61 protein-coding genes, 2 tRNA genes, 1 pseudogene and 1 riboswitch (2 of these 65 running past the window's edge) are annotated in these 55,014 nt (G+C 59.6%); of the genes and pseudogenes, 22 read left to right on the top strand and 42 right to left on the bottom strand.

The genetic code is table 11. The annotated features are described in order from the left end of the window. From V7Z56_RS10310 to V7Z56_RS10245, 14 genes are all read right to left on the bottom strand, one after another. Positions 1-3,009 carry the 5' portion of an efflux RND transporter permease subunit gene (locus tag V7Z56_RS10310; protein ID WP_334129342.1) on the bottom strand. Its footprint begins 165 nt before the window's first position, so 3,009 of the gene's 3,174 nt are visible here — the first part of the coding sequence; the start codon lies at positions 3,007-3,009; the stop codon falls past the left edge of the window. Next, positions 3,006-4,106 (bottom strand): efflux RND transporter periplasmic adaptor subunit, encoded by a 1,101-nt coding sequence (locus tag V7Z56_RS10305; RefSeq protein WP_334129341.1) that lies wholly within the window; start codon positions 4,104-4,106, stop codon positions 3,006-3,008. Before V7Z56_RS10305 ends, V7Z56_RS10310 begins: the two co-directional genes overlap by 4 nt. A gap of 361 nt (positions 4,107-4,467) precedes the next feature. Beyond that, positions 4,468-4,962 (bottom strand): cell wall hydrolase, encoded by a 495-nt coding sequence (locus V7Z56_RS10300; RefSeq protein ID WP_334129340.1) that lies wholly within the window; start codon positions 4,960-4,962, stop codon positions 4,468-4,470. Between the two features lie 69 nt (positions 4,963-5,031). Beyond that, entirely contained in the window at positions 5,032-5,253 is a 222-nt protein-coding gene (locus V7Z56_RS10295; RefSeq protein ID WP_334129339.1) for a DUF1289 domain-containing protein, read from the bottom strand. Positions 5,254-5,264: 11 nt separating this feature from the next. Continuing rightward, positions 5,265-5,684, bottom strand: coding sequence for an iron-sulfur cluster assembly scaffold protein (locus tag V7Z56_RS10290; protein ID WP_334129338.1), 420 nt, complete (start codon positions 5,682-5,684; stop codon positions 5,265-5,267). Positions 5,685-5,694: 10 nt separating this feature from the next. Continuing rightward, a complete protein-coding gene (locus tag V7Z56_RS10285; protein ID WP_334129337.1) occupies positions 5,695-7,323 on the bottom strand; it encodes a molybdopterin-binding/glycosyltransferase family 2 protein in 1,629 nt (542 codons plus the stop codon). Then, complete coding sequence (locus V7Z56_RS10280; protein ID WP_334129335.1) at positions 7,320-8,009, bottom strand: XdhC family protein; 690 nt, start codon at positions 8,007-8,009, stop codon at positions 7,320-7,322. The genes V7Z56_RS10285 and V7Z56_RS10280 overlap by 4 nt, the downstream gene beginning before the upstream one ends. Before the next feature lie 6 nt (positions 8,010-8,015). Continuing rightward, positions 8,016-8,351, bottom strand: coding sequence for an XdhC family protein (locus V7Z56_RS10275; RefSeq protein ID WP_334129334.1), 336 nt, complete (start codon positions 8,349-8,351; stop codon positions 8,016-8,018). Further along, entirely contained in the window at positions 8,348-9,565 is a 1,218-nt protein-coding gene (locus V7Z56_RS10270) for a vWA domain-containing protein (RefSeq protein ID WP_334129333.1), read from the bottom strand. Before V7Z56_RS10270 ends, V7Z56_RS10275 begins: the two co-directional genes overlap by 4 nt. Then, entirely contained in the window at positions 9,562-10,488 is a 927-nt protein-coding gene (locus V7Z56_RS10265) for an AAA family ATPase (RefSeq protein ID WP_443023779.1), read from the bottom strand. The genes V7Z56_RS10270 and V7Z56_RS10265 overlap by 4 nt, the downstream gene beginning before the upstream one ends. A gap of 117 nt (positions 10,489-10,605) precedes the next feature. Beyond that, a complete protein-coding gene (locus V7Z56_RS10260) occupies positions 10,606-11,394 on the bottom strand; it encodes an FAD binding domain-containing protein (RefSeq protein ID WP_334129331.1) in 789 nt (262 codons plus the stop codon). A 14-nt stretch (positions 11,395-11,408) separates the two neighbouring features. Continuing rightward, a complete protein-coding gene (locus V7Z56_RS10255) occupies positions 11,409-13,760 on the bottom strand; it encodes a xanthine dehydrogenase family protein molybdopterin-binding subunit (protein ID WP_334129330.1) in 2,352 nt (783 codons plus the stop codon). Between the two features lie 3 nt (positions 13,761-13,763). Then, a complete protein-coding gene (locus tag V7Z56_RS10250) occupies positions 13,764-14,231 on the bottom strand; it encodes a (2Fe-2S)-binding protein (protein ID WP_334129329.1) in 468 nt (155 codons plus the stop codon). A gap of 139 nt (positions 14,232-14,370) precedes the next feature. After that, a complete protein-coding gene (locus V7Z56_RS10245) occupies positions 14,371-15,024 on the bottom strand; it encodes a CoxG family protein (RefSeq protein WP_334129328.1) in 654 nt (217 codons plus the stop codon). A 213-nt stretch (positions 15,025-15,237) separates the two neighbouring features. Between V7Z56_RS10245 and V7Z56_RS10240 the strand changes: the two genes are divergently transcribed. Continuing rightward, positions 15,238-15,840: a hypothetical protein gene (locus V7Z56_RS10240; RefSeq protein ID WP_334129327.1), complete on the top strand. Its 603-nt coding sequence runs from the start codon at positions 15,238-15,240 to the stop codon at positions 15,838-15,840. A 9-nt stretch (positions 15,841-15,849) separates the two neighbouring features. Here the strand turns inward: V7Z56_RS10240 and V7Z56_RS10235 are convergent, their stop codons facing one another. Genes V7Z56_RS10235 through V7Z56_RS10195 form a run of 9 tightly spaced genes read right to left on the bottom strand, consistent with a single transcriptional unit; the run spans position 15,850 to position 23,429 of the window. Continuing rightward, positions 15,850-17,550, bottom strand: coding sequence for a Na(+)/H(+) antiporter subunit D (locus tag V7Z56_RS10235; protein WP_334129326.1), 1,701 nt, complete (start codon positions 17,548-17,550; stop codon positions 15,850-15,852). After that, entirely contained in the window at positions 17,543-17,815 is a 273-nt protein-coding gene (locus V7Z56_RS10230) for a hypothetical protein (RefSeq protein ID WP_334129325.1), read from the bottom strand. The genes V7Z56_RS10235 and V7Z56_RS10230 overlap by 8 nt, the downstream gene beginning before the upstream one ends. 11 nt (positions 17,816-17,826) lie before the next feature. Then, positions 17,827-19,332: a proton-conducting transporter transmembrane domain-containing protein gene (locus tag V7Z56_RS10225; protein ID WP_334129324.1), complete on the bottom strand. Its 1,506-nt coding sequence runs from the start codon at positions 19,330-19,332 to the stop codon at positions 17,827-17,829. Between the two features lie 3 nt (positions 19,333-19,335). Further along, positions 19,336-20,832 carry a monovalent cation/H+ antiporter subunit D family protein gene (locus V7Z56_RS10220; protein WP_334129323.1) on the bottom strand — a complete coding sequence of 499 codons (1,497 nt, stop codon included), beginning with the start codon at positions 20,830-20,832 and terminating at the stop codon, positions 19,336-19,338. Between the two features lies 1 nt (position 20,833). Next, entirely contained in the window at positions 20,834-21,199 is a 366-nt protein-coding gene (locus tag V7Z56_RS10215; protein ID WP_334129322.1) for a cation:proton antiporter subunit C, read from the bottom strand. Then, the gene (locus V7Z56_RS10210; RefSeq protein WP_443023791.1) at positions 21,196-22,278 is read right to left on the bottom strand and encodes a Na(+)/H(+) antiporter subunit B; all 1,083 of its coding nucleotides are present in this window, start codon (positions 22,276-22,278) and stop codon (positions 21,196-21,198) included. The genes V7Z56_RS10215 and V7Z56_RS10210 overlap by 4 nt, the downstream gene beginning before the upstream one ends. A gap of 38 nt (positions 22,279-22,316) precedes the next feature. Then, a complete protein-coding gene (gene mnhG / locus V7Z56_RS10205) occupies positions 22,317-22,664 on the bottom strand; it encodes a monovalent cation/H(+) antiporter subunit G (protein WP_334129321.1) in 348 nt (115 codons plus the stop codon). Then, on the bottom strand, positions 22,657-22,947 hold the full coding sequence (locus V7Z56_RS10200; RefSeq protein WP_334129320.1) for a monovalent cation/H+ antiporter complex subunit F: 291 nt from the start codon (positions 22,945-22,947) through the stop codon (positions 22,657-22,659). The genes mnhG and V7Z56_RS10200 overlap by 8 nt, the downstream gene beginning before the upstream one ends. After that, positions 22,944-23,429 (bottom strand): Na+/H+ antiporter subunit E, encoded by a 486-nt coding sequence (locus V7Z56_RS10195; protein WP_334129319.1) that lies wholly within the window; start codon positions 23,427-23,429, stop codon positions 22,944-22,946. The genes V7Z56_RS10200 and V7Z56_RS10195 overlap by 4 nt, the downstream gene beginning before the upstream one ends. Before the next feature lie 299 nt (positions 23,430-23,728). Between V7Z56_RS10195 and V7Z56_RS10190 the strand changes: the two genes are divergently transcribed. Next, complete coding sequence (locus V7Z56_RS10190) at positions 23,729-24,298, top strand: cold-shock protein (RefSeq protein WP_334129318.1); 570 nt, start codon at positions 23,729-23,731, stop codon at positions 24,296-24,298. Between the two features lie 39 nt (positions 24,299-24,337). Here the strand turns inward: V7Z56_RS10190 and V7Z56_RS10185 are convergent, their stop codons facing one another. The 3 genes from V7Z56_RS10185 to V7Z56_RS10175 all read right to left on the bottom strand — a co-directional run bounded on the left by V7Z56_RS10185 (position 24,338) and on the right by V7Z56_RS10175 (position 26,901). Continuing rightward, on the bottom strand, positions 24,338-25,282 hold the full coding sequence (locus V7Z56_RS10185; protein WP_334129317.1) for an ABC transporter substrate-binding protein: 945 nt from the start codon (positions 25,280-25,282) through the stop codon (positions 24,338-24,340). Further along, complete coding sequence (locus tag V7Z56_RS10180) at positions 25,283-26,095, bottom strand: ABC transporter permease (protein ID WP_334129316.1); 813 nt, start codon at positions 26,093-26,095, stop codon at positions 25,283-25,285. Between the two features lie 2 nt (positions 26,096-26,097). Further along, on the bottom strand, positions 26,098-26,901 hold the full coding sequence (locus tag V7Z56_RS10175) for an ABC transporter ATP-binding protein (protein ID WP_334129315.1): 804 nt from the start codon (positions 26,899-26,901) through the stop codon (positions 26,098-26,100). After that, positions 26,895-26,998: riboswitch (TPP riboswitch) on the bottom strand. It overlaps the preceding gene by 7 nt. A 51-nt stretch (positions 26,999-27,049) precedes the next feature. On the opposite strand from V7Z56_RS10175, the gene V7Z56_RS10170 reads away from it, so the two are divergent. The 17 genes from V7Z56_RS10170 to V7Z56_RS10095 all read left to right on the top strand — a co-directional run bounded on the left by V7Z56_RS10170 (position 27,050) and on the right by V7Z56_RS10095 (position 37,468). After that, positions 27,050-27,526, top strand: coding sequence for a DUF192 domain-containing protein (locus V7Z56_RS10170; RefSeq protein ID WP_334129314.1), 477 nt, complete (start codon positions 27,050-27,052; stop codon positions 27,524-27,526). Positions 27,527-27,539: 13 nt separating this feature from the next. Beyond that, the gene (locus V7Z56_RS10165; protein ID WP_334129312.1) at positions 27,540-27,971 is read left to right on the top strand and encodes a PaaI family thioesterase; all 432 of its coding nucleotides are present in this window, start codon (positions 27,540-27,542) and stop codon (positions 27,969-27,971) included. A 72-nt stretch (positions 27,972-28,043) separates the two neighbouring features. After that, a tRNA-Pro gene (locus tag V7Z56_RS10160) sits at positions 28,044-28,120 on the top strand. A 143-nt stretch (positions 28,121-28,263) separates the two neighbouring features. After that, entirely contained in the window at positions 28,264-28,836 is a 573-nt protein-coding gene (locus tag V7Z56_RS10155) for a PA14 domain-containing protein (protein ID WP_334129311.1), read from the top strand. Between the two features lie 7 nt (positions 28,837-28,843). After that, complete coding sequence (locus tag V7Z56_RS10150) at positions 28,844-29,146, top strand: ETC complex I subunit (protein ID WP_334129310.1); 303 nt, start codon at positions 28,844-28,846, stop codon at positions 29,144-29,146. Between the two features lie 24 nt (positions 29,147-29,170). Continuing rightward, a tRNA-Arg gene (locus V7Z56_RS10145) sits at positions 29,171-29,247 on the top strand. A gap of 152 nt (positions 29,248-29,399) precedes the next feature. Further along, entirely contained in the window at positions 29,400-29,828 is a 429-nt protein-coding gene (locus tag V7Z56_RS10140; RefSeq protein WP_334129309.1) for a DUF6306 domain-containing protein, read from the top strand. A 244-nt stretch (positions 29,829-30,072) separates the two neighbouring features. Further along, positions 30,073-30,744 carry an iron-sulfur cluster repair di-iron protein gene (gene ric / locus V7Z56_RS10135; protein WP_334129308.1) on the top strand — a complete coding sequence of 224 codons (672 nt, stop codon included), beginning with the start codon at positions 30,073-30,075 and terminating at the stop codon, positions 30,742-30,744. A gap of 69 nt (positions 30,745-30,813) precedes the next feature. Beyond that, complete coding sequence (locus V7Z56_RS10130; RefSeq protein WP_334129307.1) at positions 30,814-31,236, top strand: RrF2 family transcriptional regulator; 423 nt, start codon at positions 30,814-30,816, stop codon at positions 31,234-31,236. Between the two features lie 41 nt (positions 31,237-31,277). Beyond that, positions 31,278-31,577, top strand: coding sequence for a DUF6522 family protein (locus V7Z56_RS15675; RefSeq protein WP_443023778.1), 300 nt, complete (start codon positions 31,278-31,280; stop codon positions 31,575-31,577). 136 nt (positions 31,578-31,713) lie between these two features. After that, positions 31,714-33,372 carry a cytochrome-c oxidase, cbb3-type subunit I gene (gene ccoN / locus V7Z56_RS10125; protein WP_443023777.1) on the top strand — a complete coding sequence of 553 codons (1,659 nt, stop codon included), beginning with the start codon at positions 31,714-31,716 and terminating at the stop codon, positions 33,370-33,372. Positions 33,373-33,377: 5 nt separating this feature from the next. Then, complete coding sequence (ccoO, locus tag V7Z56_RS10120) at positions 33,378-34,118, top strand: cytochrome-c oxidase, cbb3-type subunit II (protein ID WP_334129305.1); 741 nt, start codon at positions 33,378-33,380, stop codon at positions 34,116-34,118. Then, positions 34,115-34,285, top strand: a complete 171-nt coding sequence (locus V7Z56_RS10115) for a cbb3-type cytochrome c oxidase subunit 3 (protein WP_334129304.1) — start codon at positions 34,115-34,117, stop codon at positions 34,283-34,285. Before ccoO ends, V7Z56_RS10115 begins: the two co-directional genes overlap by 4 nt. Then, complete coding sequence (gene ccoP, locus V7Z56_RS10110; RefSeq protein ID WP_334129303.1) at positions 34,276-35,160, top strand: cytochrome-c oxidase, cbb3-type subunit III; 885 nt, start codon at positions 34,276-34,278, stop codon at positions 35,158-35,160. Before V7Z56_RS10115 ends, ccoP begins: the two co-directional genes overlap by 10 nt. A 10-nt stretch (positions 35,161-35,170) precedes the next feature. After that, positions 35,171-35,371 (top strand): hypothetical protein, encoded by a 201-nt coding sequence (locus V7Z56_RS10105; RefSeq protein WP_334129302.1) that lies wholly within the window; start codon positions 35,171-35,173, stop codon positions 35,369-35,371. A 45-nt stretch (positions 35,372-35,416) separates the two neighbouring features. Then, the gene (locus tag V7Z56_RS10100; RefSeq protein WP_334129301.1) at positions 35,417-36,196 is read left to right on the top strand and encodes a DUF2189 domain-containing protein; all 780 of its coding nucleotides are present in this window, start codon (positions 35,417-35,419) and stop codon (positions 36,194-36,196) included. 69 nt (positions 36,197-36,265) lie between these two features. Then, the gene (locus tag V7Z56_RS10095; protein WP_334129300.1) at positions 36,266-37,468 is read left to right on the top strand and encodes an NnrS family protein; all 1,203 of its coding nucleotides are present in this window, start codon (positions 36,266-36,268) and stop codon (positions 37,466-37,468) included. Here V7Z56_RS10095 and ald read toward each other — a convergent pair. The 3 genes from ald to V7Z56_RS10080 all read right to left on the bottom strand — a co-directional run bounded on the left by ald (position 37,465) and on the right by V7Z56_RS10080 (position 40,473). Then, positions 37,465-38,583, bottom strand: a complete 1,119-nt coding sequence (gene ald / locus V7Z56_RS10090) for an alanine dehydrogenase (protein WP_334129299.1) — start codon at positions 38,581-38,583, stop codon at positions 37,465-37,467. The genes V7Z56_RS10095 and ald overlap by 4 nt on opposite strands. A 93-nt stretch (positions 38,584-38,676) precedes the next feature. Next, on the bottom strand, positions 38,677-39,444 hold the full coding sequence (locus tag V7Z56_RS10085) for a crotonase/enoyl-CoA hydratase family protein (RefSeq protein WP_334129298.1): 768 nt from the start codon (positions 39,442-39,444) through the stop codon (positions 38,677-38,679). 114 nt (positions 39,445-39,558) lie between these two features. Beyond that, positions 39,559-40,473 carry a LysR family transcriptional regulator gene (locus tag V7Z56_RS10080; RefSeq protein ID WP_334129297.1) on the bottom strand — a complete coding sequence of 305 codons (915 nt, stop codon included), beginning with the start codon at positions 40,471-40,473 and terminating at the stop codon, positions 39,559-39,561. 196 nt (positions 40,474-40,669) lie between these two features. Here V7Z56_RS10080 and V7Z56_RS10075 point away from each other — a divergent pair, with 196 nt between their 5' ends. Next, positions 40,670-42,175 carry an aldehyde dehydrogenase gene (locus V7Z56_RS10075; protein ID WP_334129295.1) on the top strand — a complete coding sequence of 502 codons (1,506 nt, stop codon included), beginning with the start codon at positions 40,670-40,672 and terminating at the stop codon, positions 42,173-42,175. A gap of 29 nt (positions 42,176-42,204) precedes the next feature. Next, complete coding sequence (locus tag V7Z56_RS10070) at positions 42,205-43,254, top strand: alcohol dehydrogenase (protein ID WP_334129293.1); 1,050 nt, start codon at positions 42,205-42,207, stop codon at positions 43,252-43,254. A gap of 86 nt (positions 43,255-43,340) precedes the next feature. Here the strand turns inward: V7Z56_RS10070 and V7Z56_RS10065 are convergent, their stop codons facing one another. The 12 genes and pseudogenes from V7Z56_RS10065 to V7Z56_RS10010 form a co-directional block, all read right to left on the bottom strand. Continuing rightward, positions 43,341-43,565: a hypothetical protein gene (locus V7Z56_RS10065; RefSeq protein ID WP_334129292.1), complete on the bottom strand. Its 225-nt coding sequence runs from the start codon at positions 43,563-43,565 to the stop codon at positions 43,341-43,343. Positions 43,566-43,657: 92 nt separating this feature from the next. Beyond that, complete coding sequence (locus V7Z56_RS10060; protein WP_334129291.1) at positions 43,658-44,356, bottom strand: DUF2461 domain-containing protein; 699 nt, start codon at positions 44,354-44,356, stop codon at positions 43,658-43,660. A 41-nt stretch (positions 44,357-44,397) separates the two neighbouring features. Beyond that, complete coding sequence (paaI, locus tag V7Z56_RS10055; RefSeq protein WP_334129290.1) at positions 44,398-44,865, bottom strand: hydroxyphenylacetyl-CoA thioesterase PaaI; 468 nt, start codon at positions 44,863-44,865, stop codon at positions 44,398-44,400. Between the two features lie 4 nt (positions 44,866-44,869). Further along, a complete protein-coding gene (gene paaG, locus V7Z56_RS10050; protein ID WP_334129289.1) occupies positions 44,870-45,655 on the bottom strand; it encodes a 2-(1,2-epoxy-1,2-dihydrophenyl)acetyl-CoA isomerase PaaG in 786 nt (261 codons plus the stop codon). A 128-nt stretch (positions 45,656-45,783) separates the two neighbouring features. Continuing rightward, positions 45,784-46,815: a GGDEF domain-containing protein gene (locus tag V7Z56_RS10045; protein ID WP_334129288.1), complete on the bottom strand. Its 1,032-nt coding sequence runs from the start codon at positions 46,813-46,815 to the stop codon at positions 45,784-45,786. A gap of 176 nt (positions 46,816-46,991) precedes the next feature. Beyond that, on the bottom strand, positions 46,992-47,693 hold the full coding sequence (locus V7Z56_RS10040) for an ABC transporter ATP-binding protein (protein WP_334129287.1): 702 nt from the start codon (positions 47,691-47,693) through the stop codon (positions 46,992-46,994). 4 nt (positions 47,694-47,697) lie between these two features. Further along, positions 47,698-48,457: pseudogene (locus V7Z56_RS10035) on the bottom strand (ABC transporter ATP-binding protein). After that, entirely contained in the window at positions 48,454-49,446 is a 993-nt protein-coding gene (locus V7Z56_RS10030) for a branched-chain amino acid ABC transporter permease (RefSeq protein WP_334129285.1), read from the bottom strand. Before V7Z56_RS10030 ends, V7Z56_RS10035 begins: the two are co-directional and overlap by 4 nt. Then, entirely contained in the window at positions 49,443-50,372 is a 930-nt protein-coding gene (locus tag V7Z56_RS10025) for a branched-chain amino acid ABC transporter permease (RefSeq protein ID WP_334129284.1), read from the bottom strand. Before V7Z56_RS10025 ends, V7Z56_RS10030 begins: the two co-directional genes overlap by 4 nt. A 98-nt stretch (positions 50,373-50,470) precedes the next feature. Continuing rightward, positions 50,471-51,631 (bottom strand): ABC transporter substrate-binding protein, encoded by a 1,161-nt coding sequence (locus tag V7Z56_RS10020; RefSeq protein ID WP_443023790.1) that lies wholly within the window; start codon positions 51,629-51,631, stop codon positions 50,471-50,473. A 152-nt stretch (positions 51,632-51,783) separates the two neighbouring features. Continuing rightward, positions 51,784-52,026: an Lrp/AsnC ligand binding domain-containing protein gene (locus tag V7Z56_RS10015; RefSeq protein ID WP_334129282.1), complete on the bottom strand. Its 243-nt coding sequence runs from the start codon at positions 52,024-52,026 to the stop codon at positions 51,784-51,786. A 122-nt stretch (positions 52,027-52,148) separates the two neighbouring features. After that, a complete protein-coding gene (locus tag V7Z56_RS10010; RefSeq protein WP_334129281.1) occupies positions 52,149-53,588 on the bottom strand; it encodes a DEAD/DEAH box helicase in 1,440 nt (479 codons plus the stop codon). A gap of 238 nt (positions 53,589-53,826) precedes the next feature. Here V7Z56_RS10010 and V7Z56_RS10005 point away from each other — a divergent pair, with 238 nt between their 5' ends. Continuing rightward, the gene (locus V7Z56_RS10005) at positions 53,827-54,540 is read left to right on the top strand and encodes an alpha/beta fold hydrolase (RefSeq protein WP_334129280.1); all 714 of its coding nucleotides are present in this window, start codon (positions 53,827-53,829) and stop codon (positions 54,538-54,540) included. A 31-nt stretch (positions 54,541-54,571) separates the two neighbouring features. On the opposite strand, the gene parE is transcribed toward V7Z56_RS10005, so the two are convergent. Continuing rightward, positions 54,572-55,014: the 3' end of a DNA topoisomerase IV subunit B gene (gene parE / locus V7Z56_RS10000; protein ID WP_334129279.1), read on the bottom strand. Its footprint extends 1,519 nt past the window's final position; the window shows 443 of its 1,962 coding nt (coding positions 1,520-1,962); its start codon lies beyond the right edge, outside the window — the gene reads right to left on this strand; it ends in the stop codon at positions 54,572-54,574.

Genomic DNA, 55,014 nt, shown 5'->3' with positions numbered 1-55,014 from the left:
CTGCACCCACCATTGCGAAGAGGGGGCGCCGACTGACACTTCGCGGCTGATGAAGTTGATATTGAGCTGCAGCGCCATCGGCAGCAGCCCGCAGATCGTCGTGATCGTCGTCAGCATGACCGGGCGAAGGCGCTGCGCGCCGGTGCGCAGCACCGCTTCAAGCGGCGGCATGCCCTGACGGCGCAGCACCGCATATGTGTCGATCAGGATGATGTTGTTGTTGACGACAATTCCGGCGAGCGAAATCACCCCGACGCCCGTCATGACGATGCCGAACGGCTGGCCGGTGACGATCAGCCCGACGAACACGCCGATCGTCGACATGATTACGGCCGTCAGGATGAGGAAGGCGTGATAGAAGCTGTTAAACTGCGTCACAAGAATGATCGCCATCAGGAAAATCGCGACAAAAAAGGCCTTGCCGAGAAAATCCTGCGCTTTTTTCTGCTCCTCGTCCTGACCCTTGAAAACGTAGCTCACGTCGCGCCCGAGATCGGCATCCTCAGCGAGCCAGCTTTGGATTTCTCGAACCTTGTCATCGACCAGAATGCCCGGCACGACATTCGCCTTTATCGTCATGACACGCTGCGCGTTGGAGCGATTGATGCTTCCGACCTTCTGCTGTGCGGTGCGGGTTACGAAGTTTGACAGCGGGATCATCCCCATATCCGTCATGACGCGAAGATTGTCGAGTTCGTCGAGGCTCCGCTTGCCGTCGGGAAAGCGGAGGCGGATATCCACCTCGTCATCTGCGTCATTGGGACGGTATTCGTCGACCTTGATACCATTGGTGACGAGCTGGATCGTTTTGCCCACCGTCATGATATCGGCGCCGAACCGCCCGGCCATTTCGCGGTTGACGGTGACCTGCCATTCGATGCCCGGCATTGGGCGGCTGTCCTCGATATCTATAAGATCGCTGACATTGGTTTCCAGATGATCGCGGATTTTCGCAATCGCCGGCGGCAGCAGGTCGGGATCGCGGGACGAGAGCTGGATCTGGATATCCTTGCCCGTTGGCGGCCCGGCATCGGGCTCGCGGGTTTCAACGATAATGCCGCTCAAATGCGCTGTTCGCTTGCGGATATCCTCAAAGACATCGTGCGCCGGGCGGCGTTCCTGCCACTCCTTGAACTCCATCTGGATTGTGCCGATGACGTCTTCCGAGACATCCTGCCCGCCGCGGCCACTGGAGCTCACACGCGTATAGATCGACTTGAAATCATCGAGTTTGAGGATCTCATTCTCCACCTCGCGGACGAGCTGATCCTGCTCATGGATCGACATATTGCCGCGCGCGTGAACGTAGACGAGTGCAACCTCCGGCTCCACATCGGGGAAAAATTCAACGCCATTTCCATGGGTCGCGTAATATACCTGCACCCCAACCAGCGTCGCGATGCCAAGCATCACGATTTTGCCAGGGTTGTGGACGCAGGCTTCCAGCACGCGCACGTAGATCCCCGTAGCGCCACCGATTTTGCGAATGTCGCCGCCTTCCGCCGCCGACAGGGCCGCCAGCGTTTTTGGGTTCATCGAGCCCGGTTTGCCGAAAATTGTTCCGAGCGTGGGGACAAAGATCAGCGCCATCAGCAGCGAGCCGGTCAGCGTCGTGATCAGGGTGAGCGGCAGGAAGCGCATAAATTCTCCGACCATGCCGGGCCAGAACATCAACGGGAGAAAGACGGCGAGCGTTGTCACCGTCGATGCTGTGATCGGCCATGCCATCCGTTTTGCGGCAAGGGCATAGGCCTCTTTCTTCGCAATGCCTTCCGCCATCTTGCGATCGGCAAACTCGGTGACGACAATAGCGCCGTCAACCAGCATACCGACGGCCAGGATCAGCCCGAACAGCACGACGATATTGATGGTCATCCCGAAGAGATACATATAGAGAATGCCGATCAGGAATGACCCCGGGATGGAGAGGCCCACGAGGCCGGCCGTGCGGACGCCCATCGCGCTGATGACGATGATCATCACGAGGATTATGGCGCTGATGATATTGTTCTGCAGGTCGCTGAGCATCGTGCGGATATCGCCCGAGCGATCCTGCGTATAGGTGACGATGACGCTGTCGGGCCAGTATTTCTGCTCCTCGGCGACGGCGGTTTTCACGGCCTCGATCGTCTCGATGATGTTCATTCCGACACGCTTCTTGACTTCGAGCGCGATGGCCGGGCGCCCGTCGAGGCGCGCAAAGCTTTCCGCATCCTTGAAGGTGCGGCGGATATCGGTGATATCGCGCAGCGTGACGACGCCGTCCTCGCTGACCTTGATCGGCAGATCGAGCACATCCGCCGCCGTTTTGTAAAGACCGGGCACCTTGATCGAGAAGCGTCCCTGTCCCGTATCCATAGAGCCTGCGGCAACAAGTTTGTTATTGGAGACGACGATATTGATCAGCTCGGCGTTGGAGATCCGATAGCTTTCGAGCTTTACCGGGTCGATAATAACCTCGAGGACTTCCTCGCGGTCGCCGCCGATATCGACCTCAAGCACGCCCGGCACCGCTTCAATGCGATCTTCCATGTCCCGCGCGAGACGGATCAGCGTGCGGAGCGGTACGTCGCCGGAAAGCGTCACCACGATGACGGGGAAGAGGGCGAAATTCACCTCATTGACCGTCGGCTCCTCGGTCTCGGCCGGAAGCTCGACCTTCGCGAGATCGACTTTTTCGCGGACGTCCTGCAGCGCCTTGTCGACGTCGAAGCCGGCATCGAACTCAAGCGTGACCGAGGCATGGCCTTCCGCCGCTGCCGCCGTCATCTCCTTGACCCCTTCGATGGAGCGAAGCTCAAGCTCCATCGGGCGGATCAGCAGCCGTTCGGCATCTTCGGGGGAGATGCCTTCATGCGTCATGGAGACATAGATGATCGGAATATTGATATCGGGATCGGATTCCTTCGGAATATCGATATACGCATAAGTCCCCGCGGTCAGGATCAGCAGCAGGACAGCGACAACGGTGCGGGCACGTTCTATCGCGGCATCAATAATCGCGTTCATTGTTCCGCCTCGACGGTGTAGACGGTCGGGCGCACCTTGTCGCCGTCGCGAACGAAATCCTGGCCGACAACAATGATACTGACCGTCTCGGGCAGACCGCTCACCCAGGTGCCGGCATCCGTCCCGGTGAGCAGCGTGACGGGATAAAAGACAACCGTCTCATCCTCACCGACCGCGCGCAGGCCCAGCACGCCCTTGTCGTCGAGCGTTAGGAAAGCGGGTGAGATTAAATGCGCCATGACGGAGGCGGTATTGAAGGTAATCGCCGCGGTCACGCCACTTCGGAGCTTATAGCCCTCATTCGGGATTTCGAGCTCAATGCGAAAAGTGCGTGTCTCCGGATTGGCGACGGTGCCGACAAACTTGACCCGGCCGGTCACCGTTTCCCCCGTTGCAAGCCGGGCGACGCCTTCGCCGCCGACCTTGAGGTAACCGACCTGAAGCTCGGATACCTCGCCGGTGACGAGCAGCGGATCGCTCTCGACGATGGTGGCAATGGGATTGCCCTCGAGGACGTAATCGCCAATCTCGGCAGAGCGCTTTTCGATCACGCCGTCGAACGGCGCCTTGACCTTTAACTCATTGAGGCGGATGGTCATCGCCTTCATCTGCGCCCGGGCGCTGTCAAGCTGTGCCTTGGCGCTTGCAAGTGTGGTATCGGCGCTGAAGCCCCGCTGGTTGAGCTGCTTTGCCGCATTGAACTCGATCTCCCGCTGGCGGACAAGGGCCTCCGCCTCCTGCAGCCGTGCTTCGTTATCCTTCAGATCAAAGCTGACAATCACATCGCCTTTTTTGACGCGATCACCGGCATCGACATGAACCTTGTCAACCCGGCCCGCGACTTCGGCCTTGATTTCGACAAGGCGATTGGCTTCGGTTTTGCCGTGAACGGTGATTTTCTGCTGATGCGCGCTTGCCGTGAAGGTGCGATAGCGAACGGCCATGACGGGCTTGTCCGCCGCCGGGCTATTGGCCGCGGGCGCGTCGGTTGCCTCTATGCTTGCGTCGGCGCCCTCATTGCCGCCGATCTGCCCGGAGACGATCCAGGCAACAGCCGAAAGCGCGATGACAATCGCAATGATGATCGAACGGTTCACGTTACTACCTCTCCTGCCTGCGACCAGCGGCGTTGCGGCAACGCGAGACTACCGTGACGCCATTCTCATTTATTATATTGTTATTTTGATACGGAATGCCGTAATCCGTTGCATCTTCCAGGGCATATAAAGCGCGACCGGGGGTGCAAATATCCATGGAGCCACTCGTTATCTGAATTGCGGGGTCCGGATTACTGAAAATCAATGCTCATCTGCGGGAAGACAATATATCAACCCGGCATATTTGCAATTTTTTATCGAGCCATTCCAGATGCTTGCGTGTGATCTTTATCACGAAGTTGCGATAACGGGCGGACGCGAACGCCGAAGGCGGGGAGCGGGCAGGCGCGCGCGATGCGCGCTAGATCTTGCGATAGAAGATATGATTGCCGATGTTGACCGTCTTTTCGAGCTGCTCAGCCCAGCTCGGGGAGACGTAATGGGCATGGTAGAAGGTGGCGTTTCCGGAGAGGTCGCGCATATATCCGCTTTTGACGAGCGTTGCAATCCGAAGGGCGCGATCCCAGGAGACCATATCTGTCGGCTCATCCGACTTGCCGTCACAGGCGAAGGAAAACTGGCAGGCGTTGCGGCGATGGCTGCCTTCAAAGACAATCTCGCAATAGCTCTTGGATCGGTCCAGCACGCGGTTGTGGACAACCTGTGCAACCGCGATCTGGCCGCTGTAGGGCTCGCCGCGAGCCTCGAAATAAACGGCCTGGGCGAGACAGACAAGATCCGGATCATCGGCCGCAGCGACATCTGACTCGGCATCCGCCGGCGTGAAACAGGCCATTGCGAAAAGCGAGGTTGCAGTAACCATGGCCGCGAGAAGGCCCAATCTTTTTATATACATTGCGCCTCCTTCCAAATTCACGGGAGCCTAGAGTTGCTTTCGTGAGTAAACCCGGGGAAAGGGGCAGAATTATGACTTTGCGTTAGCCCGCCGCGCCGCCTTGCGCCGGGTGCGGGAGATTTCGAGAAGGGCGAGCTTTTCATCCCGGCTCATCAGGACCCAGCCGCCGATTTCATCGCGGGTGCGATAACAGCCGCGGCAATAGACAGTCTCCTCATCCATGCTGCAAATGCCGATGCAGGGAGAGGGGACGTCGGGAGCTTTCTTGTTTTTCTTGTTCAGCTGTAACATATCTTTCTTTCTTAATGTAATTTCTCAAATGCGCCAAGGAGCGTATCGAAAGGCAGAAGGACGCAGTTGTGCCGGCTCGGATGCGCGCTCACGGCGCGAAAATGCCCGAACTCGGGCCACGCGATCACGCTCGTCTCCGTCTCCTCTCGCAGCATATTCGCCATTTCGGCGCGCGCATCAAGAATATCTGCAAAAGTCTTCCCAACGGCATTTTCCCCGATGAGAGAGGCGGACGCCTGGCAGAGCATGCAGGAGCGGTTCTGATGCTTGAGATCGGTAATCACGCCGTCCCGGACTGTGATCTGGACAGTAATCCGGTCGCCGCAGGTGGGATTGTCGCGCGTCTCCTCCGCGTCGGGCTTGGCGATTTCGCCCGCCCCGCTCGCGTTGGCGGCAAGCCGCAGCAAACTCTTCTGATAAAGCTCGTCCATTCGAAGGCCCTTATGATTGGCGAAATTTTTCCAGTATATCGGGCGTGTCGATATCCGTGAAAATACTTTCCTTGTCGGCCTCGACATTGAAGACCAGATCCTCGTTTTCGGCAATCAGTGATTTGGCGCCGATATCGCCGGTCAGCGTCTGGATCGATTCTTTGAGGTCAGTTGCAATCAGGACCGGATTGCCGCGTTTGCCGCGATAGGTCGGGACGACAATGCTGCGCCCGTCCGCAACATCAAACGCGTCGATCAGCTTGTCGAGCAGGGCGGCCGTGATAAAGGGCATATCTCCAAGGCAGACAAGGATGCCGTCATAGCGATCGGCAAGGGCGCGAAAGCCCGTTTTGAGGCTGCTGCTGAGGCCGCTCGCAAAATCCGGATTGTGGACGGTTTCTATCTTCAGATCGGCAAGAAGGCCCTGGACGCGCTCGCGCTCATGTCCCGTGACCGCATAGACGGCGCGGGCGTTGGACTTGATGGCTTCTTCAGCGATATGACGGAGCAGGGGCTTGCCACTGATCTTCGCGAGGAGCTTGTTCTCCCGTCCCATGCGGCGCGACTGGCCGGCCGCAAGTATGAGAACGGCAACGGATTTGCGATTATCAGGGCTGATCGGCCGCATTTCCTGCTGGCGCGGCTGCGGGCGGCCCGGAATTTCCTTGAGCAGTCCCCCTTCGCCGAGATCCATTAGATCCGTACTCGTGATCGGAATATCGGCGAGAAGGCGCTCCAGCACCCAGTCAAAGCCGTTCATTTTCGGCGAGCGGGTGCAACTCGGCAGCCCGACCACCGGCTTGCCGCGCAAGTTCCCAAGAAGGAGGAGGTTGCCGGGATCGACCGGGATGCCGAGATGATCGATCACCCCGCCGGCGTTCACGATCCCCATCGGGATGATGTCGCCGCGATCCGTGATGGCGGAGGCGCCGAAGATGAAGATCATGTCGCAGCCTTCGGCATCCAACTCCCGGATGCTCGCGGCGATATCATTTTCGTTGTGAGCGCATCTCCGTAAATGATTGCTTTCATTACCATATCTTGAAAGGCGATTTTCCATCACCTGCTCGGATCGGGTGATAACGCTCTCCTTCGTGCTTGGCAGCAATGTCGAAATGACGCCGATCGACTTGCGCGCGAAGGGCTGCACGGAAAGGAGCGGCGTCTTTGCCTCCGCGACCAGCTTTTTGATTGCCGCGATCTTTTCTTCCGGTACAGAAAAGGTAATGATCTTGACGGTCGCAATGATCTGGCCGCTCTCGACAAGATCATAGGGCGACATGGTGGCGACGGTGATCGCCTCGTCGAGATGATTGATCGCCCGCAGAAGTTCCCGGTTCAAAAGGACGATGCCGCGCCGGTCGGCGGTGAGATTGCAGCGCCCGGTAAAAGGCGGCTTCACGGTGACATTGGGTCCGTTGAGAAGCGAGGAGATGATCTCGGCCGCGTTATTTTCTTCGACATCCCCATCCTCAAGACGAGCCGCAAGAACCGCATCCATCCCATTGAATTTTAAGCGCTCAATATCTTCTTTTGTGAGGATATGTCCCTTGCGGAGGAGCTTTCCGGGCGCCGTCTCCACGGCATGGGCAAGCAGCGTGCCTTCGGCTTCATCGAGGGGGAAACGTTTGAAAATCATGACGCCGCCTTTCCGCGCAGCACGGCCGTGATTTCCGCCATGATGGAGATGGCGATCTCCGCCGGCGACTTGGCGCCGATATCAAGCCCGATGGGGCCGTGAATGCGCGCGAAATCCGCCTCCGTAAAGCCGGCTTTCAGAAGGCGCTGCTGGCGCTTGGCGTGGGTGCGGCCGCTTCCCAATGCGCCGATATAGAACGCATCCGAGCGCAGCGCATGTTGCAGCGCCGGATCATCGAGCTTGGCGTCGTGGGTGAGGGTGACAATGGCGCTTCGCCGGTCCGGCTTGAGATCCGCGAGCGCCTCATCGGGCCAGCGGTTATCGAGATGGACGTTCGGAAAGCGGAAGGTGGAGCCGAAGCTGCGGCGCGGATCGATGACCGTCACCTCATATTCGGCGCTTGCCGCCATGGGCGCCAGACTTTGCGCGATATGTACGGCGCCGATAATAAAAAGCCGAAGCGGCGGGTTGAAAATATTGAGAAAAACCGAGCCTTCGGGCAGATCGACGACGGCCGGCTTATCATGCCGGAGGGCTGCTCGAGCGGCGTCATAAAGATCTGATTTCTTATCCATTTCAAATGGATAGATGAGTTCCTGATCTCCGTTTCCGAGGTTCGTGACCAGCACGACCTGTCGCTTTTCCGCCCGCGCCTTCTGTAATTCTTCAAGAACGGCTTTTCGCATGGCGGCTTAGTCCAGCTTTTCCACGAAAACGCTGATCTTGCCGCCGCAGGCAAGGCCGACTTCCCACGCCTCGTCATTGGTGACGCCAAATTCGAGCAGCTTCGGCGCGCCCTTGTCCATGACCGCCAAGGCCTCCTGAATGACCGCGCCTTCAACGCAGCCGCCGCTGACCGAGCCGATCATTTCACCGTCTTCGTCCACGGCGAGCTGGCTGCCGGCGGGGCGGGGCGCTGACCCCCAGGTATTGATAACGGTCGCGAGCGCAACTTTTTTGCCCTGTTCCCGCCAGTCAAGCGCCTGGGCGAGAACGTCGTCAACGGGCAGGGAGGATGGATGTGTCATGCGGCAAAGCTCCTATTTTCCGGGAACGCCTCCTGCGGCTTCGAGAGCGCATCGGCAAGGTCGCGGAGGCTGTTGAGATTATGCACGGTACGGAATTGGTCCACATGGGGCAGGATCGCCTTCACTCCCTTGGAGCGGGGCTCGAACCCCTCAAAGCGCAGCAGCGGGTTCAGCCAGATGAGCTGGCGGCAGGATTTGTGCAGCCGCTCCATCTCGGCGCCGAGGCCTTCGCCGGCCGAACGATCGAGCCCGTCCGAGATCAGCAGCACAATCGCCCCCTGACCGAGAACGCGGCGGGACCAGAATTTGTTGAACTCGCGAATGGTCGCCCCAATGCGCGTCCCGCCCGACCAGTCCTCGACCCGCTCACCCACCGCTTCAAGCGCGGCATCGACATCGCGGTAGCGCATAAAGCGGGTGATATTGGTGAGGCGAGTGCCGAAAACAAAAGTATGTACCCGGTCCCGATCATTGGTGAGGGCGTGAATGAAATGCAGCAGCATCCGGCTGTACTGCGCCATCGAACCCGAAATATCACAGAGAATGACAAGCGGCGGCGGGCGGCTCGCGCGGGATTTGAAACGGAGCGGAATGGTCGCGCCGCCGCTTTTGAGGCTGGCCCGCATGCTCCGCCTCATATCGATCATTTTCCCATGATTGTCAGAAACTTGCCGGCGTATCTTGACGTTTCGAATTGGCAGCTTTAGCGTTGCCATGACGCGTTTTGCTTCCTCCATCTCGGCGCCGCTCATGGTCTCGAAATCTTTCGACTGCAAGAGCTCGCTGTCGGAGGCGGTGAGCGTCGCGTTGATCTCGATCTCTTCCTGCTCCTCCGTGCTTTCCGCATCGACCGGGGCGGGCGCGAGAGCTTCTGACAGGCGGCGGCTGATTTCTTTCTGATCATCGCGTTTGACGCTGTCGAGAAATGTTCCCGGCAGCATCATGTCCATCATCCGCTTCAAAAGCTCCGGATTGCGCCAGAACACGTGAAAGGCCTGATCGAAAATTTCGCGCTGATCGCGGCGGTTGACGAAGACCGAATGCAGCGTCCAGTAAAAATCCTCCCGGCGGCGGATGCCCGCCGCCTCGACGGCGGCGAGGGCCTCGATCACCCGGCCGGGACCCACAGGCAGGCCGGCGCGGCGCAACGTGCGGGCGAAATGCAGGATATTCTCCGCAAATCTGCCGCCATCGATATCGCCGGCGTCTGTCATGCTGTTTCCATCTCGCTATTGATCCGCTGGATAATCATCGCCGCTTCGCTGCCCTGCACTTTGGCGATGTCATCCTGATATTTCAGCAATACACCCAGGGTATCATTAATAATATCGGGGTCGAGGCTGATGATATCAAGCTCGGTCAGCGCATTGGCCCAGTCCAGCGTCTCGGCGACGCCCGGCAGCTTGAAGAGGCCCGGATCCTCGCGCAGTTGCTGCACGAAACGGACGATCTGTTCCGAAAGGCGGGCGTTCACGCGCGGCAACTTGCGATTGATGATCTCTTTTTCGCGCGCCGCATCGGGGTAATCGACCCAGTGATAGAGACAGCGGCGCTTTAATGCATCATGAATCTCCCGCGTGCGGTTCGAGGTGATGATGACACAGGGCGGCTCGCTCGCGCGGATGGTGCCAAACTCGGGGATGGTGATCTGGAAGTCCGAGAGCATTTCAAGGAGGAACGCCTCAAACGGCTCATCGGTGCGGTCAAGCTCGTCGATCAGCAACACGGGCGCAGTGCCGCCCGTGGTCTCGAGCGCCTGCAGGAGCGGTCGCTTGATAAGGAAGCGTTCAGAAAAAATATCGCTTGCCAGCCGGTCGCGGTCCGCATTCTCGGTCGCCTCGGCGAGGCGGATTTCGATCATCTGGCGCGGATAATCCCACTCATAGACCGCCGAGCCGATATCCAGCCCTTCATAGCATTGCAGGCGGATCAGCGGCCGCCCCATCTGCTCGGCGAGAACCTTGGCAATCTCGGTTTTCCCGACGCCCGCTTCGCCTTCGAGAAAGAGGGGACGGCGCATCCGGAGCGCAAGGAAAAGCACGGTGGCGAGGCTGCGATCGGCGATATAATTGGCCTGCTGCAGTATTTCCTGAACGCTGTCGATCGATTGTGCCGGGTTCTCTGTCATGGGTGGCATCCCCTGGGGTTCACTGGTCGCGCGCGACCGCTTCCAACGATTGGAAGTTTTTTTAAAACGAGGAAGAAGAAAAGGGGAAGTCAAAATCTCCCCTTTTCTCCCTCAAGGGTAAAGCTGTTACTTCGCTGCTTTTACCGCCCGCGCCGCCATAACCGAAATCAGATGGGCGCGATATTCGGCCGAGGCATGAATATCCGCATTGAGATCGGATGGATCGGTGCGGATACTGGCGACGGCATCGGGCGAGAAATTGCCGTAAAGCGCGGCTTCCATCTCCCGTTGCCGGAAGACGCAGGGGCCGGCGCCGGTCACCGCAACGCGGACGCCGCCTGACGTTTTGGCGACGAACACACCGGTTAGTGCGAAGCGCGAGGCGGGATTCGGGAATTTGGCGTAGCCCGCCTTTTCGGGGACGGGGAAGCTGACTTTTGTGACGAGTTCCCCGTCTTCAAGCGCGGTCTCGAAGAGATCGACGAAGAAATCCTCCGCCGCGATGCTGCGCTTGTTCGTATGAACCGTGGCGCCGAGCCCGACCAGCGCAGCGGGATAGTCCGCCGCAGGGTCGTTATTCGCGATGGAGCCCCCGATGGTGCCGCGATTGCGGACCTGCGGATCGCCAATCAGGCTCGCAAGATGGGCGAGGGCGGGAATGGCCGACTTCACCTCCGCCGAGCCCGCGACATCCGCATGACGCGTCATCGCTCCGATGGTCACCTCCGAGCCGCTGACGCTGATCCCCTTGAGATCGGGAATGCCGCCAAGATCGATCAGCTTGTCGGCTTCCGAGAGGCGCAGCTTCAAGGTCGGCAGCAGCGTCTGCCCGCCGGCCAGAAACCGGTCGTTCTCCCCCGCCGCGCCGGCCGCTTCCGTGACCCCCGAAGGGCGTACATAATCGAAAGAATACATTTTTGCTCTCCCTTCTAGTTGCTGTTGAGGACACGCCAGACTTTCTCGGGCGTGGCCGGCATGTCGATATCCTTGCCGATCGCATTGACGATCGCGTTCATCAGCGCCGCCGGAGCGGCGATGGCGCCCGCTTCCCCGCATCCCTTGACGCCGAGCGGATTGCTCGGGCAGGGGGTGTTGGTGGTTTCAATGCGGAAATTCGGCAGATTGTCGGCCCGCGGCATGCAGTAATCCATGTAGGAACCGGTCAAAAGCTGACCGCTGTCGTCATCATAGATCACGCCTTCGAGCAGCGCCTGGCCGATGCCTTGCGCGACGCCGCCATGGACCTGGCCTTCGACGATCATCGGATTGATGATATTGCCGAAATCATCGGTCGCCGCCCAGTCGACGATCTCGACGACGCCGGTCGCGGGATCGATCTCCACCTCGGCGATATGCGTGCCCGCCGGGAAGGTGAAGTTGAGCGGATCATAGAAGGCGGTTTCCGACATGCCGGGTTCAACATCGGCCGGATAGTTGTGCGGCACGTAAGCGGCAAAAGCGATCTCGCCCATGCTGAGCTTCTTGTCGGTTCCGGCAACGGTGAAGACGCCATGCTCATGCTCGATATCCTCAACCGAGGCTTCCATGAGATGGGCGGCGATTTTCTTCGATTTCTCAACGATCTTGTCGACCGCCTTGATAATCGCCGAGCCGCCGACGGCAAGCGAGCGCGAGCCGTAGGTGCCCATACCGAAGGGAACTTTACTGGTGTCCCCATGCACGACCTCGACACTTTCGATCGGCACGCCAAGCTTGTCGGCGATGATCTGCGCAAAGGTCGTCTCATGCCCCTGGCCGTGGCTGTGACTGCCGGTAAAGACCGTTACGCTGCCGGTCGGGTTAAAGCGCACTTCCGCCGATTCCCAGAGACCGACACCGGCCCCGAGCGAGCCGACCGCCGCCGACGGCGCAATGCCGCAGGCCTCGATATAGGCCGCAACGCCGATCCCGCGCCGTTTGCCGTTCGCTTCCGACTGCGCCTTGCGGGCCGCGAAGCCGTCGTAATTGATCAGCTTCTTCGCCATATTCATGGCGAGCGGATAGTTGCCGGAATCATAATTCATGATGACCGGCGTCTGATAGGGATAGGCGTCCGGCTGGATAAAGTTTTTCAGCCGGAACTCGGTCGGATCCATGCCGAGATCCCGCGCCGCCGTTTCCATCATCCGCTCGACCACATAGGTCGCCTCCGGCCGGCCGGCGCCGCGATAGGCATCGACCGGGGTGGTGTTGGTGAAGCCGGCCTGCACCTCGCAGTAGATATGCGGGATCTTGTACTGACCGCTGAGGAGCGTCCCATAGAGATAGGTCGGCACCGCGCTCGCGAAAGTCGAGAGATACGCCCCCATATTGGCTTTCGTCGAGACGCGGAGGGCGAGGACCTTGCCCTCCTGATCCATGGCGAGTTCCGCATGGGTCACGTGATCGCGGCCATGTGCGTCGGTGAGGAAGGCTTCACTCCGCTCCGCCGTCCATTTGACCGGACGGTTGATCTTGCGCGCCGCCCAGATGGTCGTCGTCTCTTCGGCATAGACGAAGATCTTGCTGCCGAAACCGCCGCCGACATCCGGGGCGACGACGCGGAGCTTATGCTCCGGCGCGATGCCGAGGAAGGCGGACATGATCAGCCGCGCGACATGCGGGTTCTGGCTGGTGGTGTAGAGCGTGAGCTCGTCGGTCCCGGAATCATATTCGCCAAGCGCTGCCCGGGGCTCCATGGCATTGGGGGCGAGGCGATTGTTGACGAGATCAATCTTCGATATATGCGCAGCGCTTGCGAACGCCGCATCGACCGCGGCTTTATCGCCGAGTTCCCAATCAAAACAAAGATTTCCGGGCGCTTCTTCATGCACCTGCGGTGCGCCGGGTTCAAGCGCCTTGGCAATATTCGTGACCGGCGTCAGCACGTCATAATGTACGTCGATCAACTCGGCCGCATCTTTCGCCTGCTGCAGCGTCTCGGCAATGACGAAGGCCACCTGATCGCCCACGTGACGCACCGCGTCGACCGCGAGGCTGTTGTGCGGCGGCGCCTTGTGCGGGGTGCCGTCCTTGCTGGTGATCGCCCAGCCGCAGATCAGCCCGCCGATACCATCCGCGACCATATCCGCGCCGGTAAAGATATCGACAACGCCCGGCGCTGCCCTGGCCGCATCCAGATTGATGCTTCTGATCTTCGCGAAGGCGTGGGGCGAGCGGAGGAAATAGCCGTAAGCCTGACCCGGCCTGTTCATATCATCGAGATAACGTCCCTTGCCGGTAATAAACCGGTAGTCTTCCTTACGCCTGACCGATGCGCCGATCCCTGTTTCCTGTGTCATGCCTCATCCTCCCATGATCTCCGCGGCGGCTTTCACCGAGCGAACGATATTGTGATAGCCGGTGCAGCGGCAGATATTCCCTTCCAGCTCGGTCCGGATTGTCTCCTCGCTCGGGTTGGGGTGGCGGTTCACGATGCCGATGGCGCTCATGATCATGCCGGGGGTGCAGAAGCCGCACTGCAAGCCGTGATTTTCACGGAAGGCCGCCTGCATGGGATGGAGTTCGCCGTTCTTGGCGAGCCCCTCGATGGTCGTCACCTCCGCGCCTTCGGCCTGTACGGCCAGCATGGTGCAGGATTTGACGGTGTCGCCATTGACATGCACGGTGCAGGCGCCGCACTGGCTGGTGTCACAGCCGACATGGGTGCCCGTCAGGCGCAGATTTTCACGGATAAATTGAACGAGCAACGTATTTGGCGCCACATCGGCGCTGACTTTTCTGCCGTTCACCGTCATCGACACGGTTGTCATATGATCTTACCTCCCTTGATCTTACGAAATGAATCGGGTCTTTTAAGTCTAACCTTACCTCAACTGTTCACATGGTCTCTATACGAGTTTTAACTCAGGCATCCCGTCCCTCACGGCGGAATGATCCGGTGCGGGCCGCTCAGCCGCGCGCGAGGAAATAGATGATCGCCGCGCCGATAATAACGAGCGGGACAAGAACGCGGGGGCGCAGCCAGGCGGGCGTGGCGGGCTCGATCGCGGCGGGCGGTGCCTCGGGAACGGGGGGCCGGCCTTGGCTGCCGCCGCCTGGAATAGCGTGGGCCGCTTCCGCCGCTTCTTCGCCGGTTTCGGCCATTTCTGCGGGGCCGGCCGCGCCTTCGCTCACCAGTTCGTTGAATTTCGCAAAAAACTCGCCCGCGAGCTTTTTTGCCGTCCCGTCGATGAGGCGTGAGCCGATCTGCGCCATCTTGCCGCCGACGGAGGCATTGACGTCATAGTTGAGGAGCGTTCCGTCCGGCGCGTCGCTGAGGCGGATATCGGCGCTTCCCTTGCCAAACCCTGCAGCGCCGCCCTTGCCCTCACCGGAGATTGTATAGCTGTTGGGCGCATCGATATTGCTGAGCGTGACCTCGCCCTTGAAACTGGCGGAGACCGGGCCGACCTTGACTTTCACCGTCGCCGTAAATTCAGTGTCGCTCAGCTTTTCAATGGACTGGCAACCGGGAATGCATTCTCTGAGGATTTCCGGGTCATTGAGAGCGTTCCAGACCTTATCGCGCGGGGCAACGATAAGTTCTTCGCCGGTCATTTGCATGAGCTCACTCCCACTTTTTCTTATAACGATTCCAGCCTACTCCAATTATGACGGGTAGAGCAAGCGGGTTATCAAAGCGCGTGTTTAAGGCGAGGCGTTGCAACCATCGCGACAGGCAGCGCAGGCGCGACGCGCCGCCTTTTGCGCCGTTAAACGCTGATTAACCATTCCCGGTTACCCTGACGGGGCTTATAACAGATGAGGCATTGTCCCATGCGCCCTGCTGCAAGATCCACCTATGATATTCTCGCCTGGCTGAAAGCGCGGGACTGGCCATCCGGCCCGATTGACGCGCCGGCGCATGCCATCCGGCTTCTCTATCTGGCCCAGGCGCTCTATGCCGCCGGAAACCGGCAGCGCAAGCTGATGCCGGCAACCTTTCTTGCAACCGTTGCCGGGCCGATGGAACCCGATATTTATCTCGCGCTCGAAAGCGGCGTGAAAATCAGCCGCCCGCTCAAACCCTCGGCCGAGGTCGAGGCGTTTCTTGTCTCCTTCTACAATGCATTTCGCGATTTCGGCAAAGTCGAGCTTGATATCGTGCTTGAGAAGGATACGGCGCTCCGCACCGCGATTGCGCGCGGGCGCAATTCTGAAATCACGCAGGCCGATATGGCCTCCGCCTACAGCAAGGGCGTTCCGGTCGTGACGGGGGAGACGCAGCGGCTCGCGCGCGGCATAGACGGGTTGGGCCGGTCCGATCTCGACGCGGCGCCGAACGCCAAGCAGGAAGTCCGCTTTACGGCGGACGGCCGCTCCGTCACCCGCTGGATGCCGAAGCGGCGAATCACCTCACGAACGCCCGTCCTGAACTAGACTTTTCCGCTACTGCAGGAAGCGGTAGAAGAAAAGCGCAAGGCCGCCGAGCGCCGCGACAATAACCGTTACCGCCGTGCTCGATGCCGTTGTCCGCGACATGACGCGATCATTGCCATGCGTGAGAGACACGGCGCAGAGGATATAGCCGACAAGCCGCAGGCCTGCGCCCCGCAAAAACGCCCAGACGGCGCCGACCAGCCGGCCGACAGCGAAGGCGAGACGCTTCAGCCCGACGCGATAGACCCAGTCGAAATCGAGGATCGTCGAGGCAACCTCCCGTGGATAGAGCCCATAGCGCAGCATCAGCGCGAAGGCGGCAACCGCGAGGACGAGGAGCTGCAACGCCGTCAGCACATGGCCGAAGGAATAGGGGTTGTAGACCGGCTCGAAGGGCAGCAGCGCGAACATCGCCTGCGGGAAGACGCCAAGCGCGACGCAGAAGAAGGCGGCAAACCCCATGGCGAGCAGCATGTTGAACGGCGCTTCCCTGACGCGGAGGCCGCGGTCTTTCGAGAAGAAGGTGAAGAAGGGCACCTTGATGCCCGCATGATCCATAACGCCCGCGCGCACCACCAGCAGCACCAGCGTCACGGCAACAAGCCCATGATCGAGCGCGGCCGACTGGATCATCGCTTTCGAGACGAAGCCGCCCGTCAGCGGGAAGCCCGCGATGGAAAGCGCGCCGATGATGCAGAACACTGCGGTCACCGGCATCGAACGGAAGAGGCCGCCAAGCTCCGACGCGCGCGCCGTGCCGGTGCGATATAGCACTGCACCCATACACATGAAGAGGAGGCTCTTGTACATAATATGCACGAAGGCATGCGCCGCCGTGCCGTTCAGCGCAAGCTCCGTTCCGACGCCGACGCCGATCACCATGAAGCCGAGCTGGCTATTCAGCGAATAGGCGAGCACTTTGCGCAGATCATTCTCGAGCACCACATAGATGATCGGGAAGATCGTCATGACAAGGCCGATCGGGATCAGGATATCCGTCCCCGGAAAGGCCCGGGCGAGCGCGTAGATGGCGAGTTTCGTCGTAAAGGCGGAGAGGATGACGGTGCCGGTAACTGTCGCCTTCGGATACGCATCCTGCACCCAGTTGTGGAAGAAGGGAAACGCGCTCTTGATCCCGAAGGCGATCAGGATAAGCGCGCTCGCGATGCCGCCAAGGCCGATATGGTTGAAGGCGACGGAACCGGTCTCGCGATAGTAAAGGATGATCCCGGCAAGCAGGATGACGCCTGACGTCACCTGGATGATGAGATAACGCATGCCCGCCTTGTAGGAGGCTTCCGTCCGGCTTGCGAAAATGAGAAAGGCGGAGGCAACGGCCGTCAGCTCCCAGAAGACGAAGAGCGTGATCATGTCGCCCGCGAATACCGCGCCGATGGCCGCGCCGATATAGATCAGCGCCGTCAGATGCTGCACCGTGTCCTTCACATGCAGGGAATAGATCATGCCCATCAGCCCGGCGAGGGCGAAGACGATGCCGAAGATGCGGGCGAGGGGGTCGATACGCGTCACCTCGAGGGTGAGGCCGAGAAACTCATAATGTCCCCAGCTGCCAAGCCCGAGCGTATAAATCTGCACCAGCGCGAGAATGGGCAGTGCGAGCATCACGAGGGCACGCAGGAAGCCGCTGCTGAGCGGCACCAGTAGCGCACCCAGAATGACGATGATCCCGGGATTAAGACCTTCAATCATAGTAATCCTCGTCCCGCTTCAGGAGCGGCCGCAGCAAAATGGCGATCAGGATCAGCAGGACATAGCCGATCGCGCCGTAGAAGCCGTAAAATCTTTCAATATTTTCAATGCCGAAGGAGGCGTCTTTCGAAAACAGCGTGACGAACAGATCATAGAGCGCCGGGAGCGCCAGAAGGCCGGCGACACCGAGCAGGATTTTATAAAGCCTGTCGATATTCTCGGAGCTGTCCAGCCAGTGGGTTTTTTCATCATCCGGTTTTGCCATCTGTTCCATCCCTATGGCGTCACAACGGGCTCAATCAGCCTGACCAGCGGATCGGCAAGGAAGAAAAGGGCGATACAGCCCGCCGCCGTCAGTACGGGCGGCAGCACGCAGAAGAGTGGGGCTTCGCGGATATCCTCCCAGGAGAAGTCGGACTTCTCCTGTCCCGGCAGCGGCGCGGCAGCAGTATCCGCCCGCGGGGGCAGGAAGAAACCGCGGATCACGACTGGCATCAGATAGGCGATATTGAGAAGCGAGCTTATCAGCAGCACAATAAGGACGATCAGCTGGTCCGTATCGACTGCACCGATCATCAGGTAATATTTGCTCCAGCTGCCGCCGAGCGGCGGCAGGCCGATGATGCTGAGGGAGCCGATCAGGAAGGCGATGAAGGTGATCGGCATCTTGCGCCCCAGCCCCTGCATATCGCTGATTTCCGTCTTGTGGGTCGCCGTATAGATCGCGCCCGCGCAGAAGAAGAGGGTGATCTTGCCAAAGGCGTGCATGACGATCTGCAGCGCGCCGCCGGTCACCGCCATCGAGGTCGCGAGCGATGCGGCAAGGACGACATAGGCGAGCTGGCTCACCGTCGAATAGGCGAGTCGCGCCTTCAGATTATCCTTGGTGAGTGCGACGACGGAAGCGGCAACTAGCGTGTAGGCGGCGACCCAGGTGAGCCAGTTCGCGGCGCCCGTCTCGGCCAGAAAGTCGATGCCGAAGACATAGACAGCGACCTTCAGCACGGCAAAGACGCCCGCCTTGACGACCGCGACCGCATGGAGCAGCGCGCTTACCGGCGTCGGCGCGACCATGGCGGCCGGAAGCCAGCGATGGATCGGCATCAGCGCGGCCTTGCCGATGCCATACATATAAAGGAAGAGAAGAACGGCCGCGATGGTGCCGCTCACATGGCCGGCGAGAATGCCGCCCTTCACGAAATCGGTCGTCCCCGTCAGCATCCATGTCCAGATAATGGCGGGGAGCAGGAGGCCGATCGAGGTGCCGATCAGGATCCCGAGATAGGTCCGTGCGCCGGCAAGCGCCTCCTTGTTCTTCTTGTGCGCGACCAACGGATAGGTCGAGAGCGTCAGGATCTCGTAGAAAATGAAGAGCGTCAGCAGGTTGCCCGAAAAGGCGATGCCCATTGTTGAGGAGAGGGCGATCGCAAAGCAGATATAGAAGCTTGTCTGCCGCGGTTCGTCATTGCCGCGCATATAGCCGATGGAGTAGATCGAATTGACGATCCAGAGGCTCGAGGCGACCAGCGCGAAAACCATCCCGAGCGGCTCCACCGTGAGGGCGAGCGCAAGGCCCGGCATGACTTCGAGCATGGTCACGGCAGGCGACAGGCCGTTTGCGACATGGGGCAGTATGCTGAAGACATTGAGGCAGAGAAGCGCCGCCGTGGTGAGCGTTACCCCTTCGCGTACATCGGGCACGCGCGAGAAGATCGCCATCCCGACAGCGCCGATAAGCGGAATGATAAGGCTGAGCAGGAGATGGGTCTCAGGCGCAAACATGACTTACATCCCCCCCATGAGGAACGCGGCGGCGGTCTGGGAAATGCCGACGCTGAAGCTCGTCTCAACGCCGAAATAATAGCCGGCAATGATGAAGATCCAGGTCGGGATGAGGAGCGACAGCGGCGCCTCCCGCACCACGTAGCCTTCGGGCGGATCGCGGAAATAGGCCACCTCGACCACCCGCCAGATATAGAGAACCGCAAGCAGACTCGAGAACATCAGCAGGCCGACCAACGCATAGCCAAGGAAATCATGGCGCTCGAAGGCGGCGACGGCGAGATACCATTTGCTGATGAAACCGGCGGTCAGCGGCATGCCGATCAGCCCGAGGCCGCCGAGCACAAAACCGAAGGTGGTCAGCGGCATGCGCCGGCCGATGCCCTCAAGATCCTTGAGCCAGGCGGAGCCGACGACGAAGAACATGCAGCCGACCGAAAGGAAGAGGCCGGTCTTGATGATCGCGTGGTTGAAGATATGGACAAGCGTCGCCGTGAGGCCCGCCTCGCTCGCCAGCGAAATGCCGAGCACGAGATAGCCGAGCTGCGCCACACTCGAATAGGCGAGAAGGCGCTTGAGATTGCTCTGGTAGATTGCGACGGCTGACATGGAGAGAAATCCCGCGACCGCGAGCGGCATCAGGAAATCGGCGAGTGCGAGACCGGCGAAGCTGTAGTCAGCGCCAAATACCGTGAAAATAAAGCGGATCAACAGGTAGACGCCGACCTTGGTCGCGGTGCCGGCGAAAAAGGCGGTGACGATGCTCGGCGCAAAAGTGTAACCGTTCGGCAGCCAGACGTGAAAGGGAAAGAGCGCAAGCTTGATCGCGATGCCGAGTACGATAAAGGCGACCGCCGCGAGGATCGGGCGTGTCGCTTCGATATCGGGAAGGCGCGCCGCCATATCGGCGATATTGAGCGTGCCGGTCATCAGATAGATGAGCCCGACGCCGATCAGGTAGAGGGTCGCGCCGACGGTGCCGATGATGAGATACTGGAAGGCGGCTGAGAGCGCCCGGCGATCGCTCCGCGCGCCCATGGCGATAAGCGCGTAGGAGGAGAGCGACATGATTTCGAGAAAGACGAAGACGTTGAACGCATCGCCCGTGATGCAGATGCCCATCATGCCGGTCAGGGCAAGGAGATAGAGCGCGAAGAAGAGACCGAGCTGCACGGGGCGGGTCTCATTCGCGATGCTCTCGCGGGCGAACAGCAGCACGCCGGTGCTGATGCCGCTGATCAGCACCAGCATGAAGGCGCTCAGCAGATCAACCACATATTCGATGCCCCACGGCGCCGGCCAGCCGCCGAGATAATAGGAAATCGGGCCGGTCGCCACCACCTGCAGCATCAGCTCGATGCTGAGATAGAAACTGGCGGCGCTGATGATCGTCGTCAGCAGCCACGGAAACACCGTGCCGCGGAGTACCGCGCAGACGGGCGCCGCCAGCAGCGGCACGATGATGACGAGGATTGGAAACTGGGAACTCCACGCACTCATATCAGTCCTTCGCCTCCATCTCGAGGATCTCGTCCTCCTCAATCGTGCCGTAGGCTTCGCGGATGCGAACCACCAGTGACAGGCCGAGTGCTGTCGTCGCGATGCCGACGACGATGGCCGTCAGGATGAGCACATGGGGCAGGGGGTTGGAATAGATAACCTCGGTTCCGGGCGGAACATCGGTAACGACGATCGGCGCGGTGCCGCCCGTGATCTTGCCCATGCTGATATAAAAGAGAAAGACGGCGATCTGAAAGAGCGAAAGCCCGATCATCTTTTTGACGAGGTTGGTCCGGCTCATCACCGTATAGAGCCCGATCATCAGCAGGATGACAAAAATCCAGTAGTTGAACAGGTCCAGGATCATTGCTTTTCCCCTTCCGTTCGCGGCTCGGGTGATGGATCCTGCGGGACGCGGCCTCTCGCGGCGCGCTGCTGATCAATAAGCAGATCGACGCGCCCGACAAAAGCATAGAAAATCGCCAGCATCGCCGCCGTCACCGTGATCCCGACGCCAAGCTCGACGAGCAGGATGCCAAGATGCTGCCCGGCAATCGGATCGGATGCGAGCACGTTATAGTCAAGGAAATTGACCCCCAGCAGCATGCCCGCAACGCCGGTGCCGCCGTAAATCAGCACGCCAAGCGCGATCAGAAACAGGATGGTCGTTTCGCTGACGATCTGGCGCGATCGCTCGAGACCGAAAACAAGCGCGTAAAGGATGAAGGCGGCGGCAAAAATCACGCCCGCCTGAAAGCCGCCCCCGGGGCCGAAATCACCATGAAACTGGACGTAGAGGGCGAAAACGAGAATGAAGGGAATGAGCAGCTTGGCGATAATGTTCGGAACAATGTCCTGCACGCTCCCGAGCCCGGTGATGCTGGGGCCGAGGCCGTCACGAAGGAACAGGTCCGCATCATCCCGCGCGTTATGGCGGCGGCGCTGCTGGCGCAGAATCATGATGACGGCGATACCAGCGGTGAAAATAACCGTTACCTCGCCGAAGGTATCATAGCCGCGATAGCTTGCGAGAACCGCGGCAACCATATTGGGCACGCCGATTTCGGTCGGAGTTTCCTGAACATATCGCGGCGCGACGTGGGTCTGCACCGGATTGTCGGCGCCGCCGACGGGTGGCATCTCGAAGCTCGCGAAAATAAGAATTGCGCCGACGGCAGCAGAGACGAGCAAAGGCACGGGCGCAAATTTGAGCCGTCCCTTTTCTCCCGCGCCGACAAGGGCCAGTGTTCCGATATAAAGCACCGTGCTTATGCCCGCGCCGACGGCCGATTCCGTGAAGGCGACGTCGACCGCGTCGAGACTGATAAAGATCAGCGCCATGGTGAAGCTGACGATGCCGAGCACCATGGTTGCCACAAACAGGTTGCGGACCAGCAGCACCGTGATGGCGCCAGCGATCAGCAACAGCATCAGAAAGATATCGATAAAGGCAGCGATCGTCCCGTCCCCTCTTGCAGATAGCGTTACGCGTCGGTGTTTCGGTTGGCGGTATCGTCGTTGCCAAAACCGTCGAGCTTGGGCTTCAGGCCGTCAACATAGCTTGCCTGCGCAAGCGCGTAGGCCGCTGTCGGACTGGTAAAGAAAATGAAAACGACGATGATGAGAAGTTTGGCGGTGACGAGACTGAAACCGCTCTGCAGCGCGAGGCCGACAAAAATGCAGACGGTTGCGAGCGTATCCGCCATGCCGCCCGCATGCATCCGGGTGTAAAGGTCGGGAAAACGCAGCAGGCCGATGCCGGTCATTAGCAGCAGGCCGCTTCCCGCCAGCATCAGTACCCAGGTCGCGATATCAAGAACAAGATCAATCATGCCGGTCCGCCGGTTTGGAGAGGGTGCCGCGCAGCGTGCCGAATTTGAAATATTTCAGCACGGCGAGGGTGCCGATAAAGTTGATCAGCGCATAGACGAGCGCGAGGTCGAGAAAATCGGGACGGCCGCTCAGAAATCCCATGACACCGATCAGCAGCACCGTCTTGGTGCCGACAGCATTTGCCGCGAGAATACGATCATAGGAGGTAGGGCCGAGAATGGCGCGCAGCAGCGCAAGCGCGATGCTGACCAGAATGGCGATGGTCGCGATGGCATAAATCATGAGCGCGCGGACCCTTCCATCATCGCCGTAATGCGTCGGTCCATGTCTCCCGCCAGAACGCCTTCGGCGCCCCCGGTGGTCAGGGCATGGATGAGAAGCTGGTCGCCGTCAAGATCAACCGTGACGGTTCCGGGTGTCAGGGTGATGGAATTGGCGTAGATGACCTTTCCAAGGTCGCTTTTCTGGCTGGCCGTGGCCGCGAAAAGGCTCGGGCGAAGGTAGGCTTTGGGAAAGAGAACGCATTTGGCGACATCGATATTGGCCTTGTAGATCTCGACCAGAAGCCAGCACCAGTAGGGAATGATGCGAAAGCCGAGGTGTAACGGCTGCGCTTCACTGTCGATCACGCGCATGCGATGGGCGATCCAGGCGGCGAAAAGACAGGACAGCACGCCAAACCCGGTTACCAGAGGCGTATAATGCCCGGACCACAGCAGCCACGCGGCAAGAAGAGTAGCAAAAAGACTAACGGTTCTTATCAACGCCCTGATCTTCCTTGTTATCGGAATGGTTCTTGTTGTGATTGTGAGCGGGCCCTGAACCCCGCGACTCAAAAGCCGTCCGCACGTATATGCCACGGGAAGATCGATGCCGCAAGCATCAACCGAAAAATTCCGAATGCGGAAAATCGTCGCAGGCGAAACGCCGCTTTATGGGGCGCGAATACTGGCCGCTACTCTGCACAGTAGCCAATTCGAATATTGAAAGTTTTCGTAATATTATGTTAAACTGACGAACTGGCAAAGCGTTGGGAAACGCCTTGCACGTTCGGGAGTAATATATGACAGCCAAAATTGAACAATTGAGGAGTAAATCGGAAAGCGCAAAATCCAACGAGACCCCGGAAGCAACCTTTGAAATGACGGGACGTGTTAAATGGTTCAACACGGTCAAAGGTTTTGGCTTTCTGACGCCAGTCAACGAACCGGGCGATATTTTTTTGCATCTTTCCTGCCTGCGCGAATCCGGTCATGAGTATGTGGCTGAAGGAGTAAGTGTCACCTGTGTCGTCGTTCGGCGTTCCAAGGGATTGCAGGCCATTAAGGTCCTTGACATTGATACATCCACCGCCGTGCCGTTCGCGCCGCGGGTGCCGGAGAAAAACAATGTCACGACCCATCCTGCCGTACAGCCGCAAGGTGACTTCGTCGAAGTTGAAGTGAAATGGTTCGATCCCGTAAAGGGGTACGGCTTTCTGACACGCGGCGACGGGACGCAGGATATTTTCGTGCATATGGAAACCCTGCGCCGCGAAGGCATCCTGCCCATTCAGGCCGGACAGCGGTTAAGGGTCCGTATCGGCGACAGCGCCAAGGGTCCGCAGGTTGCAGAGATTGAACGCCCGGCCTGATGTGCCGGACGCTCCTTTGTTTTTTATAACGAATGGTCGTTACCTGATAACGACAGCGTAGTCACTTGCGGGTTTTGCCTCCCGGATCAGCCCCTGCTGGAGCAGAAAGGCGGCAAAACGTTCGTACCGCCCGCTATCGAGCGCTGCCGGGCGAAGCGCGAAGCGCGGCAGCGTCGCGGCGAAGGCGCGCCGGTTAAGCTCGTCATCGAGGTCCTTGTGATTGCGGATAAAAAGCTCCCAGCTTTCTTCCGGATGGTTGACGAGATAGTGCGCCGCTTGCTCCAGCGCCTCGATAAAGCGGGGGAGGCGCGCATCCTCAAGATTGGCGCTGTTGGCGACGAGAATCAGTTCGTCATATGCCGGAACACCCTCTTCCTCGGGGAAAAATGCCCGCCCGGGCGATCCTTCGATATCCAGCTGGTTCAGCTCGAAATTGCGAAACGCGCCGATGACCGCATCGACCTGGCCGGCGAGCAGGCTCGGCGAGAGGGAGAAATTCACATTGATCAGCGTCAGTTCATCGAGCGTAACGCCGTGCGGCTCCAGCATCCGTTTCAGGAGCGCGGTCTCAAACCCGCCGATCGAATAGCCGATCTTGCGGCCCTTCAGATCCGCGAGTGATTTAACCGGCCCGTCCCGCAGCACGACCACGCTGTTGAGCGGCGTTGCAATCAGCGTCGCGACGCGCTTCAGCGGCAGCCCTTCGCCAACCTGCATATGCAGCTGCGGCTGGTAGGTGATGGCGAGATCGGCTTTCCCGGCGGCAACCAGCTTCGGCGGATCATTGGGATCAGCCGGCGCGATCAGCTCGACGTCGAGCCCTTGCGCCTCGAAAAACCCCTTCTCCCCGGCGATGATCAGCGTCGCATGATCAGGATTGACGAACCAGTCGAGAAGGACAGTCAGCTTGTCGGCTGCCGTTGCGCGCGCCGCGCCGCCGAGCAGGCTGAGGGAAAGGATAACGGATAAGAGAACACGTTGCATTTAGAACTCCGTTGCTTGCGAAGGATAGGGGTGCGCGCGCGGGCCGGCTCTTTCCTCGCCAAGCCAGGGCAGCGCGCGGCGGAGGATGAAATCGACGAGATAGTAGAGCGTCAGCGCCATGGCGGTCAGGACCAGCAGGCTCGCGAACATCAGGTCCGTCTGGATCCGGGCATTGGCGTGCAGCATCAGGTAACCGAGGCCGGAGGAGGCGCCGACCCACTCGCCAACGACCGCGCCGATGGGCGCGACGGCGGTCGCGACGCGAATGCCGGAGGCGAGCGAGGGCAGCGCGAAGGGGATTTTGATATAGCGATAGAGCCGGACGATATTGGCCAGCCGCACCCTCGGCCCCGATTGCTGTAACAGCGCCGCGAGGTTCAGCCATGCCGGATCGGTGCGGTTCAGGCCATCCAGAAAACCAACCGTCACGGGGAAATAGATGATCAGCAGGCTCATGACAATTTTTGGCGCCATCCCGTAGCCGAGCCAAAGCACCAGCAGCGGGGCGATGGCGAAGACGGGAACAGCCTGGCTCGCAATCAGCAGCGGGAACACCCAGCGGCGAACCGGCTGCCATGCCGAAATCAGCAGCGCCGACATCATCCCGAAGAGAATCCCAAGCAGCAGCCCGGCGATGATTTCAAGTCCCGTCGTCAGCGCGTTCCCGGCAATCAGGGTGGCGTGGGTGACAAGTGCCTCGCTGACAATCAGCGGGGAGGGCAGGATAAATTTTGGCAGATCAAACGCGGCGGTAACCAGCGCCCAGAGACCGATCAGCCCGGCAAGGGTAATAACAGGGCGAAGAAGACGCATAATCAGTCCTCTCCTCGCGCGGCAAGGGAGGCCATGATTGCCGAATAATGATGCTTCAGCGCGTCGGTCGCCGGATCGCGCGGCGGCACGCCTTCTGGACGGAGCGCCCTTGAGAGCCGCGCGGGGTGCCCCGCGAGCACATAGATGTCGTGGCCGAGCCGCAGTGCTTCCAGCGGGTCGTGGGTAATCAGGAGAACGGTGCGCCCCTCCAGCATCCCCGCGGCAAGGGCCTGCAGATGGAATTTCGTGATGGCATCGAGCGCGGAAAAGGGTTCATCCATCAGGACAACCGCCGCATCCTCCATCAGCGTGCGGGCGAGGGCAAGGCGCTGGCGCATCCCGCCGGAAAGGGTATCGGGACGGGCATCTCGCCATTTCGCAAGGCCGACCTTGTCGAGCAGGCGATCAGCGCGGGTACGGTCCGGTGCGTCGCCGCGAAGCCGCGCCCCGATCAGGAGATTGTCATGCACGCTCGCCCAGGGGAGAAGGAGATCCTGCTGATCCATATAGGCGATGCGGCCCGTGAGCGGCCGCCCGTCACTTGCCGCGAGAGAACTTGCCGCCGGAAGCGGCAGCAGCCCCGCGATGATTTTGAGAAGGCTGGTCTTGCCGACCCCGCTCGGGCCGAGCAGGCAGGTGATGCGCCCCGGCCGGAGGGTGAGGTCGAGGTCACGCAGCAGCACGTCGTCGTCATAGCGAAGCGCGTCGAGCTGAAGCCTTACGCCGACAGGGGGCGCGATTGCATTTGCGGGAGTTGCCGCGCCGGCCTCCGCATCTAGAAAGCGGGCTGAATAGTCACGGTCCATTGATCTCTCGTTCCTACGCAGGTATTAACCTGATCAGGTGTCGGGGTCGTTCCAGCGATGGAACCTCTCAGCCGTACCGGCTCCCCCCGAGGGTGCTTGGGGTGTACTATAAGGGCTTAACCTTGCGGGGCAAAGGATATTTCTGAAGATGCCGTTGCGTGCTGTAGGAAAAGGACGCATTTTTCTTATTCTTGCGAGCTGGCTGCTGCTCCTTGCCGTCGATATGCGCATCGCGGCGGCGGGCGAGCTGGAGCCGCTTGTCATCCGAGGCGAGAAACAGCAGATCGAGCTGCAGATCGAACTCGCCGATGATCCGGCCGCGCGGAGCTACGGGTTGATGCACCGCAGCTATCTTCCGCCGCTGCAGGGGATGCTGTTTCATTTCGCATCGCAGAGCCCGGTCAGCATGTGGATGAAGAATACCGAGATCCCGCTCGATATGCTCTTTGCCGATGAAGCGGGAAAAATTCTCTACATCAAAAAGAATGCCGAACCCCATTCGCTCGAGCATATTACCTACTATGGCGCGGTCCATGCGGTGCTGGAAGTGAACGGAGGGTTCTCTGAAGAATTTGACATCCGGGTAGGGGATATTATGATCCACCGTCTTTTTCGCAATCAGTAATGCCGGGATAATAATGAACAAACAAGATACCGGAGTCTTTTCCATTCCGGACGGATTTGTCCGAAATGATGGAAGTTCATCCTTTGCTGCGCATACCGGGCCCTATTACCAGAAGATCACCGCCGACAATAAAATGATCCGCGGCTTTCGCGTCGCCAGGATTCATCTGAACGCGACCAACTTCACTCATGGCGGGATGCTGATGACATTCGCCGACGGGGCCATGGCGGCGACCGTCGTTCACGAGACGGGCCGCCGGTGCGTCACCCTCAAGATGAACTCGGAGTTTCTTTCCTCGGCCTTCGAGGGCGACTGGATCGAGGGGCATTTCGATGTTCTTCGCACGACGAAAACCATCGCCTTCGTTCAGGGCGGGCTGGTGGCGCGCGGCAAGATGATTTTCAAATGCGACGGGATCTTTCATTTCGTCCGCGCGAGAAGCTGACGGATATTCTGCGGACGACCGATTTCCGGCTTGCGGGTCCGGGCATCATGGTATAGATCATCGCCATGCCGTCGGGGCGTAGCACAGCCTGGTAGTGCGCTCGCTTTGGGAGCGAGAGGTCGCAAGTTCGAATCTTGCCGCCCCGACCATTCTTCCCCCTTAAAATTAGCCCGCAATACTGCGCTTTCGATTGCCCGGGCGTAAAAACTCCCTAATATAATGCTGAAAACAGCTTTGGGGGGTGTCTATGCGTTTTCAGGTTCCGGGGAGATTGTTTCGATATGTGCGCCGCATGGCGGTTGTTCTGACGGTGGCCTTCGCAATGCCCGGATTGGCAATTGCATCGCCCTTCAGCAATCTGAAGCCGGCGGATCCGCAGCCGGATGCCGCGGCCCTTGCGCCGGGTCTCGCGGTTGATTACTACGGCGTGCTGGTGAACAGTCTGCGCGAGCTCGAAGGACATATGAAATATATGGAGGGGAAGGCGGGGCCGCCGCTTCCGATGCTGAATTACAGCGTCGGAATGGAAAATGTTCTCACCTCCAACAGCGACGATATGGTGGGCGCGGACATCAACGGGTTCATCCATATGAAGGAGCCTGGCCGCTATGTATTTCTTGTCCATTCCAATGACGGCGTGCGCGTTACGATCGGCGGACAGATGATTTTCGAGGATCCGGACGTGCATGCCGACCGCTTCTCGGACGAAATAATTGTTGAGATTTCAGAGCCGGGCTGGTATCCGATCCACGTCCTTTATTTCGAGAAGAGAAACACCTCGACATTGGAGCTTTACTGGGAAGCGCCGGGTTACGGCGATATGGATTTTGTCCCGGCCGAAGCTTTCAGCCATTTGAGAGAGTAATTGAAGCATGAAAGTGAAAGCGAGAATTTTCCAGCCGGCGCGCAACGCCATGCAGCAGGGACGCCGCAACACGAAAGCCTGGTGCCTCGAATACGCGCCGGCAAGCGAGCGCTATATCGAACCGCTGATGGGATGGACGGGATCGCGCGACACAAAAGCGCAGGTCCGCCTCGAATTCGACGACAAAGAGAGCGCCATCGCCTATTGCGAAGCGAATAATATCGATTACACGGTGTATGAGCCGAAGCCGCCGCGGCTGCATCTCAAGGCCTACGCCGATAATTTTTCATACTCCCGCGTGCGCGGGTAAGGGCAGCGCCGCCCCGACATGAACGGCCCCGTAGCTCAGCTGGATAGAGCAATTGACTTCTAATCAATAGGTCGCACGTTCGAGTCGTGCCGGGGTCGCCAGACATCGATGGCCTGTCGCGTTCGCGGCGGGCCATTTTTTTGCGCCGGCGCGGGCGGGGGCGTGCGGTTGAATGTCGCGGCCCGGGTTTCGGCTTGATATCGCGTTTGAATAGGGACTAGAGTTAATCTTCTCTCCCCCAAGGACGAAGCCGATGACGACCGACAAGATGCCCAAAGATGAACTCGTCGCCTTGTTGAATGTCTTGCTGGAAGCCGAGCGGGCGGGCGCCCGCGCCGTGACGACGCTCAGCAAGCAGGCAGGCGACAGCGCAAGCGCCGATGCGCTCCGCGAAATTGCCGTCGATGAGGGGCGCTTCTGCGTCATGCTGCGCGAGCATATTCTCCGTCTCAAGGGTCAGCCGAGTTCAAAGACGGGCGATTTTCATGACAAGCTCATGGCGCTTGAGACATTCGACGCCAAGCTTGATCTGCTGGACCGCGGCCAGTCGTGGGTCGTGCGGAAAATCGCAGGCGTGCTGCCACGGCTCGACGATGCCGCGCTTGCGGCGGATCTTCGCGATATGCTCGATGTTCATGAGGTGAATATCGCGCGCGCGGCGGCGCTTAACTCCGCCTCCTGACCCTACACACCCGATCCTTCCGACGCTGGTTTGGCCGCAAAACCTGCGCATAAAAAATCTCGCCGATTTAAAATGGTATTTACAATACCAATTAAAAAATTTATAACTGGTATTGCTGATACCAGTTAAGGGGCCGGGCGGTAATTTTAAGTGCAGGGTCAAAGCCGGGCCTGTCGATTGGGCGTCCACGCGGGTGCATTCTTTCGATAATTCGGTGCGATACGACATATGACGGAGATCCATGATGACACTGCAACCTACCAAGGCAAAATACACGGGGACAGTCGGCGAAATTGCCGCCTCTCTTCCTGGCGCGGCCGCTATTTTCAAAAATTTCAATATCGATTTCTGCTGCCACGGCGACGTTTCGCTGGACGAGGCGGCGGCGGATCGCGGGATCGATGTGTTCATGATCGAGCAGGCGCTGAGCACGCTCAAAGCCGATGACCTGCCGACGCCGGCAATGCTGTCCTCGGGCGAGCTCACCGAATATATCCAGACGCGCTATCACGAGACGCATCGGCGCGAGATCGCGGAGCTGATCCAGCTGTCGCGGAAAGTCGAGGCGGTCCATAAGGACCACCCGCGCGCGCCGGCCGGTCTTGCCGACGTGCTCCGCCAGATGGAGGGCGAGCTCGAGGTGCATATGAAGAAGGAGGAGCTGATCCTGTTCCCGGCGATGCGCTGGGCGGATACCGTGCTCGATGCGCCCATCTCGCAAATGCGCCACGACCATAATGATCACGCCCTCTTTCTGGAGCGCTTGAAAGGCCTGACCAACGATTTTACACTGCCGGAGGACGCGTGCCGATCCTGGCAGGCCCTCTATTCGGGGCTCGCCAAGCTTGCCGATGATCTCGTCGAACATATTCATATCGAGAACAATATTCTCTTCCCGCGCTTTGAGGCGAGGTGAGGGCGGCCGGCAGACGCGGGATCGGCGGATCGGCCGGGATAACGGGTTTGCTGACGGTTGGGATATGCGATGCGACTTGCCGCTTTTACGGACTATGGACTTCGGGTGATGATGCGGCTCGCGGGTGAGCCGGAGGGAACCCTGACCACAGGGGAAATCGCCCGCGAGTTCCAGATCTCATATCACCATCTGACCAAGGTGGTGCAGGATCTGGTGCGCGGCGGGTTCGTGCAGACGAGACAGGGGGCGGGCGGCGGTATTGCCTTCGCCCGCCCGCCAGAGTCCATCACGCTCGGCGAGGTCGTGCGCTACCTGGAACGGCAGCATGCGCTGGTCGAATGTTTCGCTGCGAACGGCGGCAAATGCCTGCTGACGCCCGCGTGCCGTCTGAAAGGCAAGTTTTATGAGGCGCAGAATGCGTTTTTTGCCGCGCTTGACGAAACAACAATCGCCGAGTGCGTCTATTCGGGGGCGGAAACGCGCGAAACATGAGGCAAGCGCATGCCGTCGATGCGACAAAAATGGTTGGCTAAATGCGGGAAGTTGTTAAAATGTCGACTGGTGCTGGCGATATAGAAATAGAAGCTGCGATTGTCGCCAAGGGACTGAAAAGGGATGTTGCCCATCTGCAGGAAGATATGCGCGCAGGGAGGGTCACATGTCTTTTTGAACGTGGTGTCGAAGAGGATGAAGGGCGTCTGCGACTAACCTTCTTTTCCGACACCTGCCAGTACCGATTGGTCGTCGATAGGGAGGGTCATATCGTGCAGAGTTCCACCATTGTTGGAACGGTCCCTGTCCGCAAAGCGCCGCGCCCCCGGCCCCGAACGTGACAGTATGACGCAGTGTCTTACACATCATCGAATGGCATGTTCCTCGCGATCGCTGTGGCTGACGAGCTATTATTTCGATGAAGTTTTCCGACAATATGAGCGGAACATATTCTCTAATTCGATAGAGGTGAACTGAATGGTTGCGCAACTGACAATCCGGGAACGTAGATTAGCATTACTGATACTTCTAATAATGGGCCTTGTCGGATTGTTTATGACAGTTGCCGGCGCAGATAAAGCCTTTAGCTTGCACGGCCTGATAACATTGATCTTCTCGGTCGGGCTGATGTTCGTCGTTCTGTCCGGCTATTTCGAGCCAGAGCCGGACGGCAAATCGCTACAGCAATATTATGACGACCCAACCAAGGTCGGCATTGTCATCGCGATGATATGGGCCGTTTTCGGCATGTTTATCGGCGACTGGGTGGCGTGGCTGCTGGCGTACCCTGAAATGACATTTAATGAGGCCTGGGCAAGTTTCGGCCGGCTTCGTCCTGTTCATACAACCGCGGTCATCTTCGGATTTGGCGGCAACGGCCTGATTGCGACATCCTATCACGTGGTGCAGCGAACGAGCCGCGCGCGGCTGCCCGGTCAGGTGTCCCCGTGGTTCGTGCTGTTCGGCTACAACCTGTTCTGCATCATCTCGGTGACGGGCTTCTTTATCGGCGTGACGCAGTCCAAGGAGTATGCCGAGCCGGAATGGTATGCGGACATCTGGCTTGTCATTGTCTGGGTGACCTATTTTATCATGTACTTGCGCGTGCTCGCGCGTCGTAACGAGCCGCATATCTATGTCGCCAACTGGTACTACATGGCCTTCATTCTCGTTGTTGCCATGCTGCATATCGTCAACGGCCTCGCCATCCCGATTTCCCTGCTGCATGCCAAGAGCTACTCGCTCTTCTCCGGCGTGCAGGATGCGATGACCGAATGGTGGTACGGGCATAACGCCGTCGCCTTCTTCCTGACGGCGGGCTTCCTCGGCATGCTCTACTACTTCCTGCCAAAGCGGGCGGGGCGGCCGATCTATTCCTACCGCCTGTCGATCATCGGCTTCTGGGGGATTACCTTCTTCTATATGTGGGCGGGATCGCATCACCTGCATTACACGGCGCTGCCGACCTGGGTGCAGACGCTCGGCGTGACCTTCTCTGTGATGCTGCTGGTGCCGTCCTGGGCGGCGGCGGGTAACGCGTTGCTCACGCTGAACGGCGCCTGGCACAGGGTGCGTGACGATGCGACGCTGCGCTTCATGATGGTCGCGGCGGTCTTCTATGGCCTGACGACCTTCGAGGGCTCGTTCATGGCAATCCGCCCGGTCAACGCGCTGTCGCATTATACGGACTGGACGGTCGGCCATGTGCATGCCGGAGCGCTCGGCTGGGTGGCGCTGATCACCTTCGGGGCGATCTACGCGCTTGTTCCCTGGCTCTGGAAGCAGAAGAGCATGTATTCGGGCAAGCTGGTTGAGCTGCATTTCTGGCTCGCGCTGGCCGGAACGCTGATCTACGTCTTCGCGATGTGGAACTCCGGGATCATCCAGGGGCTGATGTGGCGGACCTATAATGAGACCGGCACGCTGGCCTACTCTTTCATTGAGTCAATGGTCGAAATGCATCCCTATTATATTGCCCGCGCCATTGGCGGCCTGTTCTTCCTGATCGGGGCGGTTGTTGGATGCTACAACATCTGGATGACGATCCGGATGGCAAGGCAGCAGGCGGTGGCCGCCGGGTTTGAAACTCCTGATCTCGGCATTGTGTCCAGTCAAGAAATCAAGGCAGGAGAATAAACGTAATGTTTAATTTTCATTACCGATTGGAACGTAATTCCATCCGCTTTGCGATTGCGGTTGTCATCGTGGCGAGTATCGGCGGCTTCGTTGAAATCGCCCCGCTTTTCACGATCGACGAGACCGTGGAGGCGGCGCCGGACATGCGCGTCTACACGCCGCTCGAACTGGCCGGGCGCGACATCTACATGCGGGAGGGCTGCTATGCCTGTCACTCGCAGATGATCCGCTCGCTGCGGGACGAGGTGGAGCGCTACGGGCCTTATTCTCTCGCCGCGGAATCACAGTATGATCATCCGATGCTATGGGGATCGAAACGGACCGGACCGGACCTCGCCCGCATCGGCGGCAAATATTCCGATCATTGGCATGTGGTGCATATGAACAATCCGCGCGACGTGGTGCCGGAATCGATCATGCCGCAGTATAGCTGGCTCGCCAAGAACGAGCTGAAGCGCAGGGATCTCGCGCTGCACCTGCGCACGCAGCAGAAGCTCGGCGTTCCTTATACCGATGAGATGGTCGAGAATGCGATAATGGACGCCTATGGGCAGGCGATGCCGGACACCGATGCGGCGGACGGCGTGCTTGAGCGTTACGGCGAGACGACCAACGTGCGCACGTTCGACGGCGACCCGACGAAAGTTACCGAGCTTGATGCGCTGATCGCCTATCTGCAGATCCTCGGCCGGCTTACCGATGTGGCGCATCAGAACCCGGTCCTGAAAATGGAGGATTCGGAATGAATATCGAACATGAAACATTGGTTGCGTTCGCAAAATCCTACGGCCTGTTTTACCTGATCGGCCTCAGCATCGTTGTGCTGGTCTACAGCTTCTGGCCGGGCAACAGAAAGCCGTTCGAGCGCGCGAAGAACAGTATTCTCGAAAATGAGGACCGGCCATGGCAATGAATGAGCGGGATAAATACACAGGTCATATGACGACCGGGCATGACTGGAACGGCATCAAGGAGCTGAATACGAAAGTTCCGAAGCCGGTCTGGTTCTTTCTGATCGCCACATTCCTGTTCTCCGTGATTTACTGGCTTCTTTTCCCGGCCTGGCCGCTCGGCGTCACCTATACCAAGGGGCTGCTTGGGACGGACCAGCATCAGCGGGTTGACCGGCTCGTCGAGAAGGCGATTATCGATCGCTCGGTCTGGACCGACAGAATTCTTGAACTCGACTATGCGGATATCCAGAACGATCCTGCCCTGATGCAGATCGTCAGCGATAACGGCGGTCGGCTGTTCCGGGACAACTGTTCGGTCTGCCATGGCAACATGGGCAAGGGTGGACCGGGATTTCCCGCTCTGACGGGGACAAGCTGGCTCTGGGGCGGGACGCCCGACGCCATCTTCGAGACCATTCGCGTCGGCGTGAATTCGGATCATGAGGAGTCGCGCCTGAGCGAGATGATGGCCTTCGGCCGCGACCAGATGCTCTCGCGCGATGAGATCCTTGCGGTTACGGATTATGTCCTCTCCCTCTCCGACGGAACCGCCCGGGCGGCGGCCGTGAGCGAGGATCCGACTTCGGGCGCGACGATTTTCATGGACAACTGCGCCTCCTGTCACGGCGAGAACGCCAAGGGGAATATCGACGTCGGGGCGCCGGATCTGACGGACAATTACTGGATCTACGGCGGCGGCCGGGACGGGGTGTTCAATACCGTCTGGAACGGCCACAAGGGATATATGCCGGCCTGGCAGGGGCGCTTGCCGACGGTCGACCGCAAAATCCTGACGCTGTATCTGATGGATCTCGCCAATATCAAGGCAGAGTAAGGAGCCGGGTTTGCACGCAGTTTCGCTTAAAAAGAAGGTCGGCAGGCGCGCCCTCATCATTGGGGGCATCCTGATCGGGCTCGCGATCGTTCTGGGGGCGAATGCGCATCTCGTCTATGTCGCGACGACCTCTGATCCCGCCTGTGTGCTTGCAAAATCCGATGTCGAGACAACGGACAAAATCTATCGGCCGGTGAAATCCGGCTGCTGAGTATGCCCCCGCGAAAGTTGGGACAATCCTGTTAGGAGACGTGTGATGATTAGGATACCGAAGACAGTTCCTCCATTGCCGCCGGAAGTTTCTCTGGCCCGAAATCTTGACCGCTCGGCAGCATTCGGCTGGCTGAAAGACGGTTGGGACGACATGATGACGCATTCCGCCGCCAGCCTTGCCTACGGGTTCCTCATCTTCGTCATTTCACTTCTGGTCGTTACGAGCCTCTATACCCTCTCGCTCGACTATATTCTCTTCCCGGCGCTGGCGGGCTTCATGGTGATCGGGCCGACGCTTGCGATCGGTCTTTACGAGAAAAGCCGCCGTCTCATGGAGAACGAACCGGTTTCGCTGATGCGCATGATTTTCGTCAAGCCGAAATCGGGCGCGCAGATCCTGTTTATCGGCGTTCTGCTCTGCCTCCTGATGCTCCTCTGGATGCGCGCGGCGGTACTGCTCTATGCCCTGTTCTTCGGCCTGCTGCCGTTTCCGGGCCTTGACCATATCGTCGAGATCCTGCTGACGCCCGAAGGCATCATGCTGCTGATCGTCGGCAGCCTGGTCGGCGGAATTTTTGCCGCCTTCTCCTTTGCCATCAGCGTTCTTGCGGTGCCGATGCTGCTGAATGAGCGGACCGACGCCCTGACCGCGATGGGGCTCAGCATGGCGATCGTTTGGAACAACCTGCCGGTGATGCTGACGTGGGGGGCGATTGTGCTCGCGTCCTTCGTGGTCTGCCTGCTGACGGGGCTGCTCGGTCTGATCCTGATCTTCCCGCTGCTCGGCCATGCGACGTGGCACGTCTACAAGGATCTTCGCTAACCTAACACGCGCCGGGGCGGGGCGATTGCAGCCGCCCCCGGCTTGCCGTCCGACGGGGAGGGCGAAAGCATGGCAATACCGAGGGTGCGGAATTACCGCGGGCCGGGGATTTTAAGCTACGGGTTCCGTCCCTTTTTCTTCTTTGGCGCCGTTCAGGCGAGCCTTGTGATGCTGGTCTGGCTGCCTCTGTTTTACGGCACTGTTGAGATTTCCAGCCTGTTCGGCGCGGTGCAGTGGCATAGCCATGAGATCTTTTTCGGTTATCTCGCCGCGATCATCACCGGCTATCTCTTTACCTCCGTTCCCAACTGGAGCGGGCGAATGCCGCTGCAGGGGGCGCCGCTGCTTTTGCTGCTGCTGGTCTGGATGGCAGGGCGGGTCGCCGTCTCGTTTTCCGCATATCTCGGCTGGGAGCTGACACTCGTAATCGATCTTGCGTTCCTGACGCTTGTCGTATTCGTCATCGGCAATGAGATCATTTCGGGCCGCAACTGGCGCAATCTGAAGATTCTCCTCCCCGCAACCGTGTTCTGGCTCGCCAACCTCGGCTTCCATCTTGAAGCGCATGTTGATGGCATGGCGTTTTACAGCGAACGGCTCGCCCTCTCGGTCGCCATCACCCTCATCATGCTGATCGGCGGGCGCATCGTGCCGAGCTTCACGCGCAACTATCTCGCCCGCCAGTCGCCCGGGCGCCTGCCAACCCCGTTCGGCCGCTTCGATATCGCGGCGACGTCGCTTGCCGTCATCGCCCTTGGCGCGTGGATCCTTCTTCCCGCCGGAATTGTCGTTGCGGCGCTGATGGGGATTGCCGGGATACTGCATCTGATCCGCCTTGCCCGCTGGGCCGGGGAGAGAGTGGCGGGCGACTTCGTGGTCGCGATCCTGCACGTCAGCTATCTCTTCATCCCGGCCGGCTTTCTGCTGCTGGCGCTCAGCAATACCTGGCCCGCCGATATCTCGCCCGTTGCGGGGATCCACGCGCTCGGCGTCGGCGCGATCGGCTCGATGACGCTTTCGGTGATGATCCGCTCCACCGTGAGCCTGACGGGGGGCGTGCTCAAAACCAATATGAAAATACGGCTGATCCTCATGCTTGTCTGGATCGCGGCGCTTGCCCGCATCGCCGCCGCCCTCTATGCCCCGGCCATGGACATCCTCCTCGAGATTGCCGCCGCGGCATGGGTGCTCGCCTTCGCCGGTTTCAGCGCCGCCTTTGCGCCGATGCTGTTCCGCCGCCGGGGCGCGGGAGCGTCAAGGCCCGGAGCCTAGCCCTGAAGCGCGACGGAGGCCGGGGTGTAGGCAAGATTGAGATCGCGCGCGACTGCCGCATGGGTGATCTTGCCGTTCCAGACATTAAGCCCGTTTGCCAGATGCGGATCATCCTGCATCGCGGCGCGCCAGCCTTTGTCGGCGATGCGCAGCGCGTGCGGCAGCGTGGCATTATTCAGCGCATAAGTTGAGGTGCGCGCGACGCCGCCCGGCATATTGGCAACGCAGTAATGCACGACCCCGTCGACAACATAGGTCGGGTTTGTATGGGTGGTCGGGCGCGAGGTTTCAAAGCATCCGCCCTGATCAATCGCGACGTCAACAACGACCGAGCCCTCGCGCATGCCGCGGATCATCTCCCGCGTCACCAGCCGCGGCGTTGCGGCGCCCGGGATGAGCACGGCGCCGATAACAACATCGGCATCGAGCACCAGACGCTCGAGCAGCGCGCCCGTGGAATAGAGAACCTGCGCCTTTGCCTCGAAATGATTTTCAAGACGCTCGAGCGCTGCCGGATCGCGATCGAGAATGAACACATCCGCATGCATGCCGACGGCCATCTGTGCGGCATTGAAGCCGACAACGCCGCCCCCGATGATGACGACTTTCGCGGGGCTGACGCCCGGTACGCCGCCAAGCAAAATACCGCTGCCGCCATGGGATTTTTCAAGCGCCGTCGCGCCGACCTGGACCGCCAGCCGGCCCGCAACCTGGCTCATCGGTTTGAGGAGCGGCAGGCCGCCGTCCGGCCCCGTCACCGTCTCATAGGCGATGCAGACCGCGCCCGACTGCATCAGGGCATGCGTCTGCTCAGGATCCGGCGCAAGATGCAGATAGGCGAAGAAAATCTGCCCCGCGCGAAGGAGCGGGCGCTCCTCCGCCTGCAGTTCCTTGACCTTGATGATCATGTCGGCGCGGGCAAAGATTTCGGCGGCAGTCCCGATAATCTCTGCGCCAACCGCCCGATAGGCCGCATCGCTCGCGCCGATGCCGCGACCGGCGTCCTTTTCGATCAGGACGCCATGTCCGCGCTTGATCAGTTCCGCCGCGCTTTCCGGCGTCAGGCCAACGCGATATTCATGGTCTTTGGTTTCTTTGGGGCATCCGATGATCATCTGTGTTGCCTCCTGCAACAAAATAACGTGCGCACGCGTGTGCCATCCGGACGGATGAACGTGAGTATAGATTTACGCGTAAATTCTAATAAATTACTTGAAGCTACCGTGACGGCCTTGCCCAGCCGCGAAGCGCGCGGCGCCGGCCTGCGCTTCGCGTTGCTTGGCTTCTTCCGCCGCGTGCATTTCGAGCGTGATGGCGGCAAGATCGGTCAGGCCTTCCTGTGCATAGACGCTGTGGCGATCGGAGAGCATGGCGATCTGCGGAAACTCGGCAATCTGCCGCGCCATCTCCTCGGCCGCCGCACGGGCCTGCCCCTCGGCAACCACGCGGCTGACCAGACCCCATGAAAGCGCTTCCTCGGCCGACACGGGGCGACCGGTCAACATCATCTCGAGCGCGCGGCCCATGCCGATAACACGGGGCAGGCGGGTCGGGGTGCCGTCGCTCATCGGCACGCCCCAGCGGCGGCAGAAAATCCCAAAAACGGCGCTTTCTTCTGCGATGCGGATATCGCAAAAGAGCGCAAGGCCCATCCCGCCGGCGCAGGCATGGCCCGCAATGGCGCCGATCAGCGGCTTGGCGAGGGGCTTGTGGAAAGGTCCGTCCGGATGGCCGGCCCACGCCTTGTAGTCGGTCCGTTTCGCGGTTTCCTTGAGATCGGCGCCCGCGCAAAACGCGCCGCCCGCCCCGGTCACGACGGCGACCTTCTGGCTGTCATCGGCCTCGAACGCCTTGAAGGCCTTGGCGAGCAGATCGGATGCTTCCTGATCGAGCGCATTGCGCACATCGGGACGGTTGATGATGATGGTGGTAACGGGACCGTTCGTTTCGGTTATTATTTTTTGCGGGTCACTCATAGAATATCCTTTTACCGCATCGGCGCAGGGGCCGCGCGGGACAATAATCGCATTTTGCTGTCAAAATATAACGGCCTGCCGCGAATGGCAACGGCGGCGATGGGGGCGGGAGGGTCAGCGCTTCATCTGCTGCTGGTAGCGCCGCGCCACCTCGATCGAGTGGGCGATGATTTTCTCGGTCATCGGATTATAGGGATCGGTCGGATATGCCGCCGTGAAGCGCATGCCAGGCAGGCGCCAACTGCATTTGATTTCCTGCAGCGCGCCGGTCTCGAGGTCGCTGCGGATCATCTGGCGGGGCAGCGTCGCAACGCCGATCCCGTCGAGCGCAAGGCGGCGAATGGCGGCCGCGGAATTGACGGGAAAAACATGCGGCGGCCGTTCCGTTGCTTTGCGAAGCTGACGGGTGAGCTCGCCGTAGAGGCGGGTATTCTGCGCAAAGGTGAGAAGCGGCCTCACCGAAAGCTCATCGAGCGACAGCGGGCGATCGGTGGAAAGATGCAAGGACGGCGCGGCGGCCCAGATCATTTCAAACTGCAACAGTTCCACATTCTCGATCTGGAAATCTACGACCGGCCCCATCATGAAAGCGAAGTCGATCGTTTTCTCTGAGATCTCGCGGTGCAGGTTGACCGTGGTGTCAACGACAATATCAAGCTCGAGCGACGGGAATTTCTCGCCGAGGCTGCCGACGAATTCGGGAAGGCAGGTATGCACCACCATCTCCGATATCCCGAGCCGGAGCATGCCCTGTCGCTCTTCGTCATGGCAGATCTGATCGACCAGCAGCGACGATGTACGGAGCAGCTTTTCCGCATAAGGCAGGAGTTCGACACCTTTCTGCGTCAGGCGAATGAAGTTATTGTCCCGCTCGAACAGCCGCACGCCGAGCGTCTCCTCAAGCCGGGCGATGCGCGAGGAGATGGCCGGCTGCGTCGTATTCATCTTTTCCGCGGTCCGGCGAAAACTTCGCAAGGTGGCGACCCAGAGAAAGGTCTGAACCTGCGTCAGGTTTATATTTCTGTGCATTATAAAACAGTCCTATCAACCGAACCGGCGTTCGGTAAGATAAGGTAATAGCCCATGATGCGCGATTTGTCAGCGCGACAACAGATGTTTTTCGACCAAACGGTCAAGAATAGCTTTCGCGAATAAATACCATTGGCTATTCTCGGAAAAAGCTTAAACTCAACGCGCCTGCGATAATCAAAAAGAGGAAAGATCGATGTCTGCGAAGCCTGCTCCGACCCGGCAAGACTGGGAAAAACTGGAAAGTGAAATCTCAATCCGTAGTAAGGCCTTTATTAACGGCCAGTATGTCGATGCGGCCTCCGGAAAGACGTTTGATTGTGTCAGCCCTGTGGATGGCCGCGTGCTGACCAAGGTTGCCGAATGCGATGTGGAAGACGTCAATCGCGCCGTCGCAGCGGCGCGCGCGGCATTCAACGCAGGCGTCTGGTCGCGTGAAGCGCCGGCAAAGCGGAAATCCGTGATGCAGAAGTTTGCCGGCCTCGTCATGAAGCACCGCGATGAGCTTGCGCTGCTCGAATCTCTCGACATGGGCAAGCCGGTGAAGTGGGCGGGCGCCGTCGATATCCCGGGCTCCGCCGGTGCCATCTCCTGGTATGCCGAGGTGATTGACAAGGTCTATGACGAGATTGCGCCGACCGATCGCCGCCGCTCGCTCGCGCTTGTGACGCGGGAGCCGATCGGCGTCGTCGCCTGCGTCGTTCCGTGGAACTTCCCGCTGCTGATGGCGTCGTGGAAATTCGCGCCGGCGCTTGCCGCCGGCAACAGCGTCATCCTGAAGCCGGCGGAGCAGTCGCCGCTGACCGCGCTGCGTATCGCAGAGCTCGCCTCGGAAGCCGGTATTCCGGACGGCGTTTTCAACGTCCTCCCCGGCTATGGCGAGACTGCAGGGCAGGCGCTTGGCCGGCATATGGATGTGGATGCGCTCGCGTTCACCGGCTCGACCGAGGTCGGCAAGATGTTCATGCGCTATTCCGGGGAAAGCAATCTGAAGGCCGTTAGCCTCGAATGCGGCGGCAAAAGCCCGAGCCTCGTGATGGCCGATGCCGATCTTGATCTCGCGGCGAAGAAAATCGCCATGGGTGTCTTCTTCAATCAGGGCGAGGTCTGCACCGCCGCTTCCCGCCTTGTCGTACAGGACAGCATCAAGGATGAGCTGATCGAAAAGATCGCGGGCGTTGCCGCCACGCTGCAGCCAATGGATCCGCTGAACCCGAAGGCGATGGTCGGCGCGATGGTCGACAAGACGCACACAAACCGCGTCATGGGCTATATCAACAAGGGTCAGGAAGAAGGCGCGAAGCTCTTCCACGGCGGCCGGCAGGTGCTGCAGGAAACCGGTGGATACTATATTGAGCCGACTATTTTCGACAATGTTTCCAATGACATGACCATTGCGCGCGAAGAAATCTTCGGTCCCGTGATCAGTACCATCACCTTCAAGGATCTGGAAGAGGGTGTGCGGATCGCCAATGAGACCATTTATGGTCTCGCGGCGTCGGTCTGGACCCGCGATATCTCGAAAGCGCACCAGCTTGCCCAGGCGCTTCGCGCCGGCACCGTCTGGGTCAACACCTATGATGATGTCGATATGTCGACGCCCTTTGGCGGCTACAAGCAGTCCGGCAGCGGCCGCGACCGCTCGCTCCATGCGCTCGAAAAATATACGCAGATCAAAACGACCTGGATCAATATCGCCTGATCGGGGTCTATAAAAACGGGGAGGGAAGAATGAAGAGTTACCAGTTCGAGGAGTATGGGGCGCCGCTGGTGGAGAATACCGGCACAGCGCCGACGCCTCAGGGCGAAGAGGTTGTGCTGGATATCACCGCCTGCGGCGTCTGCCACAGCGATATCCATATCTGGGAGGGGTATTTCGATCTCGGGCAGGGGCGCAAGCTGGATATTCGCGGCGGGCGCGAGTTGCCCTTTACGCTCGGCCATGAAATCGTTGGCACCGTCAAGGCGGTCGGCGACAAGGTAACGGGCGTGAAAGTCGGCGACAAGCGCGTGGTCTATCCGTGGATCGGCTGCGGCAAATGCGCGATCTGCGCATCGGGCGAGGAACAGCTCTGCAGCCGGCCGCGCCAGCTCGGAATTGACGTTGCGGGCGGCTATTCCGATACGCTTATCGTGCCGCATTCGCGCTATCTTCTCGATTATGGCGCCCTGCCGAAAGAGCTTGCCTGCACCTACACCTGCTCAGGGCTTACCGCCTACAGCGCGCTTCAGAAGGTGAAATCGCGCACCAATGGCGGCAAGCTTCTGGTGCTCGGCGCAGGCGGTGTCGGCCTTGCGGCGATGGCGATAGCGAAATCGGTGACGGACGCCGAGATTTATGTCGCCGATATCGATCCGAAAAAGCGGGAGGCAGGCCTCGCCGCCGGCGCGGTCGCCGCGATTGATCCGGCTGATCCCGCCGCGGTCAAGACCTTCATGGGAATGACCGGCGGGGGCGTCAATGCGACCATCGACTTTGTTGGCGCGGAGAGCAGTGCGGCCTTCGGCGTGAAGGTTCTGGCCAAGGGCGGGAAGCTGGTGATCGTCGGCCTGTTCGGCGGCGGCTTCTCTCTGCCGCTGCCGATGTTCCCGATCAAGGCGATCTCCGTTGAAGGCAGCTATGTCGGCAACCTTCGCGAGATGCGGGAGCTGATGGATCTTGCAAAATCTGGCAAGCTGAATGAGCTTGCGATCACGCCGCGCCCGATGCATGAGGCGCATAAGACGCTGGAAGACCTGCGCGCCGGAAATATCGTCGGGCGGGTTGTGCTGCAAAGCTGAGCGCAACGCGCAGGATCGGCTAAAAACAAAAAGAGCGGCATTTGAAGTGCCGCTCTTGTTGCTTCCTGTCGCAAGGGTTTTGCGAATTAATGGACGGGGCCAACCATCTCCATGTTGATCAGCTCCCCGACCACCCGCATCAGCTCGATGCAGGCATAGAGATTTTCTTCCGATCCGTCGTTCCGGCGCAGATCGTCCGCTTCTGCGCGCAGCATATCGAGCGCCTTTTCCCCCTGGTGGACGATCAGGTTATGGGCTGTGCTGTAAAGATCGACAGTGGTATCGGGGTGCAGCTCGATAATATTCATCATGAGAGTATTCCTTGAAGAACGCCGGTTATCATTTGCCGCCAATTTTAGGAAAATATTCTTAAAAGACTGTTAAGGCGCGGGAACGACGGCGGTCAGAAGGGAAGTTCGACTGCGTTGGTGAGAAAGCGCATAAAGGGCGTCGCGCGCTGGAATGTCTCGTCGATCTTGTCGATGAAATCCGCCCGGGTGATGTCTTCCGGATTGCGGAGCCCATGCATCACAAAGAAGGTCTTGCGGCGGATATCGGCGATCTCGGGATGATCCTCGGTAAAGCCTTTCGGGGCCCGCTTCAGGCTATCGCCGCGAATGCCGTCCGGGAAAAATTTCTGAAAATTGGGGTCCTCTTTTAAGACGCACCAGTCCGCAGGGCGCTCGGCGATGGCGCGGCGAACCTTATTGAGGACAGGCACCGGCGGCAGGTAGATGCCGCCGCCGAACCGGACTTCCTGCGGCGCGATATGGATATAAAATCCCGGCGCATGGGCATCACGTCCCGCCTGATGGCGCAGCTGGCAGGCGACATGCTCCTTATAGGGCCGCGGATCGCGTGAGAAGCGCACATCCCGGTAAATGCGGAAGGTTGATCCACCATGCGGGCGGGGATCGGCGACATACATCGGCGCGATTGCCTCAAGCCGTGGCGCGAGGGCGGCAATCAGATCACTCATCGGATAGAGGACGGACTGCCTGTAGCGCTCCTTGTTGAGCGTGAACCACTCGCGGTTGTTATTCGCCGCGAGGTCGCGAAAAAACGCCAGGCAGTCTTTAGGAAACCCGTTGAATTCGCTCATTTATTTCGTCCCTTCGGTCCGGCTGCGCGGCGGCGTGTCTTTCAGCCGTCCGCGTCGCTCGTGCCAAGCCCCGGCAGGATCTGGCCCTTGATCGTGTGGGAATTGCCGCGAAGGCAGGCGACCATCTCGCCATGCTGGTTCGTGACAGTCACATCATAAAGGCCGGTGCGCCGGGTCTTTGATATTTCTTTGGCCGTTGCGGTGAGCAGGTCATCGGGCTGCACAGCCTTCAGGAAATTGATCTGCCCCGCCGCGGCCACCGTGTTCTGGTTATAGCTGTTGCAGGCATAGGCAAAGGCGGAATCAGCCAGCATGAAGATATAGCCGCCGTGGCAGATACCATGCGTGTTCAGCATCATATCCGTGATCCGGAGCGACATCACCGCATGGCCGGGGCCGATTTCCTTCAGCGTGATGCCGGCGGACTGCGACGCAATATCCTTGCGATACATTGTCTCGGCCACCGTGCGGGCGATGGCAATGGCATCGACGCCACTCCGTTCCGTCATCGCATCACCGTCCCTTGAACGCTGCTGGCCGCTTCTGCAGGAAGGCGGCGACCCCTTCGATGAAATCCTCGCTGTTGGCGGCGGCGCGTTGATACTCTGTCTCAACGTCAAGCTGCCGGGCGAGATCGTTATGCAGGCTCGCATTCATCGCCTTCTTGATCAGCGCATAGCCCTTGGTCGGCCCTTTCGCCATCCGCGCCGCCAGCGCTTCGGCGGCGGGCATCAGCGCGTCGTCATCATAGCATTTCCAGATGAGGCCGATCTTTTCCGCCTCTTCCGCCGGCAGCTTCTCGCCGAGCATGGTGAGACCCATCGCCTTGCCGGAGCCGACAAGCCGCGGCAGGAAATAGGTGCTGCCCGCATCGGGGATAAGACCGATGTTGCAGAAGGCCTGGAGGAACGAAGCCGATTTTGCGGCAAGGACGATATCGCAGGCGAGCGCGAGGCTCATGCTGGCGCCGGCGGCAATGCCGTTGACTGCCGCAATCACGGGCTTGTCGAGCGCGCGCAGGAACAGGATCAGCGGATTGTAGTTCTTCTCAAGCGTCTCCCCGGCATCGAGCGACGGGCGGCCGTCGTGACTGCGTCCCGAAAGGTCTGCGCCGGCGCCAAACGCGCGCCCCTCGCCGGTGATCAGAACAGCGCGCACGGCGTCGCTTTCCAGCGTCGGCATAACGGCGCGGAGCTCCGCATGCATCTCGTCGGAGAAGGCATTCAGTTTATCCGGCCGGTTCAGGGTGATTTTGGCGACGCCCTCCCGGACATCGAATTTGATCGTGTTGTAAGACATGGATGCTTCTTTCTTCTTATCAATGGGCGTGGGATCAGATTAGTCTAATGGGCGGCGCGGACAACAGAAATTTGTTGCCAGAGGCGCGGCCGGAGCGGCGCGGCAGGTGGCAGAGAGCGCGCGAGCGATCAGACGATCGGCTGCAGATATTTGACGCAGTTGCGCCCGGACTTTTTCGCTTCATAAAGCGCCGTGTCCGCACGGTTGATCATGGGCAGCGCATCTTCCGGCCGGGCGTAGGAGGTGACGCCGAATGACATGGTAATCTTTCCGACCTCGGTCCGGGTGGCGCGCTTGATCAGTTTTTTTGCCGAGATCGCCATCCTGAGATCATTGGCGAGGTTGACGGCATCGCTGATCGTCGTATCAGGAAGGATAATGCCGAATTCCTCACCGCCGTAGCGCGCGGCAAGCGCGGCGCGATCGATCCCTTGCGAAAGCGTCGCCGCCACCAGCTTCAGGACCTGATCGCCAAAGGTGTGGCCGTGGGTGTCATTGAACAGCTTGAAATGATCGATGTCGGTCATGATCAGGCAAAGTTCCCGCCCTGTCTCCTGCGCCTTGGTGATCGCTTTGGCAAGCTGCTCATCGAAGTTCTTGCGGTTGGGAATGCCGGTCAGGGAATCAGTATAGGCCTCTTTCTGGACAAACTGCAGCCGGCGCTTGAGATCGGCAATTTCGCGCGAAGCGCTTTCCAGCCCATGCTGAAGGTTGCGGGTGTTGTCCGAGACGGAATGCGTCTGCGAGAGAATTTCACTGACCATCGCCTGCAACTCGCTTCCGCTGACGCCTTCGACGCGGGTGGCGAAATCATGCAGCTGTTCTTCATAGTTCGAGATATCGCTGCTGGTCCGGGTCAGATCGCCCATCATGTTGGCCATCGATTCCTGGACCAGACGGCTCGTCTCCTCGACCGCCTTGTTCTCCTTTTCCCGGGTGAAGAAGCGGGCGTAGAGATCGGCGCTTACCTGCTCGGTGAACTTTCCGTTATTGACCAGCACCTGATTGACTGCCCGTGTCAGGTCAGGGTTGTTCTCCTGGAGATATTCATACCAGATGGCGTAATTTGGGGGCGTTTGCCGGATACCTCGTTCTTCCATCAGGTTCATTGTTTTCTTGGCGAGGGCGCGGACAGTCTCGAAATCGCTCTGGAGTGGCAAGTCAAACAATCCCGTCAAAAGGTACGATGCAATGGTTTTCCTTCGGGGTCACCGGAACCTATTTAATATAGAATCAAAGTAAATTTATAATTAATTTTTTTTCTTTCTGGGGTTTGGCGCAATTTTCCGCAATATAAGGCGCCTTCGAGGCATATTTACTTTCAGTTGGCAGAAAATTATATGCCGAGGTATCTATTCTTGATCTCATGCTGCGACATAAGAGCTTCCGATCCGCCCTCCCAGACGATCCGCCCCTTCTCGATGATGTAGTGACGATCGGCGAGTTTGCTGAGCGCCTGGATATTTTTATCGATAACGAGGATCGAGAGGCCTTCACTCTTCAGCTCGGCGAGGATCTGCCAGATTTCCTGCCGGATCAGCGGCGCGAGGCCTTCGGTTGCCTCATCGAGCAGCAGCAGCTCCGGATTGGTCATCAGCGCCCGGGCGATGGCGAGCATCTGCTGCTCGCCGCCGGAGAGCTGGTTGCCCATGCTGTCGCGGCGTTCAAGAAGGCGGGGAAACTGCGTCCAGACCCGCGCGAGCGTCCAGCGAGGCGCGCCGGATGGCCCGTCGCTTCGGGTTGCCACGAGATTCTCCTTAACCGTGAGGTTGGGCGAAATCAGCCGCCCCTCGGGCACGAGGGCGATGCCGCGCCGCGCAATGCGATAGGAGGGAAGGGCGGTGATGTTCTCTCCCTTGAAGCGGATCACGCCCCGGCGCGCGGGCGTGAGACCGGTGATGGCGCGCACGGTCGTCGTCTTGCCCATGCCGTTCCGGCCCATCAGGGTGACAACCTCGCCTTCGCGGATATTGAGCGAGAGGCCAAACATGATCTGGCTCTGGCCGTAGAAACTTTCTATTGCGTCTAGCTCCAGCATGCGCTTACGCCTCCTCCCCGAGATAGGCCTTCTGAACCTCGTCATTCTCGCGGATCTCGGCCGGCGTGCCGCTTGCAATCGCCTGCCCGTTGACAAGCACCGTTATCCGGTCGGCGAGGCTGAAGACGGCATCCATATCATGCTCGATCAGCAGGATGGTATAGTGCGCTTTGAGCGCCGCAAGCCGGGTGACCATGCGGGCGCTGTCTTCTGCCGACATGCCGGCCATGGGCTCATCGAGCAGCAGCATTTTCGGGCGGGTAGCGAGCGCCATGGCGATTTCGAGCTGGCGCTGCTCCCCGTGGCTGAGGCGGGCGACCGGAAGATCGGCGGCGGCATCGAGCCCCATCTCTTTCAGGATGGCGTGCGCCCTCTCCTTGAGTCGCTCGTCCTTCTCGACATTGCGCCAGAAATGGAAGGAATGGCCGCTATGGGCCTGCACGGCGAGGCGGACGTTGCCAAGCACGGTGAAATCCCGAAACAGGCTCGTGATCTGGAAGGAGCGAGCGAGGCCGAGATGCGAGCGCGCCGCCTCCTTGATACGTCGCAGGCTGCGCCCGGCAAAAATCACCATCGCCGCTGTCGGGACGGATCTCGCCGGTGAGCTGCTTGATCAGCGTGGTCTTGCCGGCGCCGTTGGGGCCGATGATCGCATGCAGCTCCCCCTCGCGCACGTCGAGCGACAGGTCGTCCGTTGCGAGTACGCCGTCATAGCGCTTCACCAGGTTGCGAACGAAGAGAAGAGATGTATCGGGCGTGCTCATCCGTTTTTCCTTGCACCGGGCAGGAAGCTTTCGATCCCGTTTCGGGCGAACAGCACGATAAAGATCAGCAGCGGGCCGAACAGCAGCTGCCAGTATTCGCCGAGGTTGAGGCCGCCGATGGAGTAGGGGATGGACGAGAGGATCTCCTCCAGCATCAGGAAGGCAAGCGCGCCGTAGAGCGGGCCGAACAGGCTGCTCATGCCGCCGAGCAGGATCATGATGATCAGATCGGCCGAGCGCGTCCAGTGCAGGAGATCGGGGCTGACGAAGTCATTCAGGTTGGCCATGAGAAAACCGGCGTAGCCCGCGATCATGCCGGCGATCACGAAGGCCGTCAGGCGGTAGCGATAGGGCGAGAAGCCGATGGCGCGCATCCGCGCTTCATTCGATTTCGCGCCGCGAATGACATGGCCGAAGGGAGAATTGACCAGCCGGTGCATCAGGTAAAGGACAATCAGCAGCGAGATGAAAATCAGATAGTAGAAGCTTGTCTCATGGGAAAGGTCAATAAGGCCGAGCATGTCGCTCCGGACGTAGATGGTGAGGCCGTCATCGGCGCCGTAGGTCTCTATCCCGACGAAGGTGAAATAGAGCATCTGCGAGAAGGCCATGGTGATCATGATGAAATAGACGCCGCGGGTGCGCAGGCTTATCGCGCCGATGATAAGGGCGACAAGCGCCGAGCCGAGAAGCGCGGCGGCAAGCTGGATATAGCCGTTCAGCATCCAGTCGATGCCGTCTTCAAAGGCGTGGAACGCGCCGATCCCGACCGCATAGGCGCCGATCCCGATATAGGCGGCATGGCCGAAGCTGATCATCCCGCCGTAGCCGATTAGCAGGTTGAGGCTGAGCGCAGCGATGGCGAGGATCAGGATGCGCGACAGCAGCCCGGTATAGAAGCTGTCGCCCATCCAGCTCGTGAGAAGGGGGACGAGGCCGAGCAGAAGCAGCAGGGCCGCATTGAGGGCAGTGCGGGGTGTCAGGGTCATTTGCCAACTCCCCGCGGCGGGAACAGCCCTTGCGGGCGGATGGCAAGGATGAGCGCCATCAGGAGATAGATGAGCATGGAGGCAATCGCCGGGGCGGCCGTCGCCGCGCTGTCGGACGGCAGGAAGAGATCGAGAAGCTCCGGCAGGAAGGAGCGGCCGACAGTATCGATCAGCCCGATCAGGATGGCCGCGACAAAGGCGCCCTTGATGGAGCCGATACCGCCAATGACGATGACGACGAGCGTCAGGATCAGGATGCTTTCGCCCATGCCGATCGAGACCGAGAGAATGGGGCCGGCCATCAGCCCGGCAAGTCCGGCGAGCGCAGCGCCGAGCCCGAAGACGAGCGTGAACAGCAGCCGGACATTGACGCCGAGCGCGCCGATCATTTCCCGGTTGCTGGCGCCGGCGCGGATCAGCATCCCGAGCCGGGTGCGCGAGACGAGGGCATAGAGCAGCCCGGCGACGAGGAAGCCGACGATGATGATGAGCAGGCGAAAGGCGGGGTAGGGCGCGCCCGGCACGACCTCGACCGTCTGGATGAGAAAATCCGGCAGCCGAATGGACAGCCCGACGGGCCCCCAGATCAGGCGGGTCGCCTCATTGAAAAAGAGGATGAGGCCGAATGTCGCCATGACCTGATCGAGATGATCGCGGGCATAGAGTGTTCGCAGCGCGACAATCTCGATCACCAGCCCGAGAAGAAAAACCGCCGGGATCGTCAGCAGCGCGCCGTAAAGATAGGATCCGGTCCAGCCGGTAAAGGTCGCACAGAAATAGGCGCCCATCATGTAAAGCGATCCGTGGGCGAGGTTGATCATGTCCATGATGCCGAAGACGAGCGTCAGCCCGGCGGCGAGAAGAAAAAGCAGAAGGCCGAGCTGGAAACCATTCAATGTCTGTTCCAGCAGAAGCAACCAGTTCATGCGACGTTCTGACCCCCCTCAAGGTAAAACGTGGGAAGCGGGCCGACCCCGGCGCACGGGATCGGCCCTTCATACAGGCAGTGGACAGGCCCGCGGGCCTAGTTGATGCTCATCTTGCATTCGGCGGCGTAGGTATCCTGATGATCCTCATAGACCTTGGTGACGATCTTCGTTGTATAAAGGCCGTCCGCATCTTTCACGACTTCGCGAAGATAGAAATCCTGGATCGGATGGTGGTTGTGACCGAATTTGAAGTCGCCGCGGATGCTGTCGAAATCGGCGGCCTGCAGCGCTGCGCGCACCGCATCCTGATCGCTCAAATCGCCATTCACCTTCTCGACCGCGCTGTTGATCAGCATGATGGAATCATAGGTCTGGGCCGCGTAGTGGCTCGGATAGTTGCCGTGCTTGGCCTTGAAGTCGCTGACGAATTTATGGTTGGCCGGGACATCCAGATCGGGCGACCAGAACATCGTCATCATGCTGCCGAGGGCCTGTTCGCCGATCCGCGGCAGGCTGATCGAGTCGATCGTGAAGGTGGTGTAGAGCGGCACCGTCTTGGCAAGGTCGGCCTGCGCATACTGCGTCAGGAACTGAACGCCGTGGCGGCCCGGGTAGAAGACGAACAGCGCATCGGGCTTGGCCGCGCGCACCTTGGCGAGCTCCGCCGAGAAGTCGAGCTGATCGGGGAATTTGGTCATGTCGCGCCCGATGATCTCGCCCTTGAAGGTCCGCTCCATTCCCTCGACCATATCCTTTCCGGCGGCATAGTTCGGCGCCATGACATAGAGCCGCTTGATCTCGCGCTCGTTCAGCAGATCGCCCATGGCCATGGTCGTCTGGTCGTTCTGCCAGGAGGTGGAGAAGAAATTCGGATTGCAGAGCTTGCCCGCAAGCGCGCTCGGCCCGGCGTTGGAGCTGACAAGAAACTTGCCATTGTCGACAACGCTCTTGTAGGAGGCCATCAGAACATGGCTCCAGATATAGCCGGCGACAAAATCCACATTGTCCTTCTTGACTAGCTTGTCGGTTTTCTGCTTGCCGATTTCCGGCTTGAAGGCGTCATCCTCGTAAATGACCTCGATGGGGCGATCGCCCATCTTGCCGCCGAGATGCTCGATGGCGAGTTCGACGGCGTTGCGCATGTCTTCGCCGATCGCGCCGGCGCCCGTTGAGAGCGTTGTCACAAACCCGATCTTGACCGGCTCCGTGGTGTTCGCAAGCGCCGGAGCGCTCAGCAGGGCCAGTGCGGACGCCATGCCGATAAGTGTCTTTTTCACGATGAAGTCTCCCTGTACGATGTCAGAAACGGGATCCCCGCTTCCCTCCCTAAAGCGATGACCAGCTTAAAGAATTTCGCCGGTTGGGGAAAGGTCCGTTTTGCGGGGATGGATGATTTGCGCCTCAGCCGCTAGCTGAAGGCCTTGAAGGTGATGAGTGTGAAGGTGTCCTTGATCCCCGGAAGCGACTGGATCTGCTCGTTGACGAAATGTCCGATGTCCTGATCATCATTCAGGTAACATTTCATCATCAGGTCGTAATTCCCTGAAATTGAATAAACTTCAGAAACCTGCTCGACATTTTCCACGGCTTCTCCGGCGACGTCGTAGGCCTTTCCGAGTTCACATTTCACCATGATAAAGATCGTTTTCACGACAGATGCCTTTCCTGCAGGGTTATCCTCATTGAGAGGGAGGTCAGGGTCCGAGTTTAGGAAGTTTTGCCGGCTGATGGAACAAAAAAGGCTCCCTTGCGAGAGCCCGTCCGGCGATGGTGCTATTTCTCTGCGGACTTTCGAAAAGTGATGTTGAAGAAGGCCGGCACATTCTCGCCAAGGCCGAGAACCGGCGCGTCATCATCGCGGGAGTGCCGCGAATGGGATTTTGAGCCGTTCGGTTTGCTGCGAGCTGTCTTTGCTGCCGCCGCAGGCGTTGCGGCGGCGGGCGTCTTTTTCTCCTCGCGCGGCTCGCTTTTGCGGGGGGCGGCGGCTTTGGCGCTGTCTTTGCGCGATCCGCTCTTGCGCTGACCGGATTTTTCGCGTCCGCTGTTGCGTTTCTCCCGCTCGCTGATGCGGGCGGCTTCCTCGGCGACTTCCTCCATACCGCTCAGCGTCATGCGCGGGATCTGCCGGCCGACGAGCTTTTCGACGGCATCGAGATATTTCTCATCGGCCTTGGTCGCGAGGGTGAAGGCATGGCCTTCCTGCCCGGCGCGTCCGGTCCGGCCGATGCGATGGATATAGTCTTCCGCATGGGTCGGGACGTCGAAGTTGAAAACGTGGCTCACCGCGCTCACGTCGATGCCGCGGGCGGCGACATCAGAGCAGACGAGAAGTTTGATTTCGTTATTCTTGAATTTTTCCAGCGTCTCCATGCGATGGCTCTGCGTCATATCGCCATGCAGGGCGCCGGCGTTGAAGCCGTGCTTGATGAGCGAGCCAAGCAGGATATCGACATCCTTCTTGCGATTGCAGAAGATGAAGGCGTTTTTCACATCCTGTTCGCGGAGCAGCTTGCGAAGCGCCGGACGTTTTTCCATCTTCTGCACCATCAGCAGCTGCTGCGTCACGGTTGCCGCCGTCGAGGTGGGCGGCGAGACGGCGACTTCCTTCGGATTGTGAAGGAATTTGTCGGCGAGCTTGCGCATGTCCTTTGACATGGTAGCGGAGAAGAAGAGGGTCTGGCGGAGCGGCGGGAGAAGGGAGACGATGCGTTCGACATCGGGAATGAAGCCCATGTCCATCATCCGGTCCGCTTCGTCGATCACCAGCGTCTTGACGCCGTTCAGCATTACCTTGCCGCGCTCCACGTGATCGAGCAGCCGGCCCGGCGTTGCGATCAGCACATCGACGCCCTTGTCGAGCTTGGCATCCTGATCCGAGAAGGAAACGCCGCCGATCAGCAGCGCCATGGAAAGTTTGCTGTATTTTCCATAGGTTTCGAAATTGGCGGCGACCTGCGCCGCAAGCTCGCGCGTCGGCTCCAGAATCAGCGAGCGCGGCATCCGCGCCTTGGCCTGACCCGCCGCGAGAATATCGATCATCGGCAGCGTGAAGCTTGCCGTCTTGCCGGTGCCCGTTTGTGCCGTACCCAAAACATCGCGTCCCATCAACACATACGGGATAGCCTTTTCCTGGATGGGGGTCGGATTTTTATAGCCGGTTTCTTCAACCGCTTTCAATACGTCGGGGCTTAGTCCGAGATCTGCAAATGTCATGTAGCGTGAGATACCGTTCTTAATAAAATCTGCATAAAACTGTGCGCAATCTAGTGAATTGACAACTTCTGTCAAACATTTCCTGCGAATTTCAGTAAAACCGGGCGATCTGCCGCGATTTCTACTAAAAAAGACGAAAATTAAAGTTAATGGTTCTCAATCGCCGGTCCTGTCTGTAAAAATAGCGGAGGCTCCTTCGAGCGATTGACGTGCTTATTATACAACGAAATGCGCAGTAATGACAGAGAAACCTTCACTCGTTCTGATTCCCGGGCTGCTGTGTACGGCGGACCTGTGGCGCGATCAGATTGCGGGGCTTGCGGATCTTGCCGATATCATCGTCGCCGATCATACGGTGGACGACAATATGCCCGCGATCGCCGCGCAAATTCTCAAAGCGGCGCCCGAGACCTTCGCGCTCGCCGGCCTTTCGATGGGCGGCTATCTCGCCCTTGAGATTATGAACCAGGCGCCCGAGCGGGTCAGCCGCCTTGCGCTGCTCGCCTCCCGTCCGCTCGCCGATACGCCAGAGGATCGACGCAAACGCGAGGATTTCATCCGCCTCGCGGAGCAGGCCTCGACCTTCCACGGCGTCACGCGCAGCCTGCTGCCGGTCCTGATCCATCCCTCGCGGCTCGAGGATGAGGAGCTGACAACACGTATTTTCAAAATGGCGGAGGATACGGGCCGCGACGCCTTTATCCGCCAGGAGCGGGCGCTGCTGTCGCGCCAGCCGCTGACCCACATCCTGGACGATATCCGCTGTCCGACGCTGGTCCTTGCGGGCGCGGAGGACCGGCTGATCCCGACGATCCTGCAGCGGGAAATGGCGGTCAATATCCCGACCGCGCAGTATGTCGAGATCTCAACCTGCGGCCATTTGCCGACGATGGAGCGCCCGGAAGAGACGACGGAGCATATGCGCCGCTGGCTGGCCCGCAAGCCCGAGTAGGAAGCGCCCGCCGTCGCGCGGGCCGTGCGCATCAGACGTCGATATCCTCGACGTAGCGGGCGTTTTCCTGAATGAAGGCGAATCTGAGCTCGGGCTTCTTGCCCATCAGGCTTTCGACCCGCTCCGCCGTTTCGCCAAATTCCTCGATCGGCACATCAACGCGGAGCAGCACCCGCTTCTTCGGGTTCATCGTCGTTTCCTTGAGCTGGGCGGGCGGCATTTCACCAAGACCCTTGAAGCGGCTGATATCAACCTTGCCGCGGCCGGAAAACTCGGTCGCGAGCAGCCGGTCTTTATGCGCATCATCCATCGCATAAACCGTTTTCCCCCCTTGCGAGAGGCGATAGAGCGGCGGCTGCGCCAGATAAAGATGGCCATCGGTAATCAGCGGCCGCATCTCGCGATAGAAGAAGGTCATCAGCAGGGAGGCGATATGTGCGCCGTCAACGTCGGCGTCGGTCATGATAATGACCT

It is taken from the genome of Sneathiella sp., from assembly GCF_036844445.1.
Taxonomy (GTDB): domain Bacteria; phylum Pseudomonadota; class Alphaproteobacteria; order Sneathiellales; family Sneathiellaceae; genus Sneathiella.
This window is presented reverse-complemented; position numbering and strand designations above follow the sequence as displayed.

Bases quoted from the DNA above. Each gene is read 5' to 3' on its own strand.
- V7Z56_RS10140 (WP_334129309.1), top strand. From the start codon at position 29,400: ATGACGACCGACAAGATGCCCAAAGATGAACTCGTCGCCTTGTTGAAT.
- V7Z56_RS10300 (WP_334129340.1), bottom strand. From the start codon at position 4,962: ATGTATATAAAAAGATTGGGCCTTCTCGCGGCCATGGTTACTGCAACC.
- V7Z56_RS10115 (WP_334129304.1), top strand. From the start codon at position 34,115: ATGAATATCGAACATGAAACATTGGTTGCGTTCGCAAAATCCTACGGC.
- V7Z56_RS10250 (WP_334129329.1), bottom strand. From the start codon at position 14,231: ATGACAACCGTGTCGATGACGGTGAACGGCAGAAAAGTCAGCGCCGAT.
- V7Z56_RS10270 (WP_334129333.1), bottom strand. From the start codon at position 9,565: ATGACAGACGCCGGCGATATCGATGGCGGCAGATTTGCGGAGAATATC.
- ric (WP_334129308.1), top strand. From the start codon at position 30,073: ATGACACTGCAACCTACCAAGGCAAAATACACGGGGACAGTCGGCGAA.
- V7Z56_RS10185 (WP_334129317.1), bottom strand. From the start codon at position 25,282: ATGCAACGTGTTCTCTTATCCGTTATCCTTTCCCTCAGCCTGCTCGGC.
- V7Z56_RS10025 (WP_334129284.1), bottom strand. From the start codon at position 50,372: ATGAACTGGTTGCTTCTGCTGGAACAGACATTGAATGGTTTCCAGCTC.
- V7Z56_RS10225 (WP_334129324.1), bottom strand. From the start codon at position 19,332: ATGTTTGCGCCTGAGACCCATCTCCTGCTCAGCCTTATCATTCCGCTT.
- paaI (WP_334129290.1), bottom strand. From the start codon at position 44,865: ATGACGGAACGGAGTGGCGTCGATGCCATTGCCATCGCCCGCACGGTG.
- V7Z56_RS10290 (WP_334129338.1), bottom strand. From the start codon at position 5,684: ATGGACGAGCTTTATCAGAAGAGTTTGCTGCGGCTTGCCGCCAACGCG.
- V7Z56_RS10085 (WP_334129298.1), bottom strand. From the start codon at position 39,444: ATGAGTGACCCGCAAAAAATAATAACCGAAACGAACGGTCCCGTTACC.
- V7Z56_RS10155 (WP_334129311.1), top strand. From the start codon at position 28,264: ATGGCGGTTGTTCTGACGGTGGCCTTCGCAATGCCCGGATTGGCAATT.
- V7Z56_RS10100 (WP_334129301.1), top strand. From the start codon at position 35,417: ATGATTAGGATACCGAAGACAGTTCCTCCATTGCCGCCGGAAGTTTCT.
- V7Z56_RS10190 (WP_334129318.1), top strand. From the start codon at position 23,729: ATGACAGCCAAAATTGAACAATTGAGGAGTAAATCGGAAAGCGCAAAA.
- V7Z56_RS10040 (WP_334129287.1), bottom strand. From the start codon at position 47,693: ATGCTGGAGCTAGACGCAATAGAAAGTTTCTACGGCCAGAGCCAGATC.
- V7Z56_RS10005 (WP_334129280.1), top strand. From the start codon at position 53,827: ATGACAGAGAAACCTTCACTCGTTCTGATTCCCGGGCTGCTGTGTACG.
- V7Z56_RS10255 (WP_334129330.1), bottom strand. From the start codon at position 13,760: ATGACACAGGAAACAGGGATCGGCGCATCGGTCAGGCGTAAGGAAGAC.
- V7Z56_RS10075 (WP_334129295.1), top strand. From the start codon at position 40,670: ATGTCTGCGAAGCCTGCTCCGACCCGGCAAGACTGGGAAAAACTGGAA.
- ccoO (WP_334129305.1), top strand. From the start codon at position 33,378: ATGTTTAATTTTCATTACCGATTGGAACGTAATTCCATCCGCTTTGCG.
- V7Z56_RS10245 (WP_334129328.1), bottom strand. From the start codon at position 15,024: ATGCAAATGACCGGCGAAGAACTTATCGTTGCCCCGCGCGATAAGGTC.
- V7Z56_RS10215 (WP_334129322.1), bottom strand. From the start codon at position 21,199: ATGATCCTGGACCTGTTCAACTACTGGATTTTTGTCATCCTGCTGATG.
- V7Z56_RS10170 (WP_334129314.1), top strand. From the start codon at position 27,050: ATGCCGTTGCGTGCTGTAGGAAAAGGACGCATTTTTCTTATTCTTGCG.
- V7Z56_RS10095 (WP_334129300.1), top strand. From the start codon at position 36,266: ATGGCAATACCGAGGGTGCGGAATTACCGCGGGCCGGGGATTTTAAGC.
- V7Z56_RS10030 (WP_334129285.1), bottom strand. From the start codon at position 49,446: ATGACCCTGACACCCCGCACTGCCCTCAATGCGGCCCTGCTGCTTCTG.
- V7Z56_RS10150 (WP_334129310.1), top strand. From the start codon at position 28,844: ATGAAAGTGAAAGCGAGAATTTTCCAGCCGGCGCGCAACGCCATGCAG.
- mnhG (WP_334129321.1), bottom strand. From the start codon at position 22,664: ATGATTGATCTTGTTCTTGATATCGCGACCTGGGTACTGATGCTGGCG.
- V7Z56_RS10010 (WP_334129281.1), bottom strand. From the start codon at position 53,588: ATGACATTTGCAGATCTCGGACTAAGCCCCGACGTATTGAAAGCGGTT.
- ccoN (WP_443023777.1), top strand. From the start codon at position 31,714: ATGGTTGCGCAACTGACAATCCGGGAACGTAGATTAGCATTACTGATA.
- V7Z56_RS10230 (WP_334129325.1), bottom strand. From the start codon at position 17,815: ATGGCAAAACCGGATGATGAAAAAACCCACTGGCTGGACAGCTCCGAG.
- V7Z56_RS10265 (WP_443023779.1), bottom strand. From the start codon at position 10,488: ATGCCACCCATGACAGAGAACCCGGCACAATCGATCGACAGCGTTCAG.
- V7Z56_RS10280 (WP_334129335.1), bottom strand. From the start codon at position 8,009: ATGCGAAAAGCCGTTCTTGAAGAATTACAGAAGGCGCGGGCGGAAAAG.
- V7Z56_RS10080 (WP_334129297.1), bottom strand. From the start codon at position 40,473: ATGCACAGAAATATAAACCTGACGCAGGTTCAGACCTTTCTCTGGGTC.
- V7Z56_RS10285 (WP_334129337.1), bottom strand. From the start codon at position 7,323: ATGATTTTCAAACGTTTCCCCCTCGATGAAGCCGAAGGCACGCTGCTT.
- V7Z56_RS10070 (WP_334129293.1), top strand. From the start codon at position 42,205: ATGAAGAGTTACCAGTTCGAGGAGTATGGGGCGCCGCTGGTGGAGAAT.
- V7Z56_RS10175 (WP_334129315.1), bottom strand. From the start codon at position 26,901: ATGGACCGTGACTATTCAGCCCGCTTTCTAGATGCGGAGGCCGGCGCG.
- V7Z56_RS10295 (WP_334129339.1), bottom strand. From the start codon at position 5,253: ATGTTACAGCTGAACAAGAAAAACAAGAAAGCTCCCGACGTCCCCTCT.
- V7Z56_RS10060 (WP_334129291.1), bottom strand. From the start codon at position 44,356: ATGAGCGAATTCAACGGGTTTCCTAAAGACTGCCTGGCGTTTTTTCGC.
- V7Z56_RS10275 (WP_334129334.1), bottom strand. From the start codon at position 8,351: ATGACACATCCATCCTCCCTGCCCGTTGACGACGTTCTCGCCCAGGCG.
- V7Z56_RS10240 (WP_334129327.1), top strand. From the start codon at position 15,238: ATGCGCCCTGCTGCAAGATCCACCTATGATATTCTCGCCTGGCTGAAA.
- V7Z56_RS10165 (WP_334129312.1), top strand. From the start codon at position 27,540: ATGAACAAACAAGATACCGGAGTCTTTTCCATTCCGGACGGATTTGTC.
- V7Z56_RS10020 (WP_443023790.1), bottom strand. From the start codon at position 51,631: ATGGCGTCCGCACTGGCCCTGCTGAGCGCTCCGGCGCTTGCGAACACC.
- V7Z56_RS10130 (WP_334129307.1), top strand. From the start codon at position 30,814: ATGCGACTTGCCGCTTTTACGGACTATGGACTTCGGGTGATGATGCGG.
- V7Z56_RS10180 (WP_334129316.1), bottom strand. From the start codon at position 26,095: ATGCGTCTTCTTCGCCCTGTTATTACCCTTGCCGGGCTGATCGGTCTC.
- ccoP (WP_334129303.1), top strand. From the start codon at position 34,276: ATGGCAATGAATGAGCGGGATAAATACACAGGTCATATGACGACCGGG.
- V7Z56_RS10200 (WP_334129320.1), bottom strand. From the start codon at position 22,947: ATGATTTATGCCATCGCGACCATCGCCATTCTGGTCAGCATCGCGCTT.
- V7Z56_RS10260 (WP_334129331.1), bottom strand. From the start codon at position 11,394: ATGTATTCTTTCGATTATGTACGCCCTTCGGGGGTCACGGAAGCGGCC.
- V7Z56_RS15675 (WP_443023778.1), top strand. From the start codon at position 31,278: ATGCGGGAAGTTGTTAAAATGTCGACTGGTGCTGGCGATATAGAAATA.
- ald (WP_334129299.1), bottom strand. From the start codon at position 38,583: ATGATCATCGGATGCCCCAAAGAAACCAAAGACCATGAATATCGCGTT.
- V7Z56_RS10065 (WP_334129292.1), bottom strand. From the start codon at position 43,565: ATGATGAATATTATCGAGCTGCACCCCGATACCACTGTCGATCTTTAC.
- V7Z56_RS10235 (WP_334129326.1), bottom strand. From the start codon at position 17,550: ATGATTGAAGGTCTTAATCCCGGGATCATCGTCATTCTGGGTGCGCTA.
- V7Z56_RS10220 (WP_334129323.1), bottom strand. From the start codon at position 20,832: ATGAGTGCGTGGAGTTCCCAGTTTCCAATCCTCGTCATCATCGTGCCG.
- paaG (WP_334129289.1), bottom strand. From the start codon at position 45,655: ATGTCTTACAACACGATCAAATTCGATGTCCGGGAGGGCGTCGCCAAA.